This window comes from Natronorubrum tibetense GA33, from assembly GCF_000383975.1.
In the GTDB taxonomy this organism is placed as follows: Archaea; Halobacteriota; Halobacteria; order Halobacteriales; family Natrialbaceae; genus Natronorubrum; species Natronorubrum tibetense.
Map to the genome: position 1 here is coordinate 1213741 of NZ_KB913017.1, position 55411 is coordinate 1269151.

Below are 55411 nucleotides of genomic sequence, written 5' to 3' on the forward strand. Positions count from 1 at the left end.
AGCCGGTGAACTCTCTCTGCTCGCGGCGCTGGCCTCGCGTCACCTGGCGAGTGCACACGAAGATCTGGGTCGGTGAGAGGACCGGGCCATCGGCCAGGGAGTTCAACAGTCGTCGCTTAGCCGGCAGCCTCGCGCTCGGCCCTTCGAGTCCGAATCGTCACGAGCGCGATGTACGCGCCACCAACGACGAGTAACAGGTAGCCGCCGAGCACCTGAAGAGCGCTCGTAGCCGGAGCGACCAGAACCAGACCGATCGCCGCAACGGCGTGAGCGACGGCGAAATCACGACGCCCGTACGCCCCGTGGAGAACAGCGATAGCAGCGAACGTCGCAGCGAATGCGCCGATCGCCAGCATCGTCGGATCGAGTCCGAGGATCGTCTCGTCGATGTACCTGCCGTACGCGAAGAAGGCGAGCGCGGCGATCGTTCCGACACCGATCGCCGTCCCCTGCACGTCCACCGTCTCGTCCATATGCTCGTCGTTGGGACGCGCGGTGCAAAGTCCTGACGTTCCGCTCGGTACCCTGTCACCGGCTGACTACAGCGATCGGTATCGGCCGCCGCTCTCGCTCACCCCGCCGCGCCGGACCAGTTTCTCGAGGGCGTCCCGAACGTACTCGGCCGACACGCCGCGCTCGCCGGCGTACTCGATCACCTCGTCTTCGGTCGGTCGGTCCAGTGTTTTGAGGGCGCGTTCGACGATTTCCTTCTTGCTCCCGCTGCGACTCGGGTGGCGCGGGTCGCGATCGCCGGCGGCTTCGACCTCGTCGACGTCCAGACCGGACTCCTCGAGGTACTCCGCGTCGTCGACAACGCCTTCGGCGACATCGCCCTCGAGGGCGTCGAAGGAGTCCAGTTTGGCGAAGGCCTCGCCCTCGCCCTGTCGGTTGGCGAGCATCGAGGCGCGGACGTCGCGGGCGTGCCCGGCGTCCTCGGTTTCGACGAACTTCTTGCGCTTCTCGTATCCTCGACGCGAGCCACAGCGGGGACACTGCGTGGTCTCCGAGCGCCCCTCGATGATCCAGAGGTTCGAACACTCGCTACAGCCGACGACGGCGTACATGACTCGAACTGGACCCTCCCCGTAGTTCAAGGTTCGGCAACCGGAGCGAACGTTGTCGGTCGACGCGCTCCGCCGCGAGGTGAACGTATTAGGTTCGTCGTCACCTCTCGAGGCGTATGGAACGTGTTTCCCTAGATGACCTCGAGCCGTCCGAAGCCGCCGACGGCGTCCACCTGGCACTGATGGCCGGCGCCGACTCGATGAACGTCCAGCACTTCGAGATCGAACCCGGCGCGGTGGTCGAAGAACACAGCCATCCCCACGAACAGACGGGGTTCATCTACGAGGGCGAACTCGTCTTCCGCAGCGATGGCGAGGAGGTCGTCTGTGGTCCCGGCGACTCCTATGCGATTCCGGGTGAACAGCCCCACGCGGCTGAGAACCGCGGGGACGAGACGGTGCGTGGCATAGATATCTTCAGCCCACCGCGGGAGAATCCGAGCTGGCAGGACTGAGACGTCCTACTGTAAGTCATTTCCGGAGCAAAAGCCGGCCGTCTTGCGATTGCTCCGGTAAACAGTTACAGCAGACCGGAGGACGACGCTCGCGGGGACCGCGGTTTTCTGTCGCGGTCTACAGGCGACCTCGGTCGAATGTCTCGAGGTTCTTCGAGAGCACCAGCTCTGTGCCGTCAGCGAACGATGTGGGCGACGTGCAGCTGTCGTGTCACCAACCCACATAATAAATAAACCAAATGAGTTATTAATTTCTGCTAATTTTATTCTATTGTATGTTAAACGAGTTAGCTGATGCGGACGAAGCGGCATTCGACGAACGAGCGGGACCGTGGATCGCATTCGCACGCGTTTTCGCCGGGTTCTTGCTGCTGTACGAACTGATGCTTGGCGGCTGGTGGAAACTCGGCTGGATCACCACGGGTCCGAATCCGGGATGGATCGGCTCGGACGCCGGCGCGGAGGTCCTCTCCGTCGCCGAACAGGCCGTCGATGACGGGACTTTCGGCTGGTTCGCGACGATCCTCGAGACCGTCGTGATCCCCTATCCGGAGCTGTGGACGGCGCTCGCGTTAGCGGCACAGCTCGCGACCGCCGTCGGTCTGATCTTCGGACTCTGGACGCGACCGGCGGCGCTCCTCGGTGTCCTGTACTTCATCCCCGTCTTTCACTTCGGAATGATCAGGACCTCGCCGCTGTTCACCGTCCCCATCGCCTTCGCGTTCGTCGCGAACGCCGGTCGGTACTACGGGCTCGACGCCGTCCTCTGGCGGCGTTCGGACATCGTCGGCCGCCTCACGCGAGCCGTCAACGCACCGCTGCCGATCCGCCGCGCGTGGTATCCGGCACTCGCCGCCGGGTTCGCCATTGTCGCGGTCTACTACCTGCTTTCGATTCCAGAGATGGTCGATACGCGCGTCCATCTCACGAGTCTCGAGATGACCGTCTTCGCCGGACTCGTCGCCGGCGGACTCTCGTTCGTCTACCGCGGCGGGAATCCGGTGACGGTCGCTGCGGACGCGCTTCGCGTCTTCGTCGGCTACCGCTTCCTCCAAGAGATCGTCGTCCGGAGCGAGCCCGGGGCGAACGCGCTTCCCGGCTGGGCGAGTGCGTCTGCCCAGACCGAGGTGTTCGAGGCCATCGCCGAAGCGCACGTCGCGCCGATGAGCGCGTTCCTCGAGCTCGCGGTCCTCCCCGCGATGACCGCGTGGGTCGTCGCCTTCGCGGTCGTCCAGACGAGCGTCGGAATCGCGCTGCTCGTGGGCTACCGGACGCGACTCGCTGGCACCGTCGCTGTCGGCTACCTCGTCGTCCTCACGGCACTCGGACTCGTCCGTCTCGCCCCGCTTATCTTCGCGAGCGCGATCGTCGCCGCCACGCTCGCCGGCCGACACGCGAGCCTGGATTCGATCGCCGGGCGTGAGCCACGGCCACCGGCGATTCCCGACCGAGTCGCGCTACCCGCCGCCGCCGGTGGGATCGCGCTCCTCTCGAGTGCCGCCCTGCTCGGCATCGATCCCGAAGCCGGCTACGGCGAAGTCGCCGGCCCCGTCGCCCTCGTCATGCTCGCGTTCGGTCTCCTCGCGCTCGCGCTGGTCTCGAGTACGGCCACGGAGCGGACGTCGGATCGACTCGAGTCGGTCTCGGCGACGGCCGAGGACTGATCGAGGCGATCCTGTCCGCAGGGAGCGTCGTTTCGAGCGTAACCGATCAACGCGAAGAGTTATCACCGAGGAATACCACGGAGTTATATGCCGTAGCTTGCAAGGAGAGCCGATGGCAACCGAATCGAAGGCATCGGATTCGTGGGGGGTCGGACGAGTTGGTGCGTATCTCGAGCGACTGGGGCCGACGTGGCTCGCCGGAGCGATCGCCGCGGGGCCGGCGACGATGGTCAGCCTGTTGGTCGCTGGTGCGAGTTTCGGCTACGCGCTGTTGTGGGTGGTGGTCCTCTCGGCGATCCTCGGCACCGTCGGCCAGTATCTCGCGATGCGGCTGGGGCTGCTCACCGAGGCCGGGATCGTTGCGGTCGTCGAGGAGCACCTCGGCTCGTTCTGGGCCTGGGTGCTCGTCGTCGACGCCGTCCTCGCCGCGGGACTCGCCCAACTCGTGATCATGAAGACGCTGGCGGATGTCAGCGCAACGGTCATCGGGACGGCGGGTGTCGGTATCTCCGCGCTGGCCGACCCGCGCCTCTGGGGGGTCACCTGGGCGCTCATCCTCGCGCTGGGACTGGCCGGCGGCGGCTACCGAGTGGCCGAGATCGGCGCGAAGCTGATCGTCTCGCTGGTCGTCCTCGCGTTCGTCGCGTCGGTGTTCGTCGTCCCGATCGATCCGAGCGAGGCCGCGACGGGGCTCGTTCCACAGATGCCGGCGGGCGTCGGCGGCGCGGTCGTCGTTGCCGGCGTCCTCGGCGGCGCGGTCCACATCACACTCCTGACGATGCAGAGCTACACAATGGGCGCCCGCGGCTGGACCGAGAGCGATCGCGACATCGCGACCTTCGACGTGGTGAGTTCGATGCTCGTCGCCTTCGGAATCTTCAGCCTCGCCGTCTTCCTCGTCGCAGCGAGCGTGCTCCCCGACGCGGGCGTCGATCCGGCGACGCTCGACGCGATCCAGGCCGCCGAGGTCCTCGGTCCGGTCGCCGGCGAGTACGCGACGTGGTTGTTCCTCCTCGGCCTCCTCGGGGCGGCCGTCTCGACGCTGGGCGGGAACACGATCGTTCCGCCGTACCTCCTCGCCGACAAACTCGGCTGGGAGCAGTCTGTCGAGGATTCGCGCTACCGAGCCGCGATCGTTGCGGTCGCACTCGTCTCGGCCGTCGGCGCGTTTCTCGAGGGAGCCTTCTTCGAACTGCTCGTCCTCGTGCTCGCCTTCGGGCTCGTCGGGACGCCCTTCGTCCTCGCCGTGATCCTCTATCTGTTGAACGACCCCGACGTCGTCCCCGAGACGAACTCGCACCTGTTGAACCTCGGCGGGATCGTCCTGTTCGCCATCGCGACCGTCCTCGCGGGCGAGTTCGTCCTCGAGGAACTCGAGACCATCACTGAACCAACCTCCGCGTTCGTCGTGGTCTTCGCGGCCGCAATGGCGCTGGCAATCGTCGGTCTCGTCGGGCGGTACGTACGAGAGCGATTCGGTGCCGAGTGACGCCCGTTCGAACCAATCTTCAAGCCGGTCGAGGGTAATTGATCCGCTATGCCAGTACTCGAAGACGAAGTCGTAATCGTCACCGGCGCGAGTCGCGGCCTCGGCCGCTCGATGGTCGAACGCTTTTCGGCGGAAGGCGCTCGAGTCGTCCTCACCGCACGCGACGAGGACCGATTGAACGAGGTCGCCGCCGATCTCCCGACCGAGTCGCTCGTCGTGCCCGCAGACGTCCGGGATAGCGACGCGGTTGCAAACGTGATCGAGCGGACGCTCGAGGAATTCGGCCGTATCGACACGCTCGTCAACAACGCGGGCGTGGCGCCGATGGACTCTGACGGCGGTCTCGTAAACGTCACCGACGAGGAGTGGGAGGCCGTCCTCGAGATCAATCTCACCGGCGTCTTCCGCTTTACTCGCGAAGCCCTGCCCCACATGTACGACCAGGAACGAGGGAACGTGATTAACATCTCATCGGGGCTCGGCCGGCGAGCGATGGCTGGCGTCGGCCCCTACGTGAGTTCGAAGTGGGGACTCGAGGGACTTACCCGAACGACGGCGCTCGAGGGTGAGGAGCACGGCGTCAACGCCAATGCCCTGGATCCGGGTGGCCGGGTCGACACCGACATCTGGGCGCACCTGCCCGACGAAGAGCGCGAGCAGATTCTCGATCCGGACGTGATGGACGATGCAGCCGTTCTGCTCGCCGCCCAGGACCCCGACGGCGTCACCGGCGAGTCGATGGACGCCGAGGCGTGGGAGAGCCGACTCGGTTAATCGCGTCGTTTAGATCAGTACATCCCTACGGATGGCGCACGCTGAATCACGGTGACCGACAGGGAACCGTGATTCGAAGGCGTGCGAGGGATGAGCGAGTGACTGAAAGGAACGAGCGAATCGGCTGGGGAGGACGTGGAAACCCCTAGCCGTCAGAATCTGCCGTATAATTTGACACCACCCCCTCTCTGTTATGGTAACAACTGAAACGATGTACACGCTGATCGGACAGCCGTCGTGCGATCAGGTGTGCAGTGACGTTCAGCGGCTACGATAGTGATACGTCTCGAGAGCGTCCCACTCGCGTCGCATGAGTTCGCGAACACCGTGTTCCAGAACGACATCTCCGAGAGATGTGGCCCCGAGAAACCGAATCCCAACGATTCGTCACTCGAGCGATTTCCGCATCTTCACGTGCGGAATTCCGGCTTCCTCGAACACCTCGCCGTAGCGTTCGTACCCCAGACGGCCGTAGAACGGGGCGGCGTGCGTCTGGGAGTGCAGTTTCAGCGACTCGAGTTCCTCCCCACGCGCCCGCTCCTCGAGCGCGTTCATCACTGCCAGACCGACCCCCTCCCCGCGTCGCGACTCGAGAACGGCGACGCGTTCGACCTTCCCGAGCCCCGGTTCGGGTTCGCGCAGTCGGGCGGCTCCGATCGGCTCGTCGCCGTCGTAGGCGACGAAGTGGATCGACTCCTCCTCGTACTCGTCGTACTCGAGTTCCTCGTCGACGTCCTGTTCCTCGACGAACACCGTCCGGCGGACCGCGAAGGCGTCCTCGCGTTCGTCTGCCGACTCGACCGCGCGTACGTCAGTCATGCGAGCGAGTTCGGCCCGTCGCGACGAGAGCGTTACGACACGGCCGAGAGCCGTTTCGTGGGTGAGTCGCAACTCGAGTGGGGTCGAAAAAAATGCAGAAATACGAGTTCGACGGCCGATCGCTACGCTGACTGCCCGAAAAGCGGTCTACGACAGCTTTTCGATGTTCTGGCGGTTTCACCGCCAGAGGACGAGAAACTCTCTACGAGAGTTTCTCGATGTTCGCGACGACTTCCTCGGCGTACTCGCTCGTCGCGAGCTTTTCGGCGTCCTCGAGCTGTCGTTCGAGGTCGTAGGTGACCTTGCCGGAGGAGATGGTCTCCTCGACGGCGTCGACGACGAGGTCGGCGGCGTCGTTCCAGCCCATGTATTCGAGCATCATGCGACCCGAGAGGATCATCGCGGTCGGGTTGACCTTGTCCTGACCCTCGTACTTCGGCGCGGAGCCGTGGACGGGTTCGGCGAGCATACGTCCCTCACCGAAGTTCCCACCGGGGGCGATGCCGAGGCCACCGATCTGTGCGCCGGCGGCGTCGGACATGTAGTCCCCGTTCAGGTTCATCGTGGCGATGACGTCGTAGTTGTCCGTCCGGGTCAGGAGCTGCTGGAGCATGTTGTCCGCGATGCGGTCGTTGACGACGAGCGTGTCGTCGTCGACTTCGCCGTCTTGCTCCTCCCAGAGGGTGTCCTCGGTGATGACCTCGTCACCGTACTCCTCTTCGGCGACCTCGTAGCCCCAGTCACGGAACTGGCCTTCGGTGAACTTCATGATGTTCCCCTTGTGGACCAGCGTAACCGAGTCGCGGTCGTTCTCGAGGGCGTAGTCGATGGCCTCGCGGACGAGTCGCTTCGTTCCGAACTCCGTGATCGGCTTGATGCCGATGCCGACGGGGCCGTCGTGGATGGTGTTGTCGAAGCCCATGTCCGCTTCGACGAACTCTTTGACCTGCTCGACTTCGTCGGTGCCGGCCTCCCACTCGATGCCGGCGTAGACGTCTTCCGTGTTCTCACGGAAGGTGACCATGTCCATCTCGCCAGGATTCTTGACGGGCGACGGCACACCCTCCATGTGGTAGGTCGGTCGGACGTTCGCGTAGAGGTCGAGCAGCTTTCGCAGGCCGACGTTCAGCGAGCGGAAGCCGGCGCCGACGGGCGTCGTCAGCGGACCCTTGATCGCGACGCGGTGTTCCTTGATGGCCTCGACGGTCTCGTCGGGAAGGTTCTCGTCGTACTTCTCGCGGGCGGACTCGCCAGCGTAGACGCGCATCCAGTTGATGTCGCGGCCGGTCGCCTCCGCGGCGGCTTCGAGCACCTTCTGTGCGGCAGGACCGACGTCACTGCCGACACCGTCACCGTAGATAATCGGGATAATCGGGTTGTCAGGCACCTCGAGTTCGTTCTCGGTACCGTCCTTCAGCGTGATCTTCTCCCCGTCTTCCGGGACCTCGATCTTGTCGTAGCTCATCTCGTCTGTACGGTTCTTCGACGGGGGTAAAAGGTCTACCATTTCTATCGACGGACGACGAAACGTGGAGGGGTGAAATCGAATCGAGACGGAGATGCGACGCGAACGCGGACTGTAGCCCGTTCGGTCGCTCGATGCGCACTGTCAGCCCTGTACGGTCGGTTACCGTCCGGCCTCAGACGGCGAGACGATCGGATGCTACGAGCAGTTGGGCTCCGGGGGGTCGTCCCAGTAGCGGACCATCATTACGATACCAGCGCCGACGAGACAGGCACCGACGACGCCCAGCGTTCCCCGTCCCGCCGCCGTCAACCACCCTTCCTCGAGGGCGGTCCACAGGACGGCCAGTACGGTAATTCCGACGACGGTGAGCGCCGACCCGACGTCGACCCGGTCCCGGCGGTCGTCGGTCGCCAGTCGCCAGACGGCGATGGCAGCCATCGTCGCACAGAAGGCGGCGAGTATCGCGACTGGCGTCATTGTCGTCAGCGGTACACAGGCTGCTGTGGTAAGTGTACGGGATTCAGTTCCGCCGATCGATCACGAAACGCTCTCCTATCCCGCGCTCGCTCGAGAGCGTATGCAGGTGCTCGTCCACGGTGGAACCGGTAGCGATCCCGAGGAGCCCGAACCCAGACAGAACGTTCTCGAGCAGGCCGCCGACGCCGGCGCATCGGAGTCGGACCCCGTCGACGCGGTCGAAGCGGCGGTAGCGGTCCTCGAGTCCGATCCGCGATTCAACGCCGGCGTCGGCAGTGCGGTTCAGAGCGACGGCGAGATCCGAACCGACGCGGGGCTGATGACCGACGACCGATCCCTCGGCGCCGCCTGTTCGATGCCGGGCGTCGAACACGCGCTTCGCGTCGCCCGCGTCGTCATGGAGGAGACGCCCCACGGCTTCGTTTCCGGGGATCACGCCGTCTCGCTGGCCGACGCGTTCGGCGTCGAGACGGGCGTCGATCTCTGGTCCGACCGCACGCGTGAGAAGTGGAGCGACCTCGAGCCCCCGGCGGGTGATTCCAGCGCGCACCTCGAGTGGATCCGCGAGCGATACGGCCGGTCCGATCCCGACGGCCGAGACGAAGACGAAAACCCGAACAGCGACCCCGAACGGCCCGACAACGACCTGGATCACGATACGGTCGGTGCCGTCGCGTTCGACGGCAACTCCCTCGCCGCGGCGACCTCGACCGGCGGCCGGTGGCTCGCGCTCGCGGGCCGCGTCGGGGACGTCCCGCAGGTCGGCTCGGGCTTTTACTGTTCACCCGCCGCGGCGGTCAGCGCGACCGGTGCCGGCGAAGACATCGCCCGCGTGACGCTCTCGAGACGGGTCGCCCGCCACGTCGAGCGCGGCTGTGACGCCGACGAGGCGACCTCGCTCGCGATCGAGGAGTTCGGCGAACTCACCGGCTCGAAGGCCGGCGTCATCGCGATCGATTCCGACGGAACCCTCGGCTCGGCGTACAACAGCGACGCGATGCAGACGGCTCGAGCGGACCGTCGGTAGTCGAGATATGGTTTTCGACGATTGACGTGAGGTACTTTTAATATCGTCGTGATCCTCGTCGCACTCGATGCTCGAAGCCCCATACCACGCGGCCCGGCACTGTCCGGAGTGCGCCTCGAGGCTCTCGAACGTACAAGGCGTCGACGCCTGTCCCGAGTGCGACTGGGTCGATACCGACCGTTCGACGACACCGCCGGCCTGAGCGGGACCATCGGAGCGAGTCGACCGGAGACGGAACCTCTTTTTGTCGACCGGTACAACCCCGGTGCATGGCCGAATCCGAGGTGGACCTCGAGTCCGAGAAGTACGAAAAGCACCGCGAAGCGGGGGAGATCCTCTCCCAGGTCCGCACAGAGACAGCCGAACGCGTCGAGGTCGGCGCGAGCCACCTCGAAATCGCGGAGTACGCCGAGGATCGCATCCGCGAACTGGGCGGGAAACCGGCGTTCCCAGTCAATATCTCGATCGACGAGGAAGCCGCCCACGCCACGCCCTCCATCGACGACGAGGAGACGTTCGGCGAGGAGATGATCAACCTCGATATCGGCGTCCACGTCGACGGCTGGCTGGCCGACACCGCGATCACCGTCGACCTCTCGGGCAACCTCGAACTGGCCGAGGCCTCCGAGCAGGCCCTCGAGGCCGCGATCGACATCATCGAACCCGGCGTCGACACCGGCGACATCGGCGCCGAGATCGAGGACGTCATCACCGGCTACGGCTACAACCCGGTCGTCAACCTCACGGGCCACGGGCTGGGCCACTGGGAACAACACACCAGCCCCAACATCCCGAACCGCGCCGTCTCGCAGGGGACGACGCTCGAGGTCGGCGACGTCGTTGCGATCGAACCGTTCGCGACCGACGGCGGCGGCAAGGTCACCGAAGGCGCCAGCGAGGAGATTTTCTCGCTCGAGCGCGAGGGATCGGTCAGAAACCGACAGGCTCGCGACGCACTCGAGCAGATCACCGAGGAGTTCCGCACGCTGCCCTTTGCAACCCGGTGGCTCGAGACCGACCGCGCCGAGATGGCGCTGCGTCGGCTCAAGCGCAACAACATCGTCCACGGCTACCCGGTGCTCAAGGAGGACGACGGCTTCCTCGTCAGCCAGAAAGAGCACACGATCATCATCACCGAAGACGGCTGTGAAGTGACGACGGCGTAGACGGGCGCGAAGACCGGTATTTCTCGAGCAGCGTGGATGAAGTCAATCTCGAAAGAGAGCGCACCGTTACACGTGGACGGCGCTGGGCGTCGGGAGAGCGAGAGTGCGGTATCGAGAGATCCGTTCCGGGCGTCGCTGTATGCGAATCGTATCGTGCGTTCAGGCGTTGTTCATCCGCTGGCTCGTCCGGTTCCCACAGCGCTGGCACTCGGCCACGCGGTAGGGTTCGCGGGAGAACTGGGCGTTCTCTTTCTTGAGGCTCTCGGTCCGAATTTGGACGGACACCTCGTGAAGCGTGTCCAGATCGCAGTCGTCGCAGTGCTCGGTCATCCCGTTGACAGAGTCGTCAGTCGTTGCCATTAGCGGATGCCTTTCGGTAGTATGGTCTTAAATCCCTGTTTCATTTCGAGCGCTGAGTCGAACAACTGGACGAAACCTCGCTAGATGGTTTCTCCGGCCACGAGAGCGTTTATTACCGTTCATTCACGGTTCCCTGAGAGTCGTCCTCGAGCTACAGTCGCTGATTGGAGCAGTACAAGGACCGTTTACGACGGGGCACAGACCGGAGACGGGAGTGAAACGCTTTAGGGCCGTCTCGAGTGGTGACCGGTATGGAGCAGGTGTTCGCACCGTGGCGGATCGACTGGATCAGACGCGAGGACAAGAACCCCGATATCGACGACTGCGTCTTCTGTGAGCTGCCGGAGCGAAGCGCGGATCGCGAGAATCTGGTGCTCGCACGGAGCGAGCACACCTTCGTCATGCTGAACAACTACCCGTACAACCCGGGCCACGCCATGGTGATCCCCCGCGTCCACACCGGCGACTACCGGGAGCTGACCGACGAGCAACTGCTCGATCACGCCCGCTTGAAACAGCGAACGTTCGACGCGCTCGAGACCGCCCTCGAGCCAAACGGCTTCAACGCCGGCTTGAACCTGGGTGACGGGGCCGGCGGCTCCATCGACGACCACCTGCACACGCACGTCGTCCCGCGCTGGGAGGGTGACACCAACTTCATGCCCGTCATAAGCGACACGTCGGTGATCGTCGAGGCGCTCGAGGAGACGTACAGCCACGTGTACGAGGCGTTCGCCGAACAGGAAGGGGCCGTCGTACCGGACGACGAGGACGAAGCGATCAGGTTCGACTGACGAGCGCGAACGCTCGACGGCGGCGAACTACCGGCACGATAGCCCGGTCGACCATACGTTTTTGCGGGGCTGTCTCGTGATATCGAACCACATGGAGTACGAGGTCGTCCACACCGACGATGTACCGAAGACGGATCTCTCGGAGATCGACGAGGTGCCGCCGGACCTCCAGATCCGCGCGTTAGACGAGGTGCTCCCCACCGAGCACGTCCAGCTCAAGCTCTGGTACTTCGAGCCCGGCGAGGAGATCCAGTACCACGCCCACGCCGAACAGGAGGAGCTCTACTACGTCCTCGAGGGCGAGTTCTCGGTGAAACTCGGCCGTTCCGGCGAGGAAGAGTACGTCGACGCCGGGCCGGGGACGTTCTGGATGGCGCGCCCGGAAATCGGCCACGGCCATCGCAACGTCGGCGACGAACAGGGCGTCGTCCTCGCGATCGGGGCACCCGCCGTCGAGGATCCCGGTCTCGACCCGCACGGTCTCGAGGACGAGTAGCAGGTTCCAACGGTGACGGAAGACAGCGTAGTTCGCCTCGAGGTCAGGCGTAGTTCGCCTCGAGGTCAGGCGTAGTTCGCCTCGAGGTCAGGCGTAGTTCGCCTCGAGGTCAGGCGTAGTTCGCCTCGAGATAGTCGAGAATCCGTTCGGATTCCGGCATCGTGACGCCGCGCTCGTCGTCGACGATCACCGGGACCTGCCGCTGACCCGAAATCCGTTTGACCTCGTCGCGCTTCGAATGCAGCCCTTCCGTCCAGACGCTCTCGTAGTCGACCTCGAGTTCGTCGAGGCGGTCGGCGATGAGTTCGCAGTACGGACAGCCCTCGAGCTGATACAGGGTTACCATAGCCGTCCCTTCGGCTGGGGTCGACAAAAGCGTGGGTGCCGGCGCGCGTCGGCGTACGTGCCAACGCACATTGCTGGGGTTCTGCCGGGGAACGGAGCTTTTTGTCGCTTCGCGGGGGAGACGGGGTATGCCACCGATCGAGGGCGATATCATTTCCGACTTCGAGGCACTACTGTGTGACGGCGAGACGTTCCGCTCGACGGCGCTCGAGACGGCGCTCGGAGAGCGGGGCGGCGTTCTGATCTGTACCGGCTTCGCGTTCAGCGCGATCGCACAGAACTGGTGGAAGCAGTTCGTCCGCTCCGGCTGGGGCGAGTTCGAGGACGTCTCGGTGTTAGGCGTCAGTCGCGACGGACCCTACGCGCAAAACGAGTTCCTGCGCTGGCTGGACGAGCCCGCGTTCCGCTTCTTCGCGGACGTCGACGGCGCGGTGAGCGAGTCGCTCGACCTGCTCGCCGACCGCGACCACATGGCCAACGTCTCGACGCCGTGGCGGTCCGCGTTCGTCCTCAACGCCGACAGGGAGGTCCAGTACGCGTTCGTCGCGGACGACTGGATCTCGCCGCTGCCGCGCGAGGAGATCGAAGACGCCGTCGACGCGCTCTAGACTGGATCATCGAAGGCGTCCGTCGTCTCGTGGGCCGTCACCTCGAGGTCGACTCCGTCGGCGCTTCCTCTCGGGGGGCCGCTACCAGGGCGACTCGTCCGATTCGACGGTTCGAATCGCGTGCTCGATCGGTGGTGATGAGCGGTGCGACGTCGTGAGATGAACACGCTACCGTCGATGGTGAAACACTGCGTACGCGGGAACTCCAACTAACACGAGCACGGTGGCGATCAACAGCAGGTGCGACATCGGTTCGAGCACACTCGGTGCGACAGCTCCAGTTCGACCACCAAAGGAGTTCGTCCCATGCCCGATCGCGTACAGGTAAAACCCGATCGCTGCGAGGAGCCACGCGGTGACCGTCTGATACAGTGTGTCCTGCGTCATCTGTTTGTATCGGTGAATGGCTCGAGTACGATTAAACGTTTTTATGGGTTGAATAAACGAACTACCGCACTCGTGTCGTCGACCGTCTACTCGGTGGACCCGCTGACAGTACCGGATTAGCCATCACGGACCTGCTCGCTTCTCGAACTGGCTTTGTTAGACGCTGCCCCTCAGACCGGTTCACCGAACGCGTACATCGTCTCGTGAGCCGTCACCTCGAGGTCGACGAAATCGCCGGGCTCGAGGCCGTGCTCGGTCGCGTTTTGTACGATTATCTGCCGGTAGGCCGAGTCCCGACACTTCAGCGAGTCGGCGGTGCCCTCCTCGACGACCAGCACGTCTTCGCGGGTCTCGCCGACCATGTCGGCGTAGGCCTCGCCGACGATGTCGCGTTTCGCCGCGCTCATCTCCTTCGAACGCTCCTTCTTGAGCGTCCCGCCGAGCCCCTTCATTTCGGCGGCGTCGGTGCCCGGCCGCTTCGAGAATCGGGTGACGTTGACTTTTTCGGGTCGCGTCTCGCGCAGCAGGGCCATCGACTGGGCGTGGTCGTGGTCCGTCTCCGTCGGGAAGCCGACGATGAAGTCCGTCGAGAGCGTCCAGTAGTCGAGGGCCTCGTCGAAGGCATCGATGATTTCGAGATACTCCTCGACCTGGTGCTGGCGGCGCATGTCCCCGAGCACGTCGTCGCTGCCGGACTGCACCGGCGCGTGGAGGAAATCGTAGAGTTCGTCGTACTCGGCGAAGACGTCGGCCAGCTCCTCGCGGATGCCGTGGACGCCCTTCGGGTTGGCCATCCCCACGCGAACGCGGAACTCGCCCTCGAGTTCGCAGATCTGCTCGAGCAGGCGGTGCAGTTTGCGTTCGCCCTCGTCCCAGCCGTAGACGCCGGTGTCCTGACCCGTGATTCGGATCTCCTTCGCACCGGCGTGGATCAGCGCGCGGGCCTTCTCGACGTTCTCCTCGATGGGTGGGGACTCGATTTTCCCCGTCGCGTGCTTGGTGATGCAGTACGAGCAGTCGGACATACAGCCCCGCGCGATGGGGAGGATGCCGACGACACCGTCCAGAATCGGCTCGGCGTCGGGCGTCGTCGTCGGACACTCGCCGTTCGTGACGGCCTCTGGCACTTCGTCCCAGTGGAGCACCTGCCCGTCGACGTCGGCCTTCGAAAACTCCTCGCCCTGGGCGAGGGCCATACAGCCCGTGATGAACAGATCCGCAGTTTCGTCGGCCAACTCCTCCGCTCGGCGGAGCATGTTCCGCTCGGTCTTCTCGACGACAGTGCAGGTGTTCAGGATGGCGACGTCGGCCTCGTCGACCCCCTCGACTCGGTAGTGGCCCGCATCGCGGAGCCGTCGCTCGATTTCACGGCTCTCCCCGCGATTGGACGTACAGCCGTACGTCTCGATGTGGTACCGGGCCATTCGTTGCTATACGCTCGTCCGATCCGAACGGCCAAAAGCCCGACGGATCGGGGCAGTCCACCGACTGGCGACCGAATCCTCCCTCGAGGCCTCCTCGGCGACACGAGAGTGCGATCGCCACGCTCCGACGCACGTCGGTCACGGGAGGCCTTAGAACTCGCCTCGAAACTGGGCGTCAGAGAGCACGCCGGGTCGCCCCATGCCCCCGCCCACGTACTCGCCGCGTTGGACTCGTTCACGAAAGATGTCGTAGACTCGATACCGCTCACCGTCACGCGGGTCTTCGAACGTCTCCGTCCCGCGAGCGCCGCCGAACACCGCCCAGTCGGTTTCCTTGTCGACGTTGAACCAGCACGCCATCCGGACGTCGTTCGCTTCGATGTAATCGAAAGCGTCGTCGATCCACTCGCGTTTGGCCTGGACGTCGTGGTCGCCGTCCCGACTCGAGGTCGTTCCGAACTCGGGAATCGAGAGGGGACGATCGGTGAGGTCGGCGACTCTGGTTCGCATCGGTTCGAAGGTCGACTCCGGCGACTGCCAGCCCTCACCCATCGGGCTGTCGCCGAAATTGTAGCCGTCGATGCCGACCCAATCGACGTACTCGTCGCCGGGGTAGCTCGCTTCCGTGGGCACCTCCCCGTGTTCCGTCGCGTTCGGATTCCAGAGCCACTGCACCCGATCTCGAGGATCGTCCGCACGGATCGCGTCGATGGCGTCGACCGCGTCCATCAGCCGCTCGTGGACGTACCGCCAGGCGTCGATGAAGGCCTCGGCGTCGCCGTCCTCGAGGACGCTCCAGGGGAGCCAGTCGCCGTTCATCTCCGGAAACGGTCTGAAGTAGAGTCGCCGCGGCCCGTCGATCACCGGATCGTCGGTCGCCAACCACGCCGCGAGTTCCGCTACCCACCACTCGAGGACGTCGTCGTACTCGCCATCGCAAACCTGCCGCGTGATCGTCGACGGAGTCTCCGTCTCCGAGCCGATGTAGGAGAGCCAGGTGACCATCGGCACGTGACCCGTTTGCCAGACCTCGGTCATCCCGGAGAGAAACTGCCGGCGCACGGGCTCGTCGTCGTCTGCGTTTACGTACAGCGTGAGTACGCCGAAGCGGGTCTCGAGCCACCGTTCGAAGGGACGGAACTGCTCCGGAGACGCGGCGTTTTCGCCCGGATACGCGCCGAGAATCCGCCGTCGCTCGTCGGTCGTCGGCCCGGCACAGCCGCTGATCGAACTCAGAAACGGGGCCGTGCCGACAGAGCAGAGTACGTCTCGTCGTCGCACGAGAGTGGTACGGCTCGAGCGGACATACGTATCGCGGACGGTCGCGGGCGCGCCGAAAGCGTGCCTTCAAGTCCGACGCCGCGCAACGCCACCACATGAACCCAGGCGATCGCGTTCGCGTCGACCGCGCGGATCGCACGTACGAAGGCGTGTTGCTCCCCTCGAGTACCGACGACCACCTCGTCGTCAAACTCGAGGGCGGCTACAACGTCGGCGTCGACCGGGACGGCGCCGACGTCGAACTGCTCGAAGAGGACGTCTACGAGATCGACGGCGACACCGCGGGCGAGGAAGGGAGCGTCTCCGAGATCGAGTTCGACGACGACCTACCGACGATTTCGCTGATCTCGACGGGCGGCACCATCGCGTCGACGGTCGACTACCGCACGGGTGCCGTGACGGCCCAGTTCGACGCCGAGGACGTCCTGCGCGCCGTGCCGGATCTCGCTGGCCGCGCAAACTACCGCGGGCGTGTCGTCGCGAACATCCTCTCGGAGAATATGGAGCCGCCGCTCTGGCAGGACCTCGCCCGCGCCGTCTCCGAGGAGATCGAGGCCGGCGCCGACGGCGTCGTCGTCATGCACGGCACCGACACGATGCAGTACTCCGCGTCGGCGCTCGCGTTCATGCTCGAGACGCCCGTTCCGATCGTCTTCACGGGCAGCCAGCGTTCGGCCGACCGGCCCTCCTCGGACAACGTCATGAACGCCGTTTCGGCCGTCGAAGCCGCTAAGAGCGACTGCGCAGAGGTGCTGGTCTGCATGCACGGTTCCGAGAGCGACGATGTCTGTGCGCTGCATCGCGGAACGCGCGTCCGGAAGAACCACACCTCGCGTCGCGACGCCTTCGAGACCGTCGGTGCGGAGCCGCTGGGCGAGGTCGAGTACGAGACGGAGGCAGTCACGTTTCGACGAGAGTACCAACAGCGAGGCGAGACCGATCTCGAGCTTCGCGACGCCCTCGAGAGCGACGTCGAACTCCTGAAGTTCACCCCCGGGATGGACCCCGCCTTCCTCGACGTCGTCGAGGGGTCGGCGGGGCTGGTCATCGAGGGCACCGGTCTCGGCCACGTCCACACCGACCTGATCCCCCGCATCGAGGAACTGATCGAGGACGGCACGACGGTCGTGATGACGAGCCAGTGTATCGAGGGGCGGGTCTGTGACCGAGTCTACGACACGGGACGGGATCTGCTCGAGGCGGGCGTCGTCGAGGCCGGCGACACCCTGCCCGGGACCGCGAAGGTGAAGCTGATGTGGGCGCTCGAGCACAGCGACAATGTAGAGGAGGCGATGGGGACTTCGCTGGCCGGCGAGATTCAGGAGCGGTCGGTTCCCTGGGAGTAGTCGCAAAATCGACCGTCTCGACAGCGGCTCAGGCGAACGCTCCATCCCATCACCCCGTCGCCGGTATGCGATTCCACGGCACGCTGCGCCCGTCTGAAAAGCGCTTTCCCGCGTGACTTCCTCAGGTGCGTTCAACGAACCATGGTTCCCAATCTGGAGACCGAGACGCCGGTCGAGATCCGCCGGGCGACCCACGACGACTACGAGGCCGTCGTCGACTTCACGAGCGACATCTGGCCGGATCGCGGCGGCGATTACATTCCGAAAATCTACCACGATTGGCTCGAGGACGACGGCGAAGAGGACAGGAAGACGTTCCTTGCGACGGTCGACGGCGAGGCCGCAGGCATCGTCCAGGCCGTCATGCTCACCCCCGACGAGGCCTGGTTTCAGGGGATGCGCGTCTCGGCCGACCACCGACGGCAGGGCGTGAGCCACCGGCTAACCGAGGCCTGCTTCGAGTGGGCTCGCGAACGTGGTGCGACGGTCGGCCGCGTCATGATCTTCTCGTGGAACGCGGTCTCGATCGGGGCTGCCCGTTCGAGCGGCTACGAGCCGATCACGGAGTTCCGGTTCGCCCAACCCACCCCTGATCCCGATACCGAGGGCCCGAATCGGGTCTCGAACGATCCCGCGGCCGCCTGGCGCTACTGGACCCACAGCGACGCCCGCGAGCACTTGAACGGGCTCGGACTCGATCCCGACGAATCGTGGGCCGTCCGCGAACTCGCGCGGGAGGACTTCGAGCGCTTCGCCGACGAGTCGGCCGTCTTCGCGGTCAAGAACGCGGACGGACTCGCGGGGGCGGCCTACCGGAGCCGAACCTACGAGCGGACCGTCGGGAACGATGCCGACGCCGACTCGAGCGACGACACGGAACCCGAAACCGAGACGTGGGCCGAATACGGCGTCGGCGCGTGGGAGGACATCGAAGCGGCCCGCTCGTTGTTCGCGGCGATCGCTCGAGACGCGGCCGACTGCGGGGCCGACGAGACCCGCGTCCTGATCCCCGAAACCGCCCAGTGCGTCTGTGACGTCCCCTACGCCGGAGCAGGAATTTCCGACGAACCGGACTTCGTACTCGGGATCGATTTGACCGTCGACTGACTGGAGACGAGCCGTCGGTGTCGGTCTCTACAGGGGATCGGTCATCGGACGCCCGCGTTTTCGAAGCCCGCGAGACGCCGTTCGTTCAGCGGTGTTGACCGGTGGGGTACCCCTACTTGGTGCGTGCTAGCGTGGGTGAAGACGGTATGGTCGCCGAAGCCCCGCGAGAGAGCCGCCACGACGAGATCGAGGCGATAGTGGAAGCGAAAGACGGCGGCGTGAAACCGGTTCGAGACGAGGCGAACAAGTACACGGTCGTCGGTGCAGCCGAGCGGAGCACCTTCGCGAACTGGTTGACGCCCGTCGAGGAGCACTTCGTTTGCCACCGGAACGACATTCCGGACGGCGACGTCGACGCGTGGACCGTCTCGCTCACCGGACAGGTCGAGGCGACGCTCTCAGTGAGCGATATCGCAGACGAGCACCCCACCGTCGCGGTCGCCCACACGATGGAGTGTGCGGGAAACGGCCGCGGACAACACGACCCCGAAACGGGAAGCGTCCAGTGGGGGTTCGAGGCCGCCGCCACCGCAATCTGGACCGGCGCGCCGCTCGGGTCGATCCTTCGCGACCACGGCGTGGAGTCCACCGAGGGGAAGTGGTTGACCGCGGTCGGCGGGGACCCCGCCGACGGCGACGATGTCTTCGCGCGGTCGATTCCGCTCGAGAAAGCGACCGACGACTGCATCCTCGCCTTCGAGATGAACGGCGAGACGCTCCCGCGGGAGCACGGCTATCCGATCCGATTGATCGTTCCCGGCTGGTACGGCGTCAACAACGTCAAGTGGGTCGAGGAGCTCCGAGTCACGGACTCGATGGTGGGTCAGGGCTCGCTCGACCGGCCGGGCGAACACGCTTACTGGCAGCAGGAAGCCTACCGGATTCACCCCCAGGAGACCGATCCCGACCCGAACGAGACGATCGAGACGGTCGACACCTGGGAGCAACTCGAGGGCGCAGTCGATCACCCCTACACGTTCGACGCGAACGTGATGTCGGTGATCGGGAGCCCAGACGGGGAGTCACCCGTGACGCCGAAAGCGGACGGAACAGTCGATATTCGGGGCGTCGCCTGGGCGGGCGACGACGCGGTCGACCGGGTAGAGCTCTCGACCGACCGCGGCGACACGTGGGACGACGCGGAACTGTTCGGCCCTGACTACGCCGGCGCGTGGCGGCTGTTCCGGTACGGCTGGGACGCAGCGCTCGGACGCCACACGCTCGTATCGCGTGCGACCGACGAACTGGGCCGGCGACAGCCGGCGACCATCTCCGCGCCCGACGCCTGGGGCGAGGTGCTCGAGAACGACGAGTTCCCCTGGAACGAGGGCGGCTACGCCGCAAACGCCTACGAACCAAACGGCGTGACGGTCGAGGTCCGTTCCGCGGACGACTCGACGGAAAACGAGTGACCGGACGGGACAACTCGCGGCTCGACGCCCGCTATCCGCCGCTGACCGGCGGGAACAGCGCCAGTTCGTCTCCGTCCTCGAGTTCCGTCTCGAGCCCTTCCTCCTCGACTAAGACGTTCGTCCCGTTGCGAAGCACGTTGATCTGGGATCGCAACTCGCCGTCGTCCAGGACGCGCGCCTCGAGATCGGGTCGGTCCGCGACGAGTTGCTCGAGGGCGTCTCCGACGGTATCACCGGCAGCGGCGTCGACGGTGACGTGTTTGTCGCCTGCGTGCTCCGCGAGGTCGGCAAAGAGCTTCCACTCCGTAGGCATACGTGGCGGTATCGGTGCCGACGGCAAGTAGCTACCGCTCCCGCGTGCGGTTCGCCGGCGACGCCGACTCCGTCCCCGGTGGCCCTCCCGAGGATGCAGCCGAATCCGCGTTCGATCCGCGTGTCTGTGCGATCTCGGACACCCGCCGCAGCGCCTCCGGACGACCGAGCACGTACGCCGTGTCGCCGGCCTCGAGCCGCGTTTCTCCGTCGGGTAACGCGAGGCGGTCGCCGGCATCGGGTGCCGAGTCCCCGCACTCGACGGCGACGACGAGCACCGGAAGCGAGCCGACGGTCGCTCCCTCGAGTCCGTCGCCGGCCGCGACGGGGAGCGTCGTCACCGTCTCGTCGGCCGCTCGCAGGAGGGAGACGAGGTCGCGCTCCGCGCCCGGATTTCGGGGCAGGGTCACGAGTCGGTGGGCGACGTCGGACTCGAGCGCCTCCGCATCGTCGGCGTCGACGGCGACGGTCGCGATGTCGTCGGCCACGCCGCGGAGTTCGCCGCCGGTCACCCGCCGCAGCGAGTCGCCCTCGCGTCGCCAGATGCGGACCGCATCGCCCGGACTGGCGTCGGGTGCGGGGTCGCCCCGGATCGCAACGGCGACGCTGCCCGGTGCGAGCGTCGGCCCGATCCCGGCCGGACGACTGCCGAGTCCGAGGTGGGAAATCGTGCCGTCGTCGTCGAACTCGACGTCGACGTGGCCGATCCCGTAATCGCGTTCCAGACGCTCGATCAGCCGCTCGCGGAGCCGATCGGTGGTGAGCCGTCGCGGGAGGAGGAACGTCTGGCCCGCGAGTTCCGCCTTCGTCGACGGATCGACGGGGTCGTAGCCGTCGACGTCCGCGATGGTCTCGGGGAGTTCGACGGTGACGACGCGGCCCGCCGAGCGGACGAGTTGGCCGACCTCCGTCATCGTTCGAGGGGTCGTCATGGAGAACACGTCCCGTGCGAGGTAGTCGCCCGCTCGGCGACCGCCGTCGGCGGCGATCGCACTCGCGGAGAAGGCGGCGACGGTGTAGACGGCCGTCGCGGGCTCGAGGAGTCCCGTGTCGCCGATGATCGCGTCCTGCAGGGCGGACTGCGTGTTCAGCCAGATCGCAACCATCGTGACACCGAGTAAGATCGCGATGCCCTCGGGAATCTCGTCCGCGCTGTACCAGCGGAAGACGAACGCCACCGTCGCCCCCGTTCCGGCCGCGAGCAGGCCGAAGCCGAGAATGCGAACGGCAGCGTCCACCAGCGTCTCCGAGGGGAGCGTCTGGGCGGCAATGGGGTCGAAGATGGACACTGCGACGACCGGCTCGAGGACGAACAGGGCGACGACGAAATCGACGAGCGCGGGGCTCATCCGGAAACCCCCTCGACGAACTCGTCGATCGTCTTCTCCGGACCCGCGACGAACATCTCGTCGCCGGTCTCGAGTCGTCGTTCGATGCCGGGGCCGAACACCCAGCCGTGGCGACGACCGCTCGTCTCGCTCCCGTGGCGGCGAATCGCGAGGATCGTCACGGTCCCCGAGGAGACGGCGTCGACGGTCGAATCGCCGGCACCGGCCGGCCCGACGGTGACGCGCCGGATTGCGTATCCAGCCTGCCTGATCAGGGCGAACGCCTCGAACTCGCGGCTGGTTCCGCGCGAACGGACCCGAATCCGCGGTGACTCGGCCTCGAGCAGCGCTTTGGCGTCTCGCCGGGCGACGGAGACGGTGACGCGGCCGACGCCGCCGGCGCTCGCGGTCGTCGGTTTCGCCGCCGGATCGAGCGGCGGCGCGTCCTCGCCGCCGTCGGTGACCGCCGCTCCGGACGGTTCGTCTCCCGACTCGTCGGCCGCGGTCTCGGCGTGTTCCGCGTCGATTTCGGTTCGCGCGCTCAGGACCGTCCCGGAGACTGTTCGCTCGCCGGCACGGACGGTCACCTCGTCCCCGCGGGCCAGCCCCGTCGGAACTAGCGTCGCGAGCGAGACGGCGCGCTGTCCCTCCGAAACGCGCTTCGAGAGGCCGCCCGAGGGCGGTGCTGCGACGATCGTCGCGCGGGCCTGTTCGTCGATCGTGACGTCGACGTCGGCCAGATCGTGGTCCGTTCGCAGGCGTTCCTCGAGGCGAATCTCGAGCTCCGAGAGCGGGATGTCGGCGGGGAGCTTCCACGAGCCGTTTTGCAGCGTCTGTCGGAGGGCGGGCGACAGCGCCGGGTAGCCCTCCATGTTCCGGATCTCGCCGGCAGGCCGAACCGTGACCTGTCCCATCGTCCCGACGAGTTCGACGACATCGGCCGAGAGCGTTCGTTGGCGGATCGAGGTAAAGGAGAGTCGGCGAGGCAGTTCCGCACCGAGTTTGTCGCCCTGGTTGTGCGCGTAGAGCGCGAGCATGAGGACGACGAGGACCGCGACCAGCAGCCGCGGCGACTGCGCGATGTCGGGTTCGACGAGACCCAGCAGCCCGCCCTGCACGCTGGCGATCGAGAGCGCGAGGACGACGACACCGAATCCGGGCAACGTGACACCCGTAAAGTAGCGGACGAGAAAGCCGAGCGAGCCGGCGACGAATGCGGGAACGATTCCCGTTAGAAGACCGAGATAGAGCCCGAGCAGGACTTCGACCGGAAGCGTCATTGGTGGCGACAGGCCCGGGAACGATAAAGGCGTACCGACACCGGATGCGCGTTCCCGACTCGATGACCGCCGCGACCACGCGCGAGCGAACGCCGGGCCGCGGTCGAGACGTGAGGAGGGCAGGCCAAACGAACTTGGCGACGGACGCGGAACATTCACAAAATGAGCGCCGACTCCGATCCGACGTGCGTCGCCATCGCCTGTCAGGGTGGCGGCAGCCATACCGCGTTTACCGCCGGCGTCCTCGATCGCCTGCTGAGCGATCCCGCCCTCGAGCGCGAGATCGATATCGTCGGCTTCAGCGGGACCTCCGGCGGTGCGGTCTGTGCGCTGCTCGCGTGGTACGGCCGCGAACACCCCGACCACGAACCGGAGGACCTGCTCGCCGACTACTGGGCCGATCTGGCGGCCGAGGGGCCGATCGACCGCGCGGCCAACAGCGCGATCCGCTGGAGCAGCCAACTCGGGCGCATGGGCGTTCCGCTTCCCGATGTCAGCCCGTACCACTCTCCGGCCGCCTACTGGGGCAAGCGCGAGTTTCTGGACCTGCTCGAGCGCCACGTCGACTTCGAGGCGATTCCGCAGCTGCTGGACGGCACCGAGCCGGCCCTGTTGATCAGTGCGATCGACGTGCTGACGGGCGAGTTCGAGCTGTTCCGCGAGAACGATCTCTCGCCCGAGGCGATTCTGGCATCGGCCGCGATTCCGTACGCGTTCAAGGCCGTCGAAGTGGACGGCAGCTACTACTGGGACGGCCTGTTCTCGAAGAACCCGCCGGTCAAGGACTTCGTGACGAATCGCGAAACGCCGGATCCCGACGAGATCTGGGTCGTCAAGATCAATCCCGAAGCGCGCGACCGCGTCCCGAAGTCGGCCGACGGCATCGCTGACCGACGGAACGAACTGTCCGGGAACAAGTCGCTCAACGCCGAGATCAACTTCGTCGAGCACGTCAACGACTGGATCGAGGCGGGCTACCTTCCCGAGAAGTTTACCCACACCGAGATCGAACGGATCCGGTTCGGCCGGTCGGATCTCGGCTGGCGAACGAAACTCGAGCGCAGCCCCGAGTTCGTCGAATCGCTCTACGCCGACGGCGAGGACGCGGCTGAAGCGTTCCTCGAGCGGCGATGAAACCGTCCGAAGACGGAGCCGTTAACTAACGCCGCCGCGCACCGGTGGGTATGGCTGAGGTCCGAGCGTGGCAAGATCGGCTGCCCGACAACTGGCGACGGATCCTCTCGACCCGGGCAGCCGTCGCGCTCGCGCTGACCGTCGCGCTGCTCTCGGTCGCGACGGCGATCGTCAACATTGGCACCGATGTCGTCTACGGCCCGCTCGCGCCGTATCTCCCCGACGCTGTCCAAGACACGGCCGGCTTCACCGGCGCGCTGACGGGGTTTATGATGGTCGGCAGCGCGCTCGCGCTGCGTCGCGGACTCCGCGTCGGCTGGTGGGCGACGTTCCTACTCCTCCCGCTAACCGCTGCACAGGGGCTCCTCCAGGCGAGTGTCTACTCACTGCCGCTAATCGTCCTCTCGCTCGTCGCGATGCCGGTGCTCCTCGTCAGTCGGAAGCGGTTCACGCAGCCGCTCTCGCTCGGAACGACCCAGATCGCGGCCGGCTCGGCGCTGCTCGGCGTGCAGCTGTACGGAACCATCGGCGGCTACGCCCTTCGAGATCACTTCGAGGGGATCGACAGCATCCTCGACGCCTTCTACTTCACGCTGATCACCTCGAGTACGGTCGGTTACGGCGATATCACGCCGGATCAGGACTCGACGGAGGGGCTGCTGTTCACGATGTCCGTCCTCGTCCTCGGCGTAGCCAGTTTCGGTATCGCCGTCGGGGCGCTGGTTGGACCGGCAATTCAGGCGCGAATCACGAAAACACTCGGAAAGATGACCGACTCACAGCTCGAACTCCTCGAGGACCACCTTCTGGTCCTCGGCTACGGCGAACTGACGGAACCGATCGTCGACGAACTCGCGGCCAACGGGCGCGAGTTCGTCGTCGTGGCGAACAACCGGGACGTGGCACCCGCGCTCTCCGATCGTGGGATTCCGGTGATCACCGCCGACCCGAGCGACAAAGAGCCGCTTCAACGAGCGAAGATCGAGCGCGCGAACGCGATTCTGGTCGCCACGAACCACGACGCCGAGGACGCGCTCTCGATTCTCACCGCACGGAGCCTCGCACCCGAGACCCGCATCGTCGCCGCCGCGACCGACCGCGAGAACACCGAAAAGCTCGAGCGCGCCGGTGCGGATACGGTGATCAGTCCCTCGGTGCTGGGGGGCCACCTGCTGGTTCGGTCGGCGCTGGGTAGCGACGACAGCGAACTGATCGATCGGATCATCGGCGACAACGATAGTAACAACTGAAACGATGTACACACTGATCGCACGACGGCTGTGCGATCAGGTGTGAAGTGACGTTCAGTGGCTACTAGAGCTCTCGGAACGAGGCGTCGCGGGCGGAGTTCTCAGAGCGGATTCCCCCACGGACGTCGCTTCCGGACTACTCCGGTGCGCCCTCGAGAATCTCGACCCCGCTCGAGGCCCCGATTCGTTCGGCGCCGGCCTCGAGCATGGCCATCGCCTCGTCGTAGCTGCCGACGCCGCCGCTGGCTTTGACCGGTCGGTACTCGCTCATGAGTTCGACATCGACTACTGTGGCCCCTCCATCCGCAAAGCCCGTCGAGGTCTTGACCATCGACGCGTCGGCCGCGACGGCAGCCTCGCAGGCGCGGCGTTTCTCCTCGGCGGTCAACAACGCCGTCTCGATGATCACCTTGACGGGAATCGGCACCGCGGCGACGAGTTCGGCCAGTTCGGCCCTGACGGCGTCGTCGTCGCCAGCTTTCAGCCGACCGATATTGATCACGACGTCGAGTTCGTCCGCACCGGCTTTCCAGGCGAGAACGCCCTCCCGACGCTTCATGTCGTGATCGTTCTGTCCGTGAGGGAAGCCGATCACCGTCGCGAGCGTGACGTCCGGCGCGTAGTCTTCGGCCTCCTCGAGGGCGTACGGCGGGATACAGACGTTCATGCCGTGTTCTCTCGCCTCGTCGAGGACGGTTCGGACGTCGGCCATCGTCGTCTCCGGGCCGAGGACGGTGTGATCGATCATCGGCGCGAGTTCGCTGCGGTTCATACGGGGAGACAGTCGCCGGACCATCAAAAACCCGCCCGATCACTTTTGGCCGCTCGAGTGCAACCAGTTGGCATGAACGACAGTCTGCCTGCCGTCGATCCGGACGTCGCGGCGACCGCCGACGACATCGCCGAGATGGAGATTCGGGGCGCGGCGACCATCGCGGACGCGGCCGCCGAGGCCCTCGCGAGACAGGCCGAGCGCTCCGAGGCCGCGAGCCCGGAGGTGTTTCGCCGCCAGCTTCGCGCCGCCGCGAAGACCCTCTACGAGACCCGACCGACCGCGGTGAGCCTCCCGAACGCGCTCCGGTACGTCCTTCGCGGGATGAGCGGCGAGACCGTCTCGGAACTGCGGGCGTCAACCATCGCTCGCGCCGAAGAGTTTCAGGTGGATCTGTCACAGGCCCAGTCGAAACTCGGCGAAATCGGCTCGAACCGGCTGCGTGACGGCGACGTGGTGATGACCCACTGTCACTCGACGGACGCCCTGTCCTGTCTCGAGGCGGCCGTCGAGGACGGCAAGGAGATCGAAGCGATCGTCAAGGAGACCCGCCCCCGAAAGCAGGGTCACATCACGGCGCGGCAGTTACGCGAGTTGGGGGTACCGGTGACGCTGGTCGTCGACAACGCCGCTCGCCGCTACCTGGACCGGGCGGATCACGTGCTCGTCGGCGCGGACAGCATCGCCGCCGACGGCAGCGTGATCAACAAGATCGGGACCAGCGGGTTGGCGGTCAACGCCCGCGAGCGCGGCGTGCCGGTGATGGTCGCCGCCCAGACGATCAAACTGCATCCGGATACGATGACGGGACACACCGTCGAGATCGAGATGCGCGCGGAACGCGAAGTCGTGAGCGACGAGCAACGGGCCGATATCGCCGGCGAGCGAGCCGACGACGGACTCGTCGTCGAGAACCCCGCCTTCGACGTCACGCCGCCGCGGTACGTCGACGCAATCGTCACCGAGCGCGGCCAGTTCCCGCCGGAGAGCATCGTCATCCTGATGCGAGAGTTGTTCGGCGAGACGACCGGCGAGCCCTGGGCACCCTGAACGACAGCCGTCAGCGACGAGGATGACGGACGATATCGAGACGCGAGTACTACACTGAAAATGTTTCGTCCGAGCGAATAGTTGACAACCGGAAAGTGTTAGTCGCTGGTGTGTGCCACTACCCATATGGTATTACCCGAGGGGTTCGTGCTCCCGCCGTGGTACCTCCTCGTTCCGATTCTCGTGGTACTGGCGGGGGTCATCGCACTGCTGTGGGCGCTCGAGCCGCCGGTGACCGACCGGACGGTGCTGGCGTTCGTCCCGTGGATGTTGTTCGGCTCGGCCTTGCACGTCCTTCACCGACTCGAGGCGTATCCGGACCAATTCGAAACGCTGTTCGCGACGCCGACCGTCTATCTCGTGACGGCGATCATCGCCGGCGGCAGTTGGATCATCGGGATCTTCCTCTACGCGGGCGGGTTGCAGTCGACGATCGAGCGGTTCGTCGGCGTCGCCGGAACGGCGTTTTTCGCCGTCTTCACGATGGTCATCCTCAACATCGGCTGGGAGGAGGGGACGTTCGAACTGTTCTGGCCCGTCATTAGCGTCGTCATCGCCGGAATCGTCACCGCAGTCGCCTGGATCGCGCTCAGCCTCTGGTTCACCGACGTCGCCGCGACGACGAGCGCCACCGGCGCGCTTGTCGTCTTCGGACACACCTTAGACGGCGTCTCGACGGCGATCGGCTACGACGTCCTCGGCGCGGCCGAAGACGTGCCGCTCTCGCGGCTGATCCTCGAGGCCGGCGAGTCGCTGCCAACCGTCGAGTACATCGGCGCCGGCTGGCTGTTCATCCTCGTGAAGGTCGTCTTGGCGCTGGTAATCGTCGGCCTGTTCAAAGAATGGGTCGAGGAGCAACCACAGCAGGCGCGGACGGTGCTCGCACTGGTCGCCGCGGTCGGACTCGGCCCGGGCGTTCACAACGTCTTGCAGTTTATCGTCACCTAGATTTTTTTCAGACGGTACCGTCTTCTCGCTCGTATCGCATGGTTCCCACCGTACTCACCGCCGGCCACGTCAACTGGGATGTCACGCTCCGCGTCGATCGACTCCCCGAGGCCGACGGTGAGGCGACGATCCGCTCACAGCGCCAGTCCGGCGGCGGCAGCGCCGCGAACGTCGCCGCCGCACTCGCCGGCCTCGAGGTCGACACGGGCCTGATCGGCAGCGTCGGCGACGACGACAACGGCCTGCTCGCCAGGCGCGAACTCGAGGACGCGGGCGTCTCGCTCTCGGGGCTGCAGGTCGTCGAGGGAGCCGACACCGCCGTCAAGTACCTGCTGGTCGACGATACGGGCGAGGTGTCGATCCTCGGCAACGACGGCGTCAACGAGGCCGTCCGGCCGGCCGACCTCGACGCGTCTCGCATCCGATCGGTCGACCACGTCCACCTCACGAGCCAGCGCCCCGACACGGCCAACGCCATCGCGACCATTGCCTCGGCGGCCGGCGTTACCGTCAGTTTCGATCCCGGCCGCCGGGTCGGCGACCGGGACTACGGCGAGACGCTCGCGGCGGCCGACGTACTCTTCGTCACCGACCGCGAGGCGACGGCACTCGACGGCGACGCCGACTACCGATCGGCGGACCAAATCCTCGCGATCACGTCCGGGGATGACGGCGCGGCGGTTCGAACCCGCGACGGAACCTACACCCACCCCGGGTTCGACGTCGAAGCCACCGACACCGCGGGTGCGGGCGACGCGTTCGCGGCCGGCTTCATCGCGTCGCGACTCGAGGGTGGGAGCTTCGACCGAGCGCTCGAGTATGCGAACGCCTGCGGCGCGCTCACCGCGAGTCGGGACGGCGCGCGGAGCGCACCGACGGCCGTCGGCGTCGAACGGTTTCTCAATGAACGATCGTGACCGACACACATTTGTTGCAGTTCCTTGTAGTCGGCATCTTCGCAATCCGTCGATTCTCACCCGCCGTTGTCTGACGGTAATTATATAGGCGACGCCGTTGGCCACTCGGATAGATAGTCACGGAGACGTGACGGAGAGACATGACGGAACGAAGGATCAGCGAGTCCCACGGATGCGAGTTTAAACGCCGCGTCCGGTACGAGCGAGACGCGAACGAATCGCCGAGTATCGCGACTGCAACGGCGTTGGCGGAGTTCCACGGCGAGGACGTTGCAGCGAGCAGTACTCGACTGTACGACTACATCGATCCGGACGCACTCGATGCCCTCTTCGCGGAGACACACAGCGGCACCGCTCGAGCGCCGGGCACCGTCGAGTTCACGGTCGAAAACGTGACCGTGACGGTCGAGACCGACCAGGTGGCGGTGGAGCCGAGCGACTGACTGCTGTGCAACGGTTGGTGGACAGTACTCACTGGCGGGTGGGACGGGGGAGATGCAGGTCGCCGGGGCGACGGACTCGGGGCCCGTCCTCGAACCTTTTTTCTCGCCGCCACGGAAACGGAGAGGTATGGCAACGCAACCGCACCTGCTGGTAGACGACGGCGATCTGACAGACCGGGTTCTCATTCCGGGCGACCCCGGTCGCGTCGACCGGATCGCAAGCCACTGCGACGAGCACGAAACGATCGCCGAGAACCGCGAGTACAAGGTCGTCAACGCAACCTACGAGGGCCAGGAGCTGACCATTTGCTCGACCGGGATCGGCTGTCCCTCCGCGGCCATCGCCGTCGAAGAGCTCGCGAACGTCGGCGTCGAGAACTTCATCCGCGTCGGCACGACCGGCGCGCTCCAGTCGGACATCGAGATCGGCGACATGATCGTTGCGACCGGCGCGGCGAAAAACGAGGGGACCTCGAAACGCTACGAGGCCGTCGAGTATCCCGCCGTGCCGGACTACGACGTGCTCTCGGCGCTCGTCGATTCGGCTGAGGCGAACGACGAAGAAGTCCACGTCGGCCCCATCGCCTCCGACGATGCCTACTACGCAGAGTCCGACGAAGCGGTCGAAGACTGGGAGGCTGCCGGCCTTCTCTCCGTCGAGATGGAAGCCGCCGCCGTCTTCTCGCTGGCCCGCCGGAAGGGCCTGCGCGCCGGCGCGATCTGTACCGTCGATGGCAACCTCGTCGAGGGCACCCAGAAGGGCACCGACACCGAGGACGACGAACTCCCGGACAAAGCGAAGAACAACGTCGGCCGCGCGATCGATATCGCGCTCGAGGCCACGACCCAGCTATAACGGTCGCTCGTCTCCGATTCGGACACTCGATTTTCGTCAAAACTCCCGCCCGATAGCGGACGCTCGCTTCCACGGGACTCGAAAACGGGACTGAGCCATACGGTCTGCTGTAAGTCAGTTCCGGTGCAACCGCGACCGTCCTGCGGTTGTACCTTTGACATCCTCCCCGCCCTGAAGAGCGAGGATTCCCGCGTTGGGATATTGTGGTTTACGACGTGACCTGTTCTTGAGGTACGAACGCACCAGTTTCCTTGTCAAACAGGAATGTCGATGGCTGTGCCAACCAGCCGTTACTCCTATCTCCCCCATCACAGGCGAGACTCGGAGATACTTTCTGTCGAATGTTCTCAGCACCATTCACATCAGCGTTCGCCACCATATCGCATTCGTCGCACACGTACAACCCACGTTCAACACGGTTCGCGTCACGTTTGCGAGCACAACATGAACACGACTTCGATGTATCCCGCTCGGATACCTCCTCAACCGAGATACCTTCCGTTTCGGCCTTGTATTCAAGGAGGTCGGTGAACCGGTCGAACGTCCACGAGTGCAAGTCGAGGTTGCCGTGCTTCCCCCAGTTCTTCGCCTCACCGTTCTCCTCGTCTTCGCGGATACCAGAGAGGTCGCCAACCGCGATGATTCCAACACCCTCGTCAACACACCGCTGGACGATGTGTTTTGAGAGTGTGTGGAAGTAGTGAGTACGGCGAGCTGATTTCTTCTGGTTCAACCGCGTGGCCTGTTCGGAGTTCGAATCGTCACACCGGGCAATCCGCTTGCTGAAGTAGTAGTCGTCCTGCTTCAGGCAGCTCAGCGGGTACAGTTCGCTGTGGCCGTCTTCGTAGGCGAGTGCGGCAAAGTTGTTGATGCCGAGGTCAATACCCACCGTCTTCTCACCAGGTGATTCGGCCACTTCGATCTCGACTTTGCACACGAAGTGTAGTTCCCACTCATCACCTGTCCAGACTGCCCGTACTTGTTGGACGCTCTCTACGGTGGAGAGGTCAACGTCGGGACGAGTCTGGTATTCGCAGAGGATGAAGTCCGACCAGTGCTCTTTGAGATTCGAGCCTTTTGAGAGCCGAACACGGTCGTACTGGGTATCGAGCTTGAAGCCAGCGGCTTTGAACGTGATTGTGCTTCGTGGATGTTCGTCACCGTATTTGCGGTAGCCGGGCGGATTCGCCCGCGTGTCTCCGTTGCGCCGTTTGCCGTACCAGCCGTTGAACGCCTCAGCGAGTTCTTGAAGGACTCGCTGACTTGACTGAGAATGTAGGTCATCGTAGCGTTCGTACGACTTGAGGTACGAGGTGAGTTCGTCGTGTTCTGGGATATAGTCGATTTCATCCCAGACACGACTAATTGTCCACCGTCCGACGTTCCAGAGTTTGCTGGCGGCGAACCCGAGCGAATCGAGGTCGTCGGACACCCGTGACTGGTTTCTGATGGAAGCAGTGTAGGTGCGGGTGACGACCTCTTTCGCCATACGTAACCTATGTAAACAAATCTACTTGAAAGTATGGATTACGCAGCGTGGCATATCCTGCCGTGCCATCGAGTAGTGGTTGGTGTAGGGTAGTGTCGGATTCATCCCCGCCCTGAAGGACGGGGCTTTCTCCTGGATTCTCCGTAAATCGTTACAGCAAACCGTATCAGCCGTCCGAAAGCTGTGCTGCAAGCGCCGTCGCCCGATCGGTCAGCGCTTCGGTCGTCGCGGACGCGTCCTGCAACTCGTCGTTGATCGCCGAGAAGAGCCGATCGAGCGCCACCTCCCCACTCTCTCGCTCCCAATCAGCCGTCTCGCGGCTCTCGAGTCGACAGGTCGAACAGCGCTCGCCCTCGAGCGCGTCGAAACAGCCGTGACAGCGCTCGAGACCGGCGACGACCGTTTCGGATCGCTCGACGACGGTTCGAAGCGTCGACTGCAGGTCGGTCGCCGACGCCGAAAACGCCTCGACCGACGACCGAACGTCGGCGTCGAACGCCGATTCGTCGATTGTCGCGAGGCGCTCGAGCTGTGCGTCGGCGATGTCGATCGCGAGCAGGACGTCCTGACGGAGCCGGCGGTACTCCGCGCCCGTGTCGTCGGCTGCGGGCTCGCCGGCGGTCTCGGCCTCGGCGAGCGTCGTCGGAAGCGAGGTCGCGAGCGACGCGAACGAAGCGGCGTCCGTGATCGCTCCGCCCTGCGTGCGGGTCGTCTCGCGGACGTGATCGAAGAGGGTCTCCCGCGACGTCAGTGGCTCGAGGGACGCACTCGAGCGGTCTCCGGAAGGCGAGGACGAAAGCGACGCGAAACAGTCGGTACAGACGGTTACGAGCGTGCTCTCGTGGATCGTCCCCTCGATCGGGATGGCACCGACGGGGTGCACTCGGAGATCCGTCGGGTCGGCGGCGTCGCCGACCGCACCGCAGTGTCGACACGTGTGGTCGTCTCGGTCGAAGACGGCTCGTCGATCGGCCTGCCAGTCGCGGGAAGTCACGAGCGAGCGAAGACAGCGCGACGACAAAAACGCACCGGCTCCCCGAGAGAGCGGCCGTCCGACGCTACCTCAATCACTAACCCGCTAGCTGTCGAACGTGACGTATGGCCGATTCAACCGACAAGTTCGACGACGAATTCGAACTCGGGCCCACGTACGACCGAGACGAACTCGCCGCGGTGTTCCGGGAGTTCGCGACCGCACTGGCGGACGACCAGCCGCTGCAGTTGACCGACGGCGAGCGAACCGCCACCGTCAGGATCCCTCCACGGGTGATCGCGGAGTTCGAGGTCGAACGCGACGCCAACGCCGAACCGCCCGTCGCGGAACTAGAGGTCGAACTCGAGTGGGACGATGCCGACGGCTCGAGCGTTCGGCTCGAGGAGCACGACGGCGCGGCCGTCGATAGCGCGGACGACAAGGACGGCGAAAGCGGCGACGAAGCGAGCGGGAGCGACGATGGGGCGGCCGAAAGCAGCGACGACGTGAGCGAGAACGACGACGAGTCGACCGAAAGCGGTGATGAATACGCCGAGTCCGGGTCCGACGGGGACACGGTCGCGGTATGGGCGGGTGAACGGAGCGGGCGAACCGGACGGTTCGAGGTCTACGAGGACCGTGCCGGCGAGTGGCGCTGGCGGTTGGTTCACTGGAACGGGAACATCGTCGCCGATAGTGGCGAAGGATACTTCTCCCGGTCGAACGCCAAACGCGCCGCACGAAGCGTCATGGTCACGGCACCAGCCGCGAGTATCGAGGATCTATCGGACTGACGTGCTCACGGCCGAAGGTCCTCGAGTTCGACGTCGAACTCGAGGTCCGGCGGTCCGCTGGCATTCTCGTACTCGAGCGACGGGTTCGGACCGGTAGGAATCGCGTTGTACTCCCGGAGGAAGTCGACGATGCCGCGCGCGCCCCCGAAGTCGCCGCGGTAGCGCCGGAACAGTCGCGGAATGGTGGCGACGTCGCCCTCCGGGTCGTATCCGACGTTCTCCTCTAAGAACCACTCGACGGCGATGTCCAGCTCCGCGCCGACGTCGGCCGGCGAGTAGACCGCCACCGGCGGACAGTGCTCGGCACCGTGACTGATCGCGAAGTGGATCCGCGGATCGCAATCGGGCAGCCGGAACTGGCGTTCGAACGACGAGGGGAGCAACCGGGGCAGATAGCCGAGCCCCCAGGGATGTTTCGAGCACCGGAGCATCCCGTGTTTGATGTCGTTGAGGCTCAACCAGACGCCCCCGATCGGGATCCGATCACGGGAGACGAACTTCCAGCGCTGGAGGGGACTTCCCTCGAGCGACGACAGATCCGCCTCCTGGAGCAACTGCGCGTAGGCGTTGTAACAGTTGAGCCAGAAGGCGAGTTTCCCCTCACGAGTGGTGAGCACCCGTTTCAGGTGCGCCTGCTCGAGCGTCGCGAGATGGTCTTGCAACCAGTCGGTATCGCCCTCGGTTTTGACCGCGTACAGCAGATCCGCCGAGAGGGAGAGGGGATCGAGCTGGGTCGACATTCAGTGGTGTGTTAGCGTACCAGACCCTTGAAGACGTGTGGCGAGTGAATCAGACAGTCCCGGCGCTGGATATGTCTGGTCTAGTTTTATCCGGGAGGTCGTGGTCGAAGCCCGTGTGAACCTCAGTAGAGGCTATCTCCTGGCGCTTTTCCTCATCTTCGCCTACTTGTCGTGGCAGCTCGTCACGCCGTTCGTGCAGTACGTCCTCGGCGCGATCCTCATCGCGTTCGTCCTCTACCCGCTCCAGGGACGCCTCGAGAACTACGTCTCCTCGACGGTCGCCGCACTCGCGCTCGTACTCCTCGCGGTCGTCGGCTTCATCGTCCCCTTCGTCGTCGTCGCGGTGGCGGTCGCCGACGACGTGGCGAACATTCTCCAGAGTATCGACCCCGAGACGCTTCAACTGGCGGAGATCGAGGACCGCATCGCGGAAGAGACCGGTTTCGATATCGACATCACGGAACAGCTGGCCGGCTCGGCCGAACAGATCGGGACGGTGCTGTTAGAGCAGACGACCGCGTGGTTCAGCGCGCTGACCCACGCCCTGATCGGGCTGGGGCTCATGCTGTTCGTGCTCTACTACCTGCTCAAGGAGGGCGACGCTCTCATCGGATGGCTCCGAGAGATGACGCCGCTGCCCGAGGACGTGCAGGACGACCTTTACGGCGAACTGAACGAGGTCATGTGGGCGGTGTTGGCCGGCCACGTGTTGATCGCCATCATCGAGGGCGTCATCGCCGGGCTCGCGCTGTTCGCGACCGGGATCCCGAACGCGGCGTTCTGGACGTTCATCATGGTGATCCTCTCGCTGGTGCCGCTGATCGGCGCGCCGCTGGTGTGGATCCCCGCGGCGATCTACCTCTTTGCGATCGGCGAACCCGTCCTCGCCGTGGCGCTCGCCGTCTACAGCGCCATCGTCGTCGGCGTTGCCGACGACTACCTGCGGCCGATCGTCGTCGACCAGTTCGCCGAGATCAGCCCCGCGGTCATCATCCTCGGCGTGCTCGGCGGAATCTACGCGTTCGGCATCATGGGGCTGTTCTTCGGTCCCGTCATCCTCGGCGCGCTACTCGCGGTGATCGACGTCATCAACGACAACTACGATCGGCTCGGGGAGGAAGCCAGGACGGCCGAGAACTGACTGCGGGGTGGCGACCCCGCCGCGTCTCGACCGTGTGAGGCGAACGGGACGGGGCGTGGAAGAAGCCGGTAGCAGCTATTTACCTGTCGAGGCTGTCGGTCATCCATCGATGGCAGACGGCGACTCCGTACTCGAGTCCGTTCGGAATCGTTTCGGAACGCCCGAGCGGCGGATCGACCGCTCGAGGCGCTGATCGAGGACGAATAGCGTTCGTCGCCGCATCGTCTTCGGAACGGTCTCGGCGAACCGATCGACGGAATCAGTGTCCACTATCGGTAGGGCCGTCACGTCGTACCCGCCGTGCAGTCGATGACGATCCGTCACGAGGTGGCGCTATGTAACTGCGTCGCATACTGAGACGAGGGTGCCCCGAAACATGGTAGAAGCACACAAACTCGATTGCGAATCGGTGTCGGACACGTGTCGATTCATCGTTCAATCGGAAGACGAAGACGAAGCGGTCGAATTGGCCAAGAACCACATGGCGGAGATTCACGGGCAGGAGTTGACGAGCGAGGAGCTTCGAGACAAGCACCTGCAAATCGTCTGACGAACCCGCGATGCCGGTCTGCTGCTGATCGTTTCGTCTCTCTCGCTTTTTTAACGGATTGTGGATAGTACGGTTCCGGGCGGCGACGAACCACTAATAGGAGTCCCCCACCCCCTCACTCGAGCGCTGCGTCGACGAACTCGATCGGCGTCGGCGGCTCCTCGGTCGCGCCGGGGCGGTTCTCGAGTTGCGTCCGACAGGATGCGCCGGGGGCGACGACGCGCTCAGCGTCGCTCTCGTCGACCTGTTCGTAGAGGATCGAGGCGATGGCGTCGCTCATCGAGGCATGCTCGGCCTCGTAGCCGAAGGAGCCGGCCATCCCGCAACAGCCCGAATCGAGCGGTTCGACGGCGTAGCCCGCCCGTCGCAGGACGCCGACCGCGTGGTGGTCCTTCCGCGTCGCTTTCTGGTGGCAGTGGCCGTGGTAGGTGAGCGCCTCTCCAGCGGCGTCGGCGTCGAAGGCGATCCCCTCGTCCAGCCGGAAGGCGTCGACGTACTCGCAGACGCCGTAGGTCGCGTCTGCCACCTGCGCGACGCGCTCGTCCGTGAGCAGATCGCCGTAATCAAGCTGGAACATGACCGCGTCCGAAGGCTCGATGACGACGATTTCCCAGCCCTCCTCGACGAGCGGGGCGAGCTTCGAGACGTTCTCGTGGGCCGTCTCGCGGGCCTTCTCGAGGAAGCCCTTCGAGTACGCCGGCCGACCCGTGTCGCCGAGTTCGTTCGGAACCGTGACGTGGACGTTCGCGGCCTCGAGGACGCGGACGGCGGCCTTCCCGGCTGCCGGATGGTTGTAGTTGGTGTAGGTGTCGGGATAGACGACCGCCTTGCGGTCGGCTTCGGCTTCGCCGACTCGAGAGCCGCCGCGATGTTCGAACCAGTCCCGGAACGTGTTCGCGTGGAACGTCGGCAGCGACCGACTCGAGTCGATTCCCACCGTCGCCTCGAGGAGTTTTCGGGCCCCGGGGAGCTTCGACGCGGTGTTCGAGAGCGGCGCGAGACGCGAGCCCCACGCCGAGAGCGTCGCGACGTTCGCGAAGAGCCGATCCCGGAGCGTCGAGCCGTTGCGCTGGTGGTACTCGTGGGTCACTTCGGCCTTGAGCTTCGCCATGTCGACCTCGCTCGGGCAGTCGATGGCACAGCCCTTACAGCCGATACACAGCCCCATCACCTCCTCGACGAACTCGTCGGTGAAGGCCTCCCCGGGCTCTAAGTCGCCGCTCATCGCCTGCCGGAGTCCGTTCGCCCGTCCGCGGGTGGTGGTGATCTCCTCGCGGCTCGCGCGGAACGTCGGACACATCACGCCCCCGGTGGTCTCCTGTTCGCCGCGACAGCCGCCACAGCCGTGACAGAGTTCGACCATCCCCTGCATCCCGTTGTCGTTCTCCCAGACGAGTTCGGGCTCGAAGCCGGCCTCGAACTCGTAGTCGGGATCGAATCGGAGGTGCTCGCGCAGGTCGGTGGGATCGTCCTCTCGAAAGACGACCTGTCCCGGGTTCAGGAGCCAGTCGGGGTCGAACGCCGTCTTCAGGTCCTGGAAGCTCCGCCAGAGTTCGTCGCCGTAGAGTTTCTGGTTCCACTGAGTCCGGGCGCGGCCGTCGCCGTGTTCGCCCGACACCGAGCCGCCGAGGTCGACCACGAGATCCGTCACGTCGTCCGCGATGCCGTGGAGCTGATCGATACCGATCTCGGACTTCGTGTTCACCAGCGGGCGGATGTGGAGCACGCCGGGCCCCGCGTGGGCGTAGAAGGCGGCGTAGGTGTCGTGATCCTCGAGGATCGACTCGAAGCCCTCGACGAACTCCGGAAGCTGGGCGGGCGGGATCGCCGTGTCCTCGATGAACGAGATGTGCTTCTCGTCGGTGGTCCGCGAGAGCAAGATCGGGAGGCCGGATTTGCGGAGCTTCCAGAGTTGTGCGCGCTCTTCTTTTTCGTAGGCCTCGAGAGCCTCGATGGCGAGCGTCTCGGCCTCCGTTTGCGGCGCGTCCACGGACGGCTCCCTGGCCGGCGTCGCCGACGGCACGCGGTCGGAGAGCAGGCCCGCCACTTGCTCTTTCCCGTGGTCGTCATCCTCGGCGTAGAACTCGACCAGCAGAACGGCGTTCGTCCCGTCGGGGAGGATCTCCGTGACCGGCCCGAACTCCGCCGTGTCGCGGGCCAGATCGATCAACACGTCGTCGAGCACCTCGACTGCGGAGGGCTCCTGGGCGAGGATCGGTTCGACATCCCGCATCGCGTCGTGGAGATCCGAATAGCAAAGCAGCGTGACGGCTTTCGTCTCGGGGATGGGCTCGAGCGAGACCGTCGCCTCGGTGACGACGGCGAGCGTCCCCTCGCTGCCGGCCAGCAGACGCGCGAGATTGACGGTTCCGGGTTCGCCGGTGTCTTCGCCGCCCGGCATCGTCTTTCCGCGGGCCTCCGCGACGAGTCGGTCGAGGTTGTACCCCGAGACGTTGCGTTTCAGGTCGGGGTAGGCCTCCTCGATCAGGTCGCCCTCCTCCTCGAGAATCCGGTCGACTTCGGCGTAGATCCGCCCCTCGAGGTCGCCGTCCGGATCGGCGCGTTTCGAAATCTCCTCGAGCGTGACCTCGCCGAACGTCGTCACGGTTCCGTCGGAGAGCACCGCTTCCACGTCCTCGATGTAAGCGTCGGTCTTCCCGTACTTCAGCGAGTGCGAGCCCGTCGAGTTGTTGCCGATCGCGCCGCCGATGGCGCTCTTGTCGCCCCACGCCGGGTCGGGTGCGAACTTCAGGTCGTGGGTGGAAAGCGCCTCGTTCAGCGTCCCGAGAATCGTCCCGGGCTGAACTGTCGCCGTCCGGCCGTCGGGATCGATCTCGAGGATCTCGTTCATGTGGCGCGAAAAGTCGAGCACGACCGCGCGGTTGACCGTCTGCCCGGCGAGACTCGTTCCGCCGCCCCGCGGGAGCACCGGAATCCCGCGTTCGGCGCAGTAGTCGACGATGCCGGAGACGTCGGCCGTCGACTCGGGAAACGCGACCGCAATCGGCGTCATCTCGTACGCGCTCGCGTCGGTCGCGTACAGTTCGCGGGAGTAGGAGTCAGCACGGACCTCGCAGTCGACGAGAGCCTCGAGGTCGTCGACCAGCGCCGGACGATCGACATCGTCGCTCCGATAGTCGTAGTTCGCGCGTCGGTCGGCGGCCGGGTCGGCGCTCGGCTCGAGAGACATACCGTATAGTAACGTCCAAGCGGCTAAAAGCGTCTGGCATTACCGAACCGGCAGTCGCCGGTATTGTCAACCCCCGTTCGGGTCCGGACGGAAGCGCGGCCGCGACGAACGAATCGTACTGGTATCGGAGACTGACTCGAGTGTCGGCTGGTCGTCCGCGAGTTTGCGGTCCGCTCGAGCGAGTGGTGTCCGTCCCTCGAGGGGCGTCGTAACGGGGGAGTCGGCTGCTGGTGCGACGAACCGACTGGCCGATCGGAGCGGATCTCGAGGCTCCGATCGCCCGTTGGGGATGCAATCTGGTGATGATCGAGTTGAAACGGCCCCGTCGTTTTTCCACGGACGCCCCCGGGGCCACCGTCCAGTTGACGAACGGCACGCGTTTTTGGTGACCAGCGCTAACAAGCGACATGCCTTACTAGTTGGGTCGTTGTTGCGGTCGGAGACCGACCAACATCCTCTCGGGAGCTGTCGTTTCACCGCCGAGCAATCGGTCGAGCAGACGGCGTTGTGGATTTCATGATGGACCGAAGATAATTATCGGCACGATATGTAAGTGATGGCATCACATTCGGAGAGGACACGGTCGTTCACGACTTAGCCTCTAACAGAGCAGTAGAGTGCTTCACCCGAGTTCTGATATGGATTGTTGTAACGATGCGCCGGCGAAACCGCGACCCGAGTGGCGGTTGCGCCGGAAATGACTTACAGTGACCCGTATGAGGCACGGTTCGTCCAATATTCGCGGTGAGCCAAATCGGTGCGCAGAATCGGGGGCCACATCGAGGTATCAAGTTAAAGCGCCGTTCAGGACGCTAAGTCCGAAGAACGTCGGTCGTCGTCTACGAAGCTGAACGCTCGTCGGTGTCGTTCAGAACAATAGTCGAAAGATAGAGAGGTTCGAAGACCACTCAGGTCACATATGATTTTTGCTGCGCCGAGTCCGCCAACAGCGAGCGGACGATCCAGACCGACGAGCGCCGGACTCAGTCGTCGCCCCACCCGCCGCTCGTGCCGACGCGCTCGCCGTCCTCCCAGACGTAGTACCCCTCGCCGGTCTTCTTACCGAGTTTACCCGCGCGGACCTTTCGCCGCAGCGACTGCGGCGGTTTGAACCGTTCGCCCAGTTCCTCGCGGAGATGTTCGGCGATGTGCAGTCGAACGTCGAGTCCGACGTGATCGGTTAACTCGAGCGGCCCCATCGGATGGCCGTAGCCGATCTCCATCCCCTCGTCGATGTCGGCCGGGCTGGCGACGCCCTGCTCGACCATCCGGATCGCCTCGAGGCCGAGCACGATCCCCAGTCGCGAGGTCGCGAAACCGGCCGTGTCCCGGACGACTACGTCCTCCTTCTCGATCCCTCGGACGTAGTCGACGGCAACCGCTTCGGTGCGTTCGTCGGTCTGTTCGGCGATAATGATCTCGACCAGATCCATGATGTGGGGCGGGTTAAAGAAGTGGAGGCCGACGGCGCGCTCGGGGTGTTCGAGCGCGCTGGCCATCTCCGTCACCGACAGCGAAGACGTGTTCGAGGCGATAACCGTCTCCTCGCTCGCGGCATCCTCGACGTCCGAGAACACCTCTTTCTTCAGGTCCATATCCTCCGGCACGGCCTCGACGACGAGGTCGGCGTCTTCGACGGCGTCCTCGAGGTCGGTCGTCCCCTCGATGCGCTCCAGGGTCGTCTCCATCTCGTCTTCGGTAAGCTTGTCCCGGTCGACGCCCCCCTGCAGGTTGTCGCGGATGCCCTCGAGTCCGTTCTCGACGAACTCCGCATCGATGTCCCGCAGGACCACGTCGTGGCCTGCCATCGCCGACACCTGCGCGATCCCGTGTCCCATGCTTCCGGCTCCGAGCACTGCGATTTGCATACGTGTAGCATCTCCAGTACCGATCAAAAGCGTTCCTCTCTCGAGACGTCCGGCAACATTCGCTCGAACGCGATTCGTGACCACTGCGGCGGAGGCGAGATGGATAACCGTCGGCGCGCTGAGCCGCGACAGCGTCGTCGCGGCTCGAACTGCGAGGGATGAGCGAGTGAACGGGGAGGAACGACCCGTGAGCGAGTGAATCGGGTGGGGAGGATGTGGAATCCCTAGCTGCCAGTGTCAGCAGTGTGTTCTACTCGACGATAGTCTCAATTTCAGTATACACGTCCCACAACGAGGCGCAGAGAACGGAGCTACTTTACTCCCGAACAACGAGAACCTCTAGCATGAGCGACCAGCAGCCAGTGATCGTCGAGGCAGTCAGAACTCCACAGGGGAAACACGGCGGCGTCTTCGCCGAAACCGGCAGCGAGGAGCTTTCGGTCCCGCTCGTGAACGCGATGCTCGAGCGAACCGCACTGACCGGCGACGACGTCGACGATATTCGGTGGGGCTGTGCGAAGCAGGTGAACGAGCAGAGCAACAACATCGCGCGCGTCATCGCGCTGCTCTCGGAACTCGGCGAAGACGTTCCGGGAACGACCATCGACCGGCTCTGTGCCTCCTCCGCCGAGGCGATCATGAGCGCCAGTGACGCCATTCGGGCGGGCCAGCGCGAGGTCATCGTCGCCGGCGGCGTCGAGAACATGTCCAGAAACGAGCGTCGCGAGGGGATCGACTCCTACGACGGCATCGCCGAGCAGTACGACGCGGCGGGACTCGCGATGGGGCAGACGGCCGAGACGGTCGCCCGCGAGGACGACATCTCCCGCGAGCGCCAGGACGAGTACGGTGCGCGCAGCCAGCAGCGCGCGGTCGAAGCGACAGAGGAAGGCAAGTTCGACGACGAAATCGTCCCGATCGAAACGGACGACGGTCTCGTCGAGGAAGACGAGGGACTGCGGCCCGGCACGACCAAAGAAAAGATCGCTGGGCTCCCGCCCGCCTTCGAGGAGGACGGCACCGTCACCGCCGCAAACGCCTCACAGGTTTCGGATGGCGCTGCCGGCGTCCTGATTACCAGTCGAGCGTTCGCCGACGACAACGACCTCGAGATCAGCGCCGAAATCGAGGATCACAACGTGGCGGGTGTCGACCCAACCGTCATGGGAATCGGCCCGGTCCCCGCCGTTCGGGGCATCTGGGAACGCAACGGTCGCTCGGCAGCGGACTACGACCGCGTCGAACTCAACGAGGCCTTCGCCAGCCAGACGCTGTACTGCCAGGACGAACTCGGCTTCGATGACGACGTCTTCAACGTCAACGGCGGGGCCATCGCCATCGGGCACCCGCTCGGTGCCTCCGGCGCTCGCCTGCCGGTCTCGCTGATCCACGAACTCGAGCGACAGGGCGGCGGACTCGGCCTCTCGACGATGTGCGTCGGCTACGGGCAGGGGGCGGCCGTGGAGTTCCAGGTCCCCGAGCAGTAACCGCACGAACTGCGACTCGAGCACCGCTTTCTGCACGCTGTGACTCGAGTCCCGTTTTCTGCACGCTGTGACTCGAGCACCGGCTATCGAATCACGGATACGCTCGAGCATGAGCAGACAGGGCTCAAGCGGGTATGACCCACCGTCCGCTATCCGGCGAAAAAACGGTAGAATCGATGTGGGATCCGGACTACAGGATCTGGTCGGCGATGATGTTCTTCTGGATCTCCGAGGTGCCCTCGTAGATCTTCGTGATGCGGGCGTCGCGGTAGTAGCGCTCGGCGGGGTAATCCGTGACGTAGCCCGAACCGCCGTGGACCTGCAGTCCGTCGTCGGCGACTTCGACCGAAATCTCGCTCGCGAACAGCTTCGCCATGCTCGAATACTGCGCGGCGACGTCCTGGTTGTTCTTCTCGACCTGGCTGGCGGCGCGGTAGGTCAGCGAGCGGGCGGCCTCGACCTTGGTCGCCATCTCGGCGAGCTTGTGCTCGATGGCCTGGAACTCCTTGATCTTCTGGTCGAACTGCTCGCGCTCGTTGGCGTACTCGATCGCGGCGTCGAGGGCACCCTGTGCGGCGCCGACGGCCTGTGAGGCGACGCTGGTTCGGCCGGACGCGAAGAACTCCATCAGCTGGTAGAAGCCCTTGTCCACTTCGCCGATGACGTTGTCCTCTGGAACGCGAACGTCGTCGATAATGACCTCGGCGAGGTCGGAGGCGCGAATGCCGAGTTTGTTGGAGATCTTCTCCGTGGAGACGCCGTCACGGTCCATCTCGACGAGGAACGCGGTGATACCGCGGTGTCCCTCGTCGGGGCTGGTCTTGGCCATCAGAACGCCGACGTCGGCGACGGTTCCGTTGGTGATCCACATCTTGTTGCCGTTTAAGACGTACTCGTCACCGTCTTTCTCGGCGACCGTCTCGATGCCGGCGACGTTCGAGCCGTGTGCGGGCTCGGAAATCATAGAACAGGAGGCGGTTTCGCCGGCCGCGATCTTGGGGAGCCACTCCTCTTTCATCCACTCGTCGCCGAACTCGATGATCATGTTCGTCCCGAAGCCGGCGGAGCCGACGGCGCTCCCGATGCCGGGGTCCGCGCGCCAGAGTTCCTCGGTGACGATGGTGCTCGAGATCTTGTCCATCCCGGCACCGCCGTACTCGATCGGGATGCCGGGTGCGACGAAGTCGTACTCGGCGGCCTTCCTGCGGATCTCCTCGGGATACTTGCACTCGCGGTCGTGTTCCTCCGCGACCGGAGCCATCTCGTTTTCACCGAACTCGCGAACGGCCTCGCGAATCGCGTCGTGCTCGGCGGACAGCGTGAATGCCATATATCACGGTTGTTGTCCGGTACCAAAATAGCTTCGATGTATTCAACAGTTACAACGCATCCCCGCCCGATATCGAACGTTGTAAACTCAATTGTGGGTTGAGAAGCATCTATTAGATTGTTGGACGGCCTGTCCGCCACTTGAATTTACAGTGGTAAGCGGAGTGGGAGTTATAGGCTCGAGCGAGCCACCCTACTCCGTCACCGCGTGTGTGTTACTCGTTTTCGCCGCGAATCTTGAACTTCTGGACCTTGCCGGTCGTCGTCCGGGGGAGTTCCTCGACGAACTCGACCTCGCGCGGGTGTTTGTACGCGGCCATGTTCTCGAGGCAGTACTCTTTGATCTCCTCGGGCGTCGCCTCGGCGTCCGGCGTCGGCACGACCAGTGCCTGGACGGTCTCGCCGCGGCGTTCGTCGGACACGCCGACGACGGCGGCGTCGGCGATATCCTCGTGTTCGAACAACAACTCCTCGACCTCGCGCGGATAGACGTTGTAGCCGCCGGTGACGATCATGTGCTTCTCGCGGTCGACGACGTAGAAGAAGCCGTCCTCGTCCCAGTAGCCGATATCGCCGGTGTGGAACCACGTCTGGCCGTCGGCCTCGGTAAAGGCCTCCTCGTTGGCCTCCGGCAGGCCGTAGTAGCCCGCCATCACGTTAGGCCCGGAGACGACGAGCTCACCGGTGATCTCGGTCAGGTCGACCGCTTCGGCGGCTTCACCGCCTCCGCCTCGTTGGGTCTTCGACCCGACACTCTCGTCGATCGGACCCTCCTCGACGCGGGAGACGGGCTCGAAGTCATCGTCGACGATCTTCGCGTCCATCCCGTCGAACGGCTTCCCGATGCTGCCCTTCCGGCGGGCGTCGGGCCCGTTCGCGTGCGTCGTCGGACTCGTCTCCGTCAGGCCGTAGCCCTCGTAGAGGGTCGGCCCGAAGAGCTCCTCGAAGCGCTCGAGCACTTCCATCGGCAGACTCGAGCCCCCGGAGTTGACGAACCGAAGCGAGGAGAGATCGAACGCCTCGGCCTCGGGGTGGTTGATCATGTCGTTGAACATCGCCGGCACGCCGAACATGACGGTGATGCCCGCGGATTCGATCATCGTCATAACTTCGGTGGCGTCCCACTCGGGGACGGGGTAGTAGGCCGCACCGTTGAACAGCGCACCGTTCATCACGACGGACATCCCGTAGATGTGAAAGAGCGGCAGCGTGCCGATCAGTTTGTCGTCGGGATCGATGCCCCCGATAAGCTCGGAGTTCGCTTTGGCCGTCCACGCGAGGTTATCGTGCGTGAGCAAGACCCCTTTCGGCGTCCCCGTCGTGCCGCTCGTGTAGGGCTGGACGGCGATATCGTCGTCCGCGCGGTCGACGATCTCGAGGGTGTCCTCGGCGAGGAACGCCTCGAAGTCGGTCGCGTCCTCGACCTCGTCGCCCACGCTGATGACCTGTTCGACGTCGGTTTCGTCGACGACTTCGGCAACTGCCGGAACGTTCGCCGAGAGCGTGACGACGGCTTTCGCCCCGCTGTCGGAGAGGAGGTGAGAGATCTCTCGAGCCTTGTACTGCGGGTTCATCGGAACGACGATCCCGCCGGCCCGTAGCGTTCCCTGGAACGCCGTGACGAACTGCGGGAGGTTCGGCAGATAGATCGCGACGCGGTCGTCGGCGCCGATACCGTGGTTCGCGAGTGCCTGGGCGAACTGTCCGGCTCGTGTCCAGAACTGCTCGTAGCTCAGTTCGGTGTCGTCGAAGACGATTGCCGGCGAGTCCGGCCGTTGCTCGACACTCTCGGCGACGTTCGTCACGAGATTGGTCATGGTACGTGAATCATCACAAACCGCTAAAACCGTTGCGAATCGTGATGTTCGCCGGCGTCGTCAGTCCGACACCGACGGTTCGCCGGCGCGCTGGACATCGTAACCGACGAGATACCGTGCTCGCAGGAGCAACAGGAAGATCGTCGCCGCCGCGGCGGCCTGGATTGCCATTCCGACAGTCCCGCCGACGACGGAACCGAACATGGCGGCGAATCCAGCGACCACGTAGAACGCGCGGACGGGCAGTGACAGATCCTGCGCACCGTCAAAGCCGACCGTCGCGACGATCAGTCCGATCGTGCCCGCGAGGACGACCGGGAACGCAAAGACCGTCATCGAGGTCCACTGGATCAGACTGTTGTTCGCAACGAACGCGAACGGAATGACGAACCCTGGCGCACCGATGCGCAGCGCCTGCACACAGGCAGTCATAAAGCTCGTCCCCGCGATCCGTGACCCGACTGCAACGGAGATTGCCACCGGCGGTGTGATCGCAGAGAGCATCGCGAAGTAGAACACGAACATGTGGGTCGTAATCTCGGGGACGCCGAGTTCGGACACGGCGTTTGCGATCAGGAACGCGACCAAAATGTAGGCCGCCGGCGTCGGCATACCGAGGCCGAAGGCGATGCTCGCGATCATCGCGAGTACCAACACGAGCGCTAACCCGCCGGTAAAGCCCATGATCGACACGTCAGCGAAGCCGATAATTCCCGCACCGAGACGTCCGGTCATTCCGCTCGTCTCGAGTAACTCGACGATCAGCCCCATCGCCGCGAGTACGCCCACGAGCGGCGCCATCTCGAGTCCGCCCTGGTAGAGTCCGTCGACGGTCTCCTTGCACGTGCCCACGACGGAGCGATAGGATCCGACGGCAAACTCCTTGAGCGTTGCTCCGTCCGTAGCTCCGGCCACTGCAGTGCCATCGTCGTCCAGTTTCGCCTGAACTCGTCGATCGACATCGAAGACGTCGATGAGATAATTTCGGACGAAGATGACCCCGACGATCGTGAGGATCGTGTAGAAGCCAGCCGTCAGGGGCGTAAACCGGAGGTAGATGAGCGTGTACAGCAGGACGATCAGCGGAATCAAGAAGTGCAGGCCGCTCAGGAGCACCCGCCAGTCGAACGGCGAGAGGTCGGACGTCGTCCAGCCGAATTTGAGAATGCTGAAATGAACCGCCAGACAGACGCTCAGGTAGAACAGCGCCGCTGGGATCGTACCGGCCTGAACGATATCGAGGTACGGAACTTCGATGATGTCGGCCATGAGGAACGCGGCGACCCCCATGACGGGCGGCAGCATCTGTCCGCCGGCGGAGGCGACGGCCTCGATCGAGGCCGCGTAATCGTCGCGAACGCCCTGGTCCTGGATCATCGGGATCGTGAAGCTCCCGGTCGTCGCGGTGTTTGCCGCTGCACTGCCGGTGATCGATCCCATGATCATACTCGAGATGACCGCGATCTGGACGACGCCGGTTCGCAACGTCCCGCCGAGTTCCGTGCCGACTTCGCGGATGTAATCCATGAGGCCGTACGCCTTGGCGATCCCGGCGAACATGATGAAGATCGCGACCCACGTCGATCCGATTCCCATGATCGTACTGTCGTAGATACCGGACTGCACGCCGAGAGCCGCCTCTTCGATGATCCCGGTGATGTCTTCGCCCGACCACGCGAGCAGGTCGGGGAGGAATGGTAACGTGCTCACGGCGGCGTGCGAGTAAACGATCGCGAAGATGGCGACGGACGCGATAATCAGCCCGAAGGCCCGACGCGTCGCGTCGGTGACGAGGATTATCAGCGCTGCGCCGATGATGTGATCGGTCGTCGAGAACCCGAGAATGTGTGCATCACCGTCCAGGCGGTCGAACGCCCCGAAGATGTACGCCATCGTGACCAGCGAGAGGACGGCGAGTCCGATCGCGAGATACGGATCGAACCGGCCGTAGACCCGTTTGAACTGCTGTACAGCACTCGACAGCCGTTGGCTCTTGAGACCGAGATCGTCGAGCAGCGTAACTTTCTCCGGTGGCTCCTGTAGTCGCTCCGGGTCCGCATCGTCGGCTGCTTCCGGATCATCGACATCGGACGGGTCGTCCAGTCGCTCTCTGAACTGTTGGCGAGCGTAATCCAGATAGTAGACCGCCAACCCCCAGCCGGTAAAGAGTACGACATACTCCGCCCGCTCGGAGAACACGAGCGCCGGGGGAATAAATGCTCTGAGAGAGATCCCGGCAGGAGACAGGTTTGTGAGAATATAGAACGCATAGTAGAGGGTAAGGGCAGTCAGAACTGCCGCCATAGTATACGTAATACCGTCTAACAGCCGGAGCAGTGTCAGTCGGCCGAAACGAGAGCGTTGGGTGGACATCGGTCGTTAGTTATCCAGCGCGTGTTCCAGTGCGCGCTCGAGACCGGGCGCGGTACCGGAGCCACTTGGCGTCGGTGAGACCGTCATATCCGACTCGATGTCGGAGAGAGTCTCGAGGTCCATGTTGTTCGTGATGAAGAACCACGGCAGATCGTAGTAGTGGAAGATCTGCGTCATCTCGAAGTCGAGTTGGTCGAACGGCTCAACATCCTCCCGGAACTCGCGCGCCGTCCAGTTCTGGAGGAAGCCCATCTCGATGCTTTCGTCGGCGATGTCGCCGATGTTTTCCTCCGTGCCGTCGCTCGTCTGAGCTTCGATGGATAGGTCGTCCAGATTTTCGTTCATGACCGACGCCAGCGCCTCGTTTGCGGCGTGACCCGTCGTCCCCTGCTCGGACGTTTTCATCCGGATCGTGTCGACTTCCAGCGTGTCGTCGGGTTCGTCTGCGCGCTCGAACTCGTCGCTCCAGACATCCAGTTCCTCCTCGTAGAAGTCCGCAGCGGCCGGGTGGAACGGAATACCCTCGTAGGCGTTCTGCACCCAGAACTCCGGATCGTTGTGGAACGCAAAGATCCCGAACGCGTCGGCCAGTTCCTCTCGGACCTCCCACATGGTTTCGAGGTACGTGTAGACGACATCGTAATCGAGTGCCGCCTGGGAAACGAAGTTGTACGAGAATGATGGACACGGAATCTCACCGGGTACGTCAACGTCGTCGTTATCGGCCCCCTCCATCTCGTCCGTGTCCAGATCCTCGATGAGGAGCGTCTCGTCGCCCTGCCACGCCTCGTTCGTCTCGTCCGTGATATCGAGCACCCGGAACTCGTCGACCGACGCCATGGCTTCCTGGAGCCAACCGGGCGTGATCGAGAAGTTCATCATTGTGCCAACGCCGACGTCTAACTGTCCCTCGTTCAGGGCACCGCCCTGTTCTGAGAAACTCACACTGATCCGCTCGTATCCGGAATCGTCGTCGTCTTCGCCGAAACAACCGGCAAGCGCCGTCGCGGTGCCGACGCCGGTCGCCGCGAGAAATGATCGTCGAGTCTGTTCGCTAAAGCTACCAGTGGGTCTCTCTACCATGAGACCAGAGTCAATGCTATAAGGGTATAATAGTATCTATATTTGTTTGGCACTATTCATCAGATAGCTAAACACTGTTCGGATGATGTACAGCAAAGACTACGACTGCAACCCGAACGCACGCGAAGATCGCCTTTGACTCGAGCGGTTCTGGATCCCATCGTTCGGGAGCGGTCTGCGGATCAATCGTCGGTAACCTGTACACGTACCGACACGCTACACAGTCGCATGCAACCGGAATGACAACACGAGGACCACAATACCTATTGTGCCTATAACACTCATAAGAAGTATGCTGGATTTCGTCAACCTCGAGAAGGACCTCGACCAGGAAGAGCGCATGATCCGGGACACGGCCCGGGAGTTCGTCGAAGAACACGTCAAGCCCGACATCGGCGAGCACTTCGAAAACGGCACGTTCCCAAAAGAGCTCATCGGCGAGATGGGTGAACTGGGCTTTTACGCGCCGAACCTCGAGGGCTACGGCTCGCCCAACGTCTCCGAGACGGCGTACGGACTCCTGATGCAGGAGCTCGAGGCCGGCGACTCGGGGCTGCGGTCGATGGCGTCGGTGCAGGGCGCACTCGTCATGTATCCCATCCACGCGTACGGTAGCGAGGAGCAGAAAGAAGAGTGGCTCCCGGCGATGGGGCGCGGTGAAGCGATCGGCTGCTTCGGCCTCACCGAACCCGAACACGGCTCGAACCCGACGGCCATGGAGACCTACGCCGAACGCGACTCCGACGGCTACGTCCTCAACGGCTCGAAAACGTGGATCACGAACTCGCCGATCTCGGACGTCGCGATCGTCTGGGCACGTGATCGCTCGAGCGAGGACGATCCCGTCCGCGGCTTCCTCGTCGAGACCGACCGCGACGGCGTCAGTACGAACAAGATCGACGAGAAGCTCTCGCTGCGCGCGTCGATCACGGGCGAGATCGGTCTCAACAACGTCCACGTGCCCGAGGAGAACGTCCTCCCGGGCGTCTCGGGCATGAAGGGACCGCTGTCCTGTCTGACCCAGGCTCGCTACGGGATCGCCTGGGGAGCCATCGGCGCCGCTCGCGACTGCTTCGAGGAGGCCCGCCAGTACGCCAAAGATCGCGATCAGTTCGGCGGCCCGATCGGCCGGTTCCAGCTGCAACAGCGCAAACTCGCGGAGATGGGAACCCAGATCACGCTTGCCCAACTGCTTGCCTACCGACTCGCCGAACTCAAAGAGCGCGGCGAGATGCGCCCGCAGCACGTCTCGATGTCCAAGCGCAACAACGTTCGCATGGCGCGCAACCAGTCGCGGATCGCCCGTGAGATGCTCGGTGGTAACGGGATCACCACCGACTACTCCCCGATGCGTCACATGGCCAACCTCGAGACGGTCTACACCTACGAGGGGACCCACGACATCCACACGCTCGTCCTCGGCGAGGAGTTCACCGGCATCGCGGCCTACGAGTAACCCCGCCCCTTGCAAACGCCGTTTTTCGCCGACGCAGGCGTTCGACTGTCGAGTACGGCGATCGCCCCTCACGTCCAGCGCACCATCGGGACCGAGAGCGTTCTCTGTTTCACATAGCGGAACAGCAGGTTGGTCCGTCGAACGGGGGACAATTCGTTCCGCACAGCGACACGTTCGTTTTGCTATCCGGAACATTGATTGAGATCGTGACGTATACCCGTGTATGAGCACGCACGAGGCGGACGAAACCGACGCCGGGGTCTCGACGACACGGAAGACGTTCGAGATCCTCGAGTCGCTCAAAGCGGAGGAGGGGGTGACGATCACGGAACTCACGCGACGCACCGGATTGAGCAAGAGCACCGTCTATCGACACCTCACGACCCTCACCGACATGGGGTACGTCGTCGAACGCGACGGCGGCTATTATATCGGATTTCGGCTCCTCGAGATCAGCGAACAGGCTCGAACCCGGAAGACGGGATACACGGCCGCGAAGCGAAAGGTGTTCGACCTGGGACAGGAGACCGACGAGCGGGCAGTATTCATCGTCGAAGAGGAAGGGGAGGGCGTCTACGTCCACCGATACGGCAGCCTCTCGGACACGATGATCGGCAAACGCCGACCGCTGCACTCGCTGGCCTCCGGGAAGGTTATTCTCGCGGAGTGGAACGACGACGCCGTCCGCGAGTTCGTCGAAGAGAACGGACTCGAGACGATTACGGACAACACGATCACGGACCCCGACGTCCTCTACGAGGAACTCGAGCGCATCCGGGAGCGCGGCTACGCCGTGAACAACCAGGAGCATATGGACGGCCTGCGTGGCGTCGCCGTTCCCGTCTACACCCCCGACGACGAATTCCTCGGCGCGCTCGGCGTCTTCGGCCCGACGAGCCGGTTCAAAGACGAGTACCTCCACGAGGAGTTGCCCAGTCTCCTCTGGGACAAGGCGGGCGAGATCAGAGTCACGCTGGCCTACGGCTGAGTCGAGAGTTCGAATGCTGAACTGGGGGCCGGCGATACCGGCGCTCCTCCCCGCCGGTGATCGATCGATTCAGTCCCGTTTCCACCCGAATACAGCCGTTCATGGTGGCCAAGCGGTCCTGGTTCGTTCGCCCATCCGATACGCCGGCGAACGGCCAGCGCCCGCATAGTGAAACACGTCAGATCACCATCGAAACGACTTTCCACAGGTCACGAGTAGCCACGCCCCATGGACGAGCGGAACAGGAGTCCCGGACCGATGCCAAAAGTCGCGCGGTTGCTCGAGAAGTACGACCTCGAGGGCGTCGGCGACGAACTCGAGGCCCAGTGGACCCACCCCGACGACCGCAAGAGTCTCCGGGCGCTCGCCGATTCGTTCAACGAACGCCTCCTCAGGGCTTCACTCGACGCCGAACGAATCGATACAATCACCGAAGACGTCGGTCACCTCTACGAACTGCTCGACCGGACGACGGGCAGCCGTGGTGAGCAGTTACAGGCCAGGCGACGCCTCGAGCGGGACGGTGTCGACGTCGAGACCCTGGTCGACGACTTCGTTTCGTATGGCGCAATCCGGTCGTACCTCACGAGCTATCGCGACGCGTCGCTTCCGGAGACGACCGACGGCGACGTCCGCCGAACGGAACGGAACGCCATCGAAGGCCTCCGCCAGCGAACGGTCGCCGTAACCGAAAGCAAACTGGCTCGCCTCCGGAACACCGACCGACTGGATATCGGGTCGCATCGCGTACTCGCGAACGTCCAGGTCGTCTGTGAGGACTGCCACAGCCAGTACGACATCTCCGAACTGCTCGAGGCCGGCGGGTGCGACTGCGACGCGCCGTAGCGTTCGAAACTGAACCCGACCGACGGTCGCCGGCTGCGAGTGACTGTTCAAAAACACATAACAAAAGTACAGCTGTTACTAGTTGTGCGCTGCCGGCGGGATTTGGTTGCCGATTCATTTCACAGAACCGTGCGAGCTACCAGTTATCGGAGAATGTAAGCTAATATATGACACTGGAGCAACCGTTCCATTCGATAGCTGGTATCGAATCGGCGAGAGGCGACTCAATGCACGTTTTCCGGCTGACCAGTGCCCGTCTACGTGCGATAGCTCGTTGGCTCGCCTAGCCGTAACAGATACCGTCGTGTGACGGCGTTCGGTCGGCCGTAACGCCCGTTAACCGTACTATCACCAGATACCGGTTACTCGCCACACATGACATGGTTTAAACTGCTGTTCAGAATGTACAGATACCAGAGTAGTTATTCGACGACCGTCGGGCAATGGTCGGGTTCCTACGCGACAGCAGTGTGTTTTCCGGTCGCGAGAACCGCGACGAGAGCGCGGGTCGTCAGTCGACGATCGCAGCGAGTTCTCGCTCGAGTCCCTCGAGGTCGATCGTCAGACTCCGGATTTCGGTCCCGTACCGCTCTTTGTACCCCGATCCGGTCAGAATCGCGACGACGTCGTCGTCCGGTTCGATGGAGCCCGATTGCGACAGGGTTCGGATTCCGGCGATGGCGACCGCACTCGAGGGTTCGACGGACACACCGACCGTCGTCGACAGTCGATCCATCGCATCGCGGATCTCCGCGTCCGGGACGGAAACGACTTCGCCGCCGGTGTCTCGAGCGGCGGCGAGCGCGCGCGTTCCGCTCGGCGGATCGCTGTTCGCGATCGAAACCGCGATCGTGTCGTCAGCCGTCACCGGCGACACGGTGGCGCGCTCCTCACGATAGGCCGTCGCCACGGGATCGCACGCGGCCGCCTGCACGAGATAGAGTTTGGGTACGTCGTCGACGAGACCCGCTCGATTCAGCTCTCGGAGCGCCTTCCAGACCGCGCTCGCCTGACCGCCGCTGCTGACCGGGAGCGCGATCGCGTCCGGGGTCGTCGGCGAGCATTGCTCGAGAATCTCGTAGGCGACCGTCTTCTGTCCGGCGACGCGAAGCGGCGTATCGGAGTTGACGAAGGCGACGTCGGTCTCGAGCGCGAGCGTCTCGTGGTAGAGTTTTCCGTACTCGCCCTCGACACGGAAGAGGTGCGGATCGTGTCGCGCGATTAGCTCGAGACGCTCCCTGGGCGTGTCCGCCGGGACGAACACTGCACACTCGAGGTCGGCGTTCGCGGCGTACGCGCTCGTACTGAGCGCCATATTTCCGTGCGAAACCGTTCCGACCCACTCGTATCCGGCCTGGGCCGCGACGCTCACGCCGACCGCACTCCCGCGATCTTTGAAACTTCCCGTTGGGTTCTGGCCCTCGTGTTTCAGCGAGAGCGAACAGCCGACGTACTCGTCCAGCCCCGCCGCGCGAACGAGTGGCGTCGTCCCTGGGGGAACGCCGGACGGCTCCGATACCGGAAGGACATCGGCGTAGCGCCACATGCCGCGGCTCCACTCGGCGTCGGGCCACTCGAAGTCGGTCGGATCGGTCTCGACCCAGAGGGGTTCGCCGCAGGAACAGCGGTTTCGGTCGTCGGTTTCGTACGTCCCCCCGCAGTCGTAGCAACACAGCTGTCCGTTCATCCACGATAGCGGTCTCGCCGGAGCGACAAAACGCTTCCTTCGATCCGACTCGAGGAACGTCTCGAGGGGAAAATAGTTACATGGGTGGTGATACAAGAAGTGAACATGTATCGAGTCGTGCTCCCCGTCGGGTTGGACGAACAGCGGACCAATGCGGCTGTTTCGATGATCGAATCCCTTCCCGGCGAACCCGACGAACTCGAAGTAGTGGCACTGAACGTGTTCAAGGAGTTCGACGTGACCGACGAGGGCGGGCAAATCAAGTCCGCGGATTTCTACGACGAGGACGCATTTCCAGAGCGTGCAGAAGCCGCCCTTGAGTCGCTCGAAGAGACGGGCGTGACGGTCGTAAAACGGCGAGAGCACGGCGATCCGGCCGAGGCGATCCTCGAGGTGGCTGCGGATATCGATGCAGACGGGATCGTTATGTGCGGGCGGGATCGCAGCCCGACCGGGAAAGCGCTCTTCGGCAGCGTGACGCAGTCGGTGGTGCTCTCGGCGGACTGCCCCGTCGTTATCACGACCGAGTAGCGTCGTTCGGCCGACGCCGTCGAAGGGGTTAGAGCGGGCGGATCACTTGAGGTAGAGCACGTACACCGTGATCGCCACGCCGAACGCGATGCTCGCGCCGACGGTGACGACCAGTGCGACCGACTGGTTCACTCGCAGTAGAGAAAATACACCCAGCGTGAACGTCGCGTACAGAAAAGCGAGAGAGACACCGAATCGAAACCACTCCCGCTGGCCGGAGAGCCCCGCGCCCTCGTCCTCGTCCGCGTTCATCGGTGCCTCCGTTCGGTGGTTGGACGCGACGCCCCGTGTAGTTTACCCACGAGACGGGTGTCGGTTACGACCCGGTCGATCCGCCGAACTCGAGCGCCAGGGGGTGGCGTCGTCAGCGGACCACGGGCGCGGCGACATCGCCGATCGTCTCGACCGACGCGCGGACGTGGTCGCCCGGATCGATCGGCTCCGCGCCGGGCGTGCCCGTACTGAACAGGTCGCCGGGCTTCAGCGTCATGACGTCGGAGTGGAACGAGACGATCTCGCGGGGCGGGAACAGCATGTTCCGGACCTCGTTTTCCGCCGCGACTCGATCGTCGACGATCGTCTGCACCGTCAACTCCTCGAATGCGAGCGGGTCCTCGGGGACCGCGATCGCCGGGCCGACGACGAGAAACGAGTCGAAACTCTTCGCCCGCGTCAGGAATCGCGGGTTGCGCTGGAGGATGTCCTCCGCGGTCATGTCGATGACCGGCAGGTAGCCGGCGACCACGTCGTCGACCGCGTCCTCATCGACGTTCCGACATGCTCGTCCCATCAGCACCGCGAGTTCGGCCTCAGCCG

At 64.4% G+C, this 55411-nt stretch carries 56 protein-coding genes (2 of these 56 running past the window's edge); 29 read left to right on the plus strand and 27 right to left on the minus strand.

Going from position 1 to position 55411, the window contains the following annotated elements; genetic code table 11:
- Positions 1-76, plus strand: the end of a protein-coding gene (gene hmgA, locus NATTI_RS0106440) for a hydroxymethylglutaryl-CoA reductase (NADPH) (protein ID WP_019991685.1). It extends 1175 nt beyond the left edge of the window; only the last 76 of its 1251 coding nucleotides appear in the window; its start codon lies off the left edge, out of view; the stop codon is at positions 74-76.
- A gap of 40 nt (positions 77-116) precedes the next feature.
- Here hmgA and NATTI_RS0106445 read toward each other — a convergent pair whose 3' ends face one another.
- Both NATTI_RS0106445 and NATTI_RS0106450 read right to left on the minus strand, forming a co-directional pair.
- A complete protein-coding gene (locus tag NATTI_RS0106445) occupies positions 117-473 on the minus strand; it encodes a hypothetical protein (RefSeq protein ID WP_006088806.1) in 357 nt (118 codons plus the stop codon).
- Between the two features lie 66 nt (positions 474-539).
- Positions 540-1064, minus strand: coding sequence for a DUF5817 domain-containing protein (locus NATTI_RS0106450; protein ID WP_006088805.1), 525 nt, complete (start codon positions 1062-1064; stop codon positions 540-542).
- A 116-nt stretch (positions 1065-1180) separates the two neighbouring features.
- Between NATTI_RS0106450 and NATTI_RS0106455 the strand changes: the two genes are divergently transcribed.
- The 4 genes from NATTI_RS0106455 to NATTI_RS0106470 all read left to right on the plus strand — a co-directional run bounded on the left by NATTI_RS0106455 (position 1181) and on the right by NATTI_RS0106470 (position 5446).
- Positions 1181-1519, plus strand: coding sequence for a cupin domain-containing protein (locus tag NATTI_RS0106455; protein ID WP_006088804.1), 339 nt, complete (start codon positions 1181-1183; stop codon positions 1517-1519).
- A 275-nt stretch (positions 1520-1794) separates the two neighbouring features.
- Entirely contained in the window at positions 1795-3183 is a 1389-nt protein-coding gene (locus NATTI_RS0106460; RefSeq protein ID WP_006088803.1) for a DoxX family membrane protein, read from the plus strand.
- Between the two features lie 112 nt (positions 3184-3295).
- Entirely contained in the window at positions 3296-4672 is a 1377-nt protein-coding gene (locus NATTI_RS0106465; protein WP_006088802.1) for an NRAMP family divalent metal transporter, read from the plus strand.
- Positions 4673-4720: 48 nt separating this feature from the next.
- Positions 4721-5446 (plus strand): SDR family NAD(P)-dependent oxidoreductase, encoded by a 726-nt coding sequence (locus tag NATTI_RS0106470; RefSeq protein ID WP_006088801.1) that lies wholly within the window; start codon positions 4721-4723, stop codon positions 5444-5446.
- A 387-nt stretch (positions 5447-5833) separates the two neighbouring features.
- Here the strand turns inward: NATTI_RS0106470 and NATTI_RS0106475 are convergent, their stop codons facing one another.
- The 3 genes from NATTI_RS0106475 to NATTI_RS0106485 all read right to left on the minus strand — a co-directional run bounded on the left by NATTI_RS0106475 (position 5834) and on the right by NATTI_RS0106485 (position 8210).
- Positions 5834-6265, minus strand: coding sequence for a GNAT family N-acetyltransferase (locus NATTI_RS0106475; RefSeq protein WP_027119083.1), 432 nt, complete (start codon positions 6263-6265; stop codon positions 5834-5836).
- A gap of 202 nt (positions 6266-6467) precedes the next feature.
- Positions 6468-7730 carry an isocitrate dehydrogenase (NADP(+)) gene (icd, locus tag NATTI_RS0106480; RefSeq protein ID WP_006088799.1) on the minus strand — a complete coding sequence of 421 codons (1263 nt, stop codon included), beginning with the start codon at positions 7728-7730 and terminating at the stop codon, positions 6468-6470.
- A gap of 198 nt (positions 7731-7928) precedes the next feature.
- The gene (locus NATTI_RS0106485; protein ID WP_006088798.1) at positions 7929-8210 is read right to left on the minus strand and encodes a hypothetical protein; all 282 of its coding nucleotides are present in this window, start codon (positions 8208-8210) and stop codon (positions 7929-7931) included.
- A gap of 100 nt (positions 8211-8310) precedes the next feature.
- On the opposite strand from NATTI_RS0106485, the gene NATTI_RS0106490 reads away from it, so the two are divergent.
- From NATTI_RS0106490 to map, 3 genes are all read left to right on the plus strand, one after another.
- A complete protein-coding gene (locus tag NATTI_RS0106490) occupies positions 8311-9237 on the plus strand; it encodes an isoaspartyl peptidase/L-asparaginase (RefSeq protein ID WP_006088797.1) in 927 nt (308 codons plus the stop codon).
- 67 nt (positions 9238-9304) lie between these two features.
- Complete coding sequence (locus NATTI_RS27305; protein ID WP_006088796.1) at positions 9305-9439, plus strand: hypothetical protein; 135 nt, start codon at positions 9305-9307, stop codon at positions 9437-9439.
- A gap of 67 nt (positions 9440-9506) precedes the next feature.
- Positions 9507-10403 (plus strand): type II methionyl aminopeptidase, encoded by an 897-nt coding sequence (gene map / locus NATTI_RS0106500; protein WP_006088795.1) that lies wholly within the window; start codon positions 9507-9509, stop codon positions 10401-10403.
- Positions 10404-10562: 159 nt separating this feature from the next.
- On the opposite strand, the gene NATTI_RS0106505 is transcribed toward map, so the two are convergent.
- Complete coding sequence (locus NATTI_RS0106505; RefSeq protein WP_006088794.1) at positions 10563-10763, minus strand: DUF7835 family putative zinc beta-ribbon protein; 201 nt, start codon at positions 10761-10763, stop codon at positions 10563-10565.
- Positions 10764-11014: 251 nt separating this feature from the next.
- Here NATTI_RS0106505 and NATTI_RS0106510 point away from each other — a divergent pair, with 251 nt between their 5' ends.
- Positions 11015-11557, plus strand: coding sequence for an HIT family protein (locus tag NATTI_RS0106510; protein ID WP_006088793.1), 543 nt, complete (start codon positions 11015-11017; stop codon positions 11555-11557).
- 91 nt (positions 11558-11648) lie between these two features.
- A complete protein-coding gene (locus NATTI_RS0106515) occupies positions 11649-12053 on the plus strand; it encodes a cupin domain-containing protein (protein ID WP_006088792.1) in 405 nt (134 codons plus the stop codon).
- Positions 12054-12162: 109 nt separating this feature from the next.
- Here the strand turns inward: NATTI_RS0106515 and NATTI_RS0106520 are convergent, their stop codons facing one another.
- Positions 12163-12399 (minus strand): glutaredoxin family protein, encoded by a 237-nt coding sequence (locus NATTI_RS0106520; RefSeq protein WP_006088791.1) that lies wholly within the window; start codon positions 12397-12399, stop codon positions 12163-12165.
- 127 nt (positions 12400-12526) lie between these two features.
- Between NATTI_RS0106520 and NATTI_RS0106525 the strand changes: the two genes are divergently transcribed.
- Positions 12527-13006 (plus strand): redoxin domain-containing protein, encoded by a 480-nt coding sequence (locus NATTI_RS0106525; protein ID WP_006088790.1) that lies wholly within the window; start codon positions 12527-12529, stop codon positions 13004-13006.
- A 168-nt stretch (positions 13007-13174) separates the two neighbouring features.
- Here the strand turns inward: NATTI_RS0106525 and NATTI_RS0106535 are convergent, their stop codons facing one another.
- From NATTI_RS0106535 to NATTI_RS24950, 3 genes are all read right to left on the minus strand, one after another.
- Positions 13175-13393: a hypothetical protein gene (locus NATTI_RS0106535; RefSeq protein WP_006088789.1), complete on the minus strand. Its 219-nt coding sequence runs from the start codon at positions 13391-13393 to the stop codon at positions 13175-13177.
- Positions 13394-13563: 170 nt separating this feature from the next.
- Positions 13564-14817 (minus strand): tRNA (N(6)-L-threonylcarbamoyladenosine(37)-C(2))-methylthiotransferase, encoded by a 1254-nt coding sequence (locus tag NATTI_RS0106540; protein WP_006088788.1) that lies wholly within the window; start codon positions 14815-14817, stop codon positions 13564-13566.
- Between the two features lie 150 nt (positions 14818-14967).
- Complete coding sequence (locus NATTI_RS24950) at positions 14968-16098, minus strand: glycoside hydrolase family 26 protein (protein WP_019991687.1); 1131 nt, start codon at positions 16096-16098, stop codon at positions 14968-14970.
- Positions 16099-16193: 95 nt separating this feature from the next.
- Between NATTI_RS24950 and gatD the strand changes: the two genes are divergently transcribed.
- The 3 genes from gatD (at position 16194) to NATTI_RS0106560 (ending at position 19963) form a co-directional block, all read left to right on the plus strand.
- A complete protein-coding gene (gatD, locus tag NATTI_RS0106550) occupies positions 16194-17444 on the plus strand; it encodes a Glu-tRNA(Gln) amidotransferase subunit GatD (RefSeq protein WP_006088785.1) in 1251 nt (416 codons plus the stop codon).
- Positions 17445-17585: 141 nt separating this feature from the next.
- Positions 17586-18551 carry a GNAT family N-acetyltransferase gene (locus tag NATTI_RS0106555; protein ID WP_006088784.1) on the plus strand — a complete coding sequence of 322 codons (966 nt, stop codon included), beginning with the start codon at positions 17586-17588 and terminating at the stop codon, positions 18549-18551.
- 146 nt (positions 18552-18697) lie between these two features.
- Positions 18698-19963 (plus strand): sulfite oxidase, encoded by a 1266-nt coding sequence (locus tag NATTI_RS0106560; protein ID WP_006088783.1) that lies wholly within the window; start codon positions 18698-18700, stop codon positions 19961-19963.
- 31 nt (positions 19964-19994) lie between these two features.
- Here the strand turns inward: NATTI_RS0106560 and NATTI_RS0106565 are convergent, their stop codons facing one another.
- The 3 genes from NATTI_RS0106565 to NATTI_RS0106575 are packed head-to-tail and all read right to left on the minus strand — an operon-like array spanning position 19995 to position 22883.
- Complete coding sequence (locus NATTI_RS0106565) at positions 19995-20276, minus strand: ubiquitin-like small modifier protein 1 (protein WP_006088782.1); 282 nt, start codon at positions 20274-20276, stop codon at positions 19995-19997.
- A gap of 31 nt (positions 20277-20307) precedes the next feature.
- On the minus strand, positions 20308-21624 hold the full coding sequence (locus NATTI_RS0106570; RefSeq protein ID WP_006088781.1) for a TrkA C-terminal domain-containing protein: 1317 nt from the start codon (positions 21622-21624) through the stop codon (positions 20308-20310).
- Positions 21621-22883 (minus strand): hypothetical protein, encoded by a 1263-nt coding sequence (locus NATTI_RS0106575; RefSeq protein WP_006088780.1) that lies wholly within the window; start codon positions 22881-22883, stop codon positions 21621-21623. Before NATTI_RS0106575 ends, NATTI_RS0106570 begins: the two co-directional genes overlap by 4 nt.
- A 162-nt stretch (positions 22884-23045) precedes the next feature.
- Between NATTI_RS0106575 and NATTI_RS0106580 the strand changes: the two genes are divergently transcribed.
- On the plus strand, positions 23046-24017 hold the full coding sequence (locus tag NATTI_RS0106580) for a patatin-like phospholipase family protein (RefSeq protein WP_019991688.1): 972 nt from the start codon (positions 23046-23048) through the stop codon (positions 24015-24017).
- Between the two features lie 50 nt (positions 24018-24067).
- Positions 24068-25267 (plus strand): NAD-binding protein, encoded by a 1200-nt coding sequence (locus NATTI_RS0106585; RefSeq protein ID WP_006088778.1) that lies wholly within the window; start codon positions 24068-24070, stop codon positions 25265-25267.
- A gap of 136 nt (positions 25268-25403) precedes the next feature.
- Here the strand turns inward: NATTI_RS0106585 and deoC are convergent, their stop codons facing one another.
- Complete coding sequence (gene deoC, locus NATTI_RS0106590) at positions 25404-26039, minus strand: deoxyribose-phosphate aldolase (RefSeq protein WP_006088777.1); 636 nt, start codon at positions 26037-26039, stop codon at positions 25404-25406.
- Positions 26040-26111: 72 nt separating this feature from the next.
- Here deoC and NATTI_RS0106595 point away from each other — a divergent pair, with 72 nt between their 5' ends.
- From NATTI_RS0106595 to NATTI_RS0106615, 5 genes are all read left to right on the plus strand, one after another.
- Positions 26112-27089, plus strand: coding sequence for a ribose 1,5-bisphosphate isomerase (locus NATTI_RS0106595; RefSeq protein ID WP_006088776.1), 978 nt, complete (start codon positions 26112-26114; stop codon positions 27087-27089).
- 126 nt (positions 27090-27215) lie between these two features.
- Positions 27216-28037, plus strand: coding sequence for a DUF63 family protein (locus tag NATTI_RS0106600; RefSeq protein WP_006088775.1), 822 nt, complete (start codon positions 27216-27218; stop codon positions 28035-28037).
- 38 nt (positions 28038-28075) lie between these two features.
- Positions 28076-28954: a carbohydrate kinase family protein gene (locus tag NATTI_RS0106605; RefSeq protein ID WP_006088774.1), complete on the plus strand. Its 879-nt coding sequence runs from the start codon at positions 28076-28078 to the stop codon at positions 28952-28954.
- A 140-nt stretch (positions 28955-29094) separates the two neighbouring features.
- Entirely contained in the window at positions 29095-29397 is a 303-nt protein-coding gene (locus tag NATTI_RS0106610) for a HalOD1 output domain-containing protein (RefSeq protein WP_006088773.1), read from the plus strand.
- Positions 29398-29524: 127 nt separating this feature from the next.
- Complete coding sequence (locus NATTI_RS0106615) at positions 29525-30253, plus strand: nucleoside phosphorylase (RefSeq protein ID WP_006088772.1); 729 nt, start codon at positions 29525-29527, stop codon at positions 30251-30253.
- A gap of 208 nt (positions 30254-30461) precedes the next feature.
- Here NATTI_RS0106615 and NATTI_RS0106620 read toward each other — a convergent pair whose 3' ends face one another.
- Entirely contained in the window at positions 30462-31742 is a 1281-nt protein-coding gene (locus NATTI_RS0106620; protein WP_006088742.1) for an RNA-guided endonuclease InsQ/TnpB family protein, read from the minus strand.
- A gap of 166 nt (positions 31743-31908) precedes the next feature.
- Positions 31909-32736 carry an HNH endonuclease gene (locus tag NATTI_RS0106625; protein ID WP_006088743.1) on the minus strand — a complete coding sequence of 276 codons (828 nt, stop codon included), beginning with the start codon at positions 32734-32736 and terminating at the stop codon, positions 31909-31911.
- A 104-nt stretch (positions 32737-32840) separates the two neighbouring features.
- Between NATTI_RS0106625 and NATTI_RS0106630 the strand changes: the two genes are divergently transcribed.
- Positions 32841-33509 carry an amphi-Trp domain-containing protein gene (locus NATTI_RS0106630; protein ID WP_006088744.1) on the plus strand — a complete coding sequence of 223 codons (669 nt, stop codon included), beginning with the start codon at positions 32841-32843 and terminating at the stop codon, positions 33507-33509.
- A 5-nt stretch (positions 33510-33514) separates the two neighbouring features.
- Here the strand turns inward: NATTI_RS0106630 and NATTI_RS0106635 are convergent, their stop codons facing one another.
- Entirely contained in the window at positions 33515-34249 is a 735-nt protein-coding gene (locus tag NATTI_RS0106635; protein WP_006088745.1) for a DUF547 domain-containing protein, read from the minus strand.
- Positions 34250-34364: 115 nt separating this feature from the next.
- On the opposite strand from NATTI_RS0106635, the gene NATTI_RS0106640 reads away from it, so the two are divergent.
- Complete coding sequence (locus NATTI_RS0106640) at positions 34365-35390, plus strand: AI-2E family transporter (RefSeq protein ID WP_006088746.1); 1026 nt, start codon at positions 34365-34367, stop codon at positions 35388-35390.
- A gap of 99 nt (positions 35391-35489) precedes the next feature.
- On the opposite strand, the gene NATTI_RS24955 is transcribed toward NATTI_RS0106640, so the two are convergent.
- Entirely contained in the window at positions 35490-35660 is a 171-nt protein-coding gene (locus NATTI_RS24955; RefSeq protein WP_019991689.1) for a hypothetical protein, read from the minus strand.
- Positions 35661-35766: 106 nt separating this feature from the next.
- Here NATTI_RS24955 and NATTI_RS25245 point away from each other — a divergent pair, with 106 nt between their 5' ends.
- Positions 35767-35940, plus strand: a complete 174-nt coding sequence (locus tag NATTI_RS25245) for a DUF1059 domain-containing protein (RefSeq protein WP_006088747.1) — start codon at positions 35767-35769, stop codon at positions 35938-35940.
- A gap of 115 nt (positions 35941-36055) precedes the next feature.
- Here the strand turns inward: NATTI_RS25245 and NATTI_RS0106655 are convergent, their stop codons facing one another.
- Entirely contained in the window at positions 36056-39130 is a 3075-nt protein-coding gene (locus NATTI_RS0106655; protein ID WP_006088748.1) for an FAD-binding and (Fe-S)-binding domain-containing protein, read from the minus strand.
- 983 nt (positions 39131-40113) lie between these two features.
- Positions 40114-40998 carry a 3-hydroxyacyl-CoA dehydrogenase family protein gene (locus NATTI_RS0106660; RefSeq protein ID WP_006088749.1) on the minus strand — a complete coding sequence of 295 codons (885 nt, stop codon included), beginning with the start codon at positions 40996-40998 and terminating at the stop codon, positions 40114-40116.
- Positions 40999-41342: 344 nt separating this feature from the next.
- Here NATTI_RS0106660 and NATTI_RS0106665 point away from each other — a divergent pair, with 344 nt between their 5' ends.
- Positions 41343-42485, plus strand: coding sequence for a thiolase family protein (locus NATTI_RS0106665; RefSeq protein ID WP_006088750.1), 1143 nt, complete (start codon positions 41343-41345; stop codon positions 42483-42485).
- 190 nt (positions 42486-42675) lie between these two features.
- Here NATTI_RS0106665 and NATTI_RS0106670 read toward each other — a convergent pair whose 3' ends face one another.
- From NATTI_RS0106670 to NATTI_RS0106685, 4 genes are all read right to left on the minus strand, one after another.
- Complete coding sequence (locus tag NATTI_RS0106670; protein WP_006088751.1) at positions 42676-43815, minus strand: acyl-CoA dehydrogenase family protein; 1140 nt, start codon at positions 43813-43815, stop codon at positions 42676-42678.
- 214 nt (positions 43816-44029) lie between these two features.
- Positions 44030-45631: a class I adenylate-forming enzyme family protein gene (locus NATTI_RS0106675; RefSeq protein ID WP_006088752.1), complete on the minus strand. Its 1602-nt coding sequence runs from the start codon at positions 45629-45631 to the stop codon at positions 44030-44032.
- A 60-nt stretch (positions 45632-45691) separates the two neighbouring features.
- On the minus strand, positions 45692-47935 hold the full coding sequence (locus tag NATTI_RS0106680) for a TRAP transporter permease (protein ID WP_006088753.1): 2244 nt from the start codon (positions 47933-47935) through the stop codon (positions 45692-45694).
- 75 nt (positions 47936-48010) lie between these two features.
- The gene (locus NATTI_RS0106685) at positions 48011-49087 is read right to left on the minus strand and encodes a TAXI family TRAP transporter solute-binding subunit (RefSeq protein ID WP_006088754.1); all 1077 of its coding nucleotides are present in this window, start codon (positions 49085-49087) and stop codon (positions 48011-48013) included.
- 292 nt (positions 49088-49379) lie between these two features.
- Here NATTI_RS0106685 and NATTI_RS0106690 point away from each other — a divergent pair, with 292 nt between their 5' ends.
- From NATTI_RS0106690 to rdfA, 3 genes are all read left to right on the plus strand, one after another.
- A complete protein-coding gene (locus tag NATTI_RS0106690; RefSeq protein ID WP_006088755.1) occupies positions 49380-50543 on the plus strand; it encodes an acyl-CoA dehydrogenase family protein in 1164 nt (387 codons plus the stop codon).
- Positions 50544-50766: 223 nt separating this feature from the next.
- On the plus strand, positions 50767-51531 hold the full coding sequence (locus tag NATTI_RS0106695) for an IclR family transcriptional regulator (protein WP_006088756.1): 765 nt from the start codon (positions 50767-50769) through the stop codon (positions 51529-51531).
- 228 nt (positions 51532-51759) lie between these two features.
- Positions 51760-52377 (plus strand): rod-determining factor RdfA, encoded by a 618-nt coding sequence (gene rdfA, locus NATTI_RS0106700; protein ID WP_006088757.1) that lies wholly within the window; start codon positions 51760-51762, stop codon positions 52375-52377.
- Positions 52378-52888: 511 nt separating this feature from the next.
- Here rdfA and thrC read toward each other — a convergent pair.
- Positions 52889-54064 carry a threonine synthase gene (gene thrC / locus NATTI_RS0106705; protein ID WP_006088758.1) on the minus strand — a complete coding sequence of 392 codons (1176 nt, stop codon included), beginning with the start codon at positions 54062-54064 and terminating at the stop codon, positions 52889-52891.
- A 105-nt stretch (positions 54065-54169) separates the two neighbouring features.
- Between thrC and NATTI_RS0106710 the strand changes: the two genes are divergently transcribed.
- Positions 54170-54595: a universal stress protein gene (locus NATTI_RS0106710; RefSeq protein WP_027119085.1), complete on the plus strand. Its 426-nt coding sequence runs from the start codon at positions 54170-54172 to the stop codon at positions 54593-54595.
- 42 nt (positions 54596-54637) lie between these two features.
- Here NATTI_RS0106710 and NATTI_RS0106715 read toward each other — a convergent pair whose 3' ends face one another.
- Together NATTI_RS0106715 and NATTI_RS0106720 are read right to left on the minus strand one after the other, a co-directional pair.
- On the minus strand, positions 54638-54847 hold the full coding sequence (locus NATTI_RS0106715; RefSeq protein WP_006088760.1) for a hypothetical protein: 210 nt from the start codon (positions 54845-54847) through the stop codon (positions 54638-54640).
- A 112-nt stretch (positions 54848-54959) separates the two neighbouring features.
- On the minus strand, positions 54960-55411 hold the 3' portion of the coding sequence (locus NATTI_RS0106720) for a fumarylacetoacetate hydrolase family protein (protein ID WP_027119086.1). Its footprint extends 370 nt past the window's final position; 452 of the gene's 822 nt are visible here — the last part of the coding sequence; its start codon lies off the right edge, out of view; it ends in the stop codon at positions 54960-54962.

Bases quoted from the DNA above. Each gene is read 5' to 3' on its own strand.
- NATTI_RS0106445 (WP_006088806.1), bottom strand. From the start codon at position 473: ATGGACGAGACGGTGGACGTGCAGGGGACGGCGATCGGTGTCGGAACG.
- NATTI_RS0106450 (WP_006088805.1), bottom strand. From the start codon at position 1,064: ATGTACGCCGTCGTCGGCTGTAGCGAGTGTTCGAACCTCTGGATCATC.
- NATTI_RS0106455 (WP_006088804.1), top strand. From the start codon at position 1,181: ATGGAACGTGTTTCCCTAGATGACCTCGAGCCGTCCGAAGCCGCCGAC.
- NATTI_RS0106460 (WP_006088803.1), top strand. From the start codon at position 1,795: ATGTTAAACGAGTTAGCTGATGCGGACGAAGCGGCATTCGACGAACGA.
- NATTI_RS0106465 (WP_006088802.1), top strand. From the start codon at position 3,296: ATGGCAACCGAATCGAAGGCATCGGATTCGTGGGGGGTCGGACGAGTT.
- NATTI_RS0106470 (WP_006088801.1), top strand. From the start codon at position 4,721: ATGCCAGTACTCGAAGACGAAGTCGTAATCGTCACCGGCGCGAGTCGC.
- NATTI_RS0106475 (WP_027119083.1), bottom strand. From the start codon at position 6,265: ATGACTGACGTACGCGCGGTCGAGTCGGCAGACGAACGCGAGGACGCC.
- icd (WP_006088799.1), bottom strand. From the start codon at position 7,730: ATGAGCTACGACAAGATCGAGGTCCCGGAAGACGGGGAGAAGATCACG.
- NATTI_RS0106485 (WP_006088798.1), bottom strand. From the start codon at position 8,210: ATGACGCCAGTCGCGATACTCGCCGCCTTCTGTGCGACGATGGCTGCC.
- NATTI_RS0106490 (WP_006088797.1), top strand. From the start codon at position 8,311: ATGCAGGTGCTCGTCCACGGTGGAACCGGTAGCGATCCCGAGGAGCCC.
- NATTI_RS27305 (WP_006088796.1), top strand. From the start codon at position 9,305: ATGCTCGAAGCCCCATACCACGCGGCCCGGCACTGTCCGGAGTGCGCC.
- map (WP_006088795.1), top strand. From the start codon at position 9,507: ATGGCCGAATCCGAGGTGGACCTCGAGTCCGAGAAGTACGAAAAGCAC.
- NATTI_RS0106505 (WP_006088794.1), bottom strand. From the start codon at position 10,763: ATGGCAACGACTGACGACTCTGTCAACGGGATGACCGAGCACTGCGAC.
- NATTI_RS0106510 (WP_006088793.1), top strand. From the start codon at position 11,015: ATGGAGCAGGTGTTCGCACCGTGGCGGATCGACTGGATCAGACGCGAG.
- NATTI_RS0106515 (WP_006088792.1), top strand. From the start codon at position 11,649: ATGGAGTACGAGGTCGTCCACACCGACGATGTACCGAAGACGGATCTC.
- NATTI_RS0106520 (WP_006088791.1), bottom strand. From the start codon at position 12,399: ATGGTAACCCTGTATCAGCTCGAGGGCTGTCCGTACTGCGAACTCATC.
- NATTI_RS0106525 (WP_006088790.1), top strand. From the start codon at position 12,527: ATGCCACCGATCGAGGGCGATATCATTTCCGACTTCGAGGCACTACTG.
- NATTI_RS0106535 (WP_006088789.1), bottom strand. From the start codon at position 13,393: ATGACGCAGGACACACTGTATCAGACGGTCACCGCGTGGCTCCTCGCA.
- NATTI_RS0106540 (WP_006088788.1), bottom strand. From the start codon at position 14,817: ATGGCCCGGTACCACATCGAGACGTACGGCTGTACGTCCAATCGCGGG.
- gatD (WP_006088785.1), top strand. From the start codon at position 16,194: ATGAACCCAGGCGATCGCGTTCGCGTCGACCGCGCGGATCGCACGTAC.
- NATTI_RS0106555 (WP_006088784.1), top strand. From the start codon at position 17,586: ATGGTTCCCAATCTGGAGACCGAGACGCCGGTCGAGATCCGCCGGGCG.
- NATTI_RS0106560 (WP_006088783.1), top strand. From the start codon at position 18,698: ATGGTCGCCGAAGCCCCGCGAGAGAGCCGCCACGACGAGATCGAGGCG.
- NATTI_RS0106565 (WP_006088782.1), bottom strand. From the start codon at position 20,276: ATGCCTACGGAGTGGAAGCTCTTTGCCGACCTCGCGGAGCACGCAGGC.
- NATTI_RS0106570 (WP_006088781.1), bottom strand. From the start codon at position 21,624: ATGAGCCCCGCGCTCGTCGATTTCGTCGTCGCCCTGTTCGTCCTCGAG.
- NATTI_RS0106575 (WP_006088780.1), bottom strand. From the start codon at position 22,883: ATGACGCTTCCGGTCGAAGTCCTGCTCGGGCTCTATCTCGGTCTTCTA.
- NATTI_RS0106580 (WP_019991688.1), top strand. From the start codon at position 23,046: ATGAGCGCCGACTCCGATCCGACGTGCGTCGCCATCGCCTGTCAGGGT.
- NATTI_RS0106585 (WP_006088778.1), top strand. From the start codon at position 24,068: ATGGCTGAGGTCCGAGCGTGGCAAGATCGGCTGCCCGACAACTGGCGA.
- deoC (WP_006088777.1), bottom strand. From the start codon at position 26,039: ATGAACCGCAGCGAACTCGCGCCGATGATCGATCACACCGTCCTCGGC.
- NATTI_RS0106595 (WP_006088776.1), top strand. From the start codon at position 26,112: ATGAACGACAGTCTGCCTGCCGTCGATCCGGACGTCGCGGCGACCGCC.
- NATTI_RS0106600 (WP_006088775.1), top strand. From the start codon at position 27,216: ATGGTATTACCCGAGGGGTTCGTGCTCCCGCCGTGGTACCTCCTCGTT.
- NATTI_RS0106605 (WP_006088774.1), top strand. From the start codon at position 28,076: ATGGTTCCCACCGTACTCACCGCCGGCCACGTCAACTGGGATGTCACG.
- NATTI_RS0106610 (WP_006088773.1), top strand. From the start codon at position 29,095: ATGACGGAACGAAGGATCAGCGAGTCCCACGGATGCGAGTTTAAACGC.
- NATTI_RS0106615 (WP_006088772.1), top strand. From the start codon at position 29,525: ATGGCAACGCAACCGCACCTGCTGGTAGACGACGGCGATCTGACAGAC.
- NATTI_RS0106620 (WP_006088742.1), bottom strand. From the start codon at position 31,742: ATGGCGAAAGAGGTCGTCACCCGCACCTACACTGCTTCCATCAGAAAC.
- NATTI_RS0106630 (WP_006088744.1), top strand. From the start codon at position 32,841: ATGGCCGATTCAACCGACAAGTTCGACGACGAATTCGAACTCGGGCCC.
- NATTI_RS0106635 (WP_006088745.1), bottom strand. From the start codon at position 34,249: ATGTCGACCCAGCTCGATCCCCTCTCCCTCTCGGCGGATCTGCTGTAC.
- NATTI_RS25245 (WP_006088747.1), top strand. From the start codon at position 35,767: ATGGTAGAAGCACACAAACTCGATTGCGAATCGGTGTCGGACACGTGT.
- NATTI_RS0106655 (WP_006088748.1), bottom strand. From the start codon at position 39,130: ATGTCTCTCGAGCCGAGCGCCGACCCGGCCGCCGACCGACGCGCGAAC.
- NATTI_RS0106660 (WP_006088749.1), bottom strand. From the start codon at position 40,998: ATGCAAATCGCAGTGCTCGGAGCCGGAAGCATGGGACACGGGATCGCG.
- NATTI_RS0106665 (WP_006088750.1), top strand. From the start codon at position 41,343: ATGAGCGACCAGCAGCCAGTGATCGTCGAGGCAGTCAGAACTCCACAG.
- NATTI_RS0106670 (WP_006088751.1), bottom strand. From the start codon at position 43,815: ATGGCATTCACGCTGTCCGCCGAGCACGACGCGATTCGCGAGGCCGTT.
- NATTI_RS0106675 (WP_006088752.1), bottom strand. From the start codon at position 45,631: ATGACCAATCTCGTGACGAACGTCGCCGAGAGTGTCGAGCAACGGCCG.
- NATTI_RS0106680 (WP_006088753.1), bottom strand. From the start codon at position 47,935: ATGGCGGCAGTTCTGACTGCCCTTACCCTCTACTATGCGTTCTATATT.
- NATTI_RS0106685 (WP_006088754.1), bottom strand. From the start codon at position 49,087: ATGGTAGAGAGACCCACTGGTAGCTTTAGCGAACAGACTCGACGATCA.
- NATTI_RS0106690 (WP_006088755.1), top strand. From the start codon at position 49,380: ATGCTGGATTTCGTCAACCTCGAGAAGGACCTCGACCAGGAAGAGCGC.
- NATTI_RS0106695 (WP_006088756.1), top strand. From the start codon at position 50,767: ATGAGCACGCACGAGGCGGACGAAACCGACGCCGGGGTCTCGACGACA.
- rdfA (WP_006088757.1), top strand. From the start codon at position 51,760: ATGGACGAGCGGAACAGGAGTCCCGGACCGATGCCAAAAGTCGCGCGG.
- thrC (WP_006088758.1), bottom strand. From the start codon at position 54,064: ATGAACGGACAGCTGTGTTGCTACGACTGCGGGGGGACGTACGAAACC.
- NATTI_RS0106710 (WP_027119085.1), top strand. From the start codon at position 54,170: ATGTATCGAGTCGTGCTCCCCGTCGGGTTGGACGAACAGCGGACCAAT.
- NATTI_RS0106715 (WP_006088760.1), bottom strand. From the start codon at position 54,847: ATGAACGCGGACGAGGACGAGGGCGCGGGGCTCTCCGGCCAGCGGGAG.